This is a genomic window from Affinundibacterium amnicola (assembly GCF_014284275.1).
Lineage (GTDB): Bacteria > Pseudomonadota > Gammaproteobacteria > Burkholderiales > Burkholderiaceae_D > Undibacterium > Undibacterium amnicola.
Genome location: NZ_JACOFU010000007.1, coordinates 173,014 through 230,684, shown reverse-complemented (window position 1 = coordinate 230,684; position 57,671 = coordinate 173,014). Strand labels below are relative to the sequence as shown.

The following is a 57,671-nucleotide window of genomic DNA, read 5'->3' as shown; positions in this document are numbered from 1 at the left end:
GTCTATCCAATTCTTGTAATAAATCGGATTTTAAGTCAGCGCGGCCTGCCACTTCGAGCATCTCAAATATGGTGGCAATCGCGACGTGATGTTGCAGCGGATCGGACTGGTGCAAGAAAAACGAAAACTTTTCGTACAGGTCTTCTAACCGCAATAACGTGCGAATACGCTCGTTGAAAGGGTATTCGTAAACAATCAAAATAAATTCCCTGTAAATATGGTGCTTATGTGGTGCGCAATTAGTTTCACGTGATTCTGAACCAAGCTGAAGAAAATTACAAACATTGCGTGCGTTTGTTTAACTTAGTTCGCATAATTTTAGGTATTTTTGATGCAGAACTTCAACTTGCTGTTTGACCTGCATTAAATCTTGTTCTGAATTGACGACATCATCCGCATGTTGTAAGCGTTCTGCGCGCGAGATTTGGGCGTGCATGATATCTAAAACCTGTTGGCGATTGAAGTGATTACGTTGCATAACGCGGGTAATTTGCGTTTCTTCTTCACAGTCGATTACCAAAATTTTTTGTACCCGTTGCGACCAATTGCCGGATTCAATTAACAAAGGAACGACAAAGATTACGTAGCTTCCTTGTGCTACTTGAGCCGCGGCTTCACACGCCAAACGAATCTTTGGGTGAAGGATTTTTTCTAAACGCTGCTTGGCATCAGGATTTTTAAATACTAAGTCGCGCATTTTTTGCCTGTCCATTGCGCCATCATGCGTAATGAATTCAACACCAAATTCTTCTTGTATTCTCGTGATTGCCGCACCGCCCGGTGTAGTCAAGCTATGCGCAATGACATCCGTATCAATGATGCTGACACCTAGTTCGGCAAAAAAATTGGCGACCGTGGTTTTGCCGCAGCCTATTCCCCCAGTGAGTCCAACTCTGAATTTGCTTGAGGTAAGCTGCATTGCTTTAGAAGCGGCTGACATTTCAGGAAAGCAGGCCTAAATATTGGCTATTAATACTGTGACCCCACAATAAAGCAATCAGGCCAGCGATGGCCAGATAAGGGCCGAAAGGAATTGGTTTGCCTTTCCCTAGTTTTCCCAGCACCATCATAGAAATGCCGATGACTGCACCAACCGCCGAAGACAATAAAATAATCAGCGGTAGCATTGCCCAACCCATCCAAGCACCGAGAGCCGCTAGTAACTTAAAATCACCGTAGCCCATGCCTTCTTTGCCAGTCACGAGTTTGAAGATCCAATACACTGACCATAAAGATAGATAACCAGCAATTGCACCGATAACTGCGTTATCGAGTGAGACAAAAGTGCCATAAAGGTTAATCAATAGACCACCCCACATTAGTGGAAGTGTTAAATCGTCTGGCAAGAGTTGTGTATCGGCATCAATAAAAGTCATTGCGATCAAGAACCAGACAAATGCTACGGCTCCCATGCCAGCAATTCCGCTGCCGAAATGCCAGACCATGTAGCCACTGAGTAAGCCTGTAATTGCTTCTATGATGGGATAGCGCTTTGAAATAGGCGCTTTGCATCCGCGACATTTGCCACCTATCATCAGGTAGCTGATAACAGGGATATTTTCCAGCGCACTAATCTTATGCTGACAATGCGGGCAAGCGGAGCGTGGAACGATCAGGTTATAAGCTGCAGTATGCACAGGCTCTTTACCTGATTCAATAGCGACGTAATTTTCCGATTCTCTTTGCATCATGATCGGTAGTCGATGAATCACGACATTGAGAAAACTACCAATTAATAAACCCAGTACCGCAAAACCGACAGTGCTAACTAGATTTCCTGGCGCAGCAAAAAAAAATAACTCGACCATTAAACCACCGAACCTAACTTGAAAATTGGTAAATACATTGCAACCACCAAGCCGCCAATGATAACACCTAAGATTGCCATGATTAATGGTTCCATCAATGAGGAAAGGTTAGCGACAGCTTCATCGACCTCCTCCTCATAAAAGTCGGCAACTTTGCCTAACATACCATCTAATGCTCCTGACTCTTCACCGATTGCAACCATCTGCGTTACCATGGTAGGAAACACACCAGCATTTTGCATGGCGACTGTCAGACTGGTACCAGTCGTTACTTCGGTCTGAATTTTAATTGTGGCGTCAAGGTACACGGCATTTCCAGATGCGCCACCGACTGAATCGAGAGCTTCAACTAATGGAACACCCGCTGCGAACATAGTCGCCAGAGTACGAGTCCAGCGTGCAATTGTCGCTTTACGGATGACCGCACCAAAAATGGGGGCTTGTAACAAAATTCTATCCATGAAACGTTGCATTTCAAGCGAGCGTTGCCATGACTGAAAGAAGAAATAGAGTGCACCAAAAATGCCACCAAAAATCAGATACCAGTTTGCAACGACAAAATCTGACATTCCCATAACAATCAGTGTAGGTGCCGGTAAATCAGCACCGAAGCTTTTAAATACATCTTTAAAAGCAGGTACAACCCAAATCATAATCACAGCAGTGACGATGAATGCAATTGAGAGAATGGCAATTGGATAAGTTAGAGCAGATTTAATTTTTGCCTTAATTGCTAAAGTTTTTTCTTTGTAAATTGCCAAGCGTGTTAGTAAGTCTTCTAAAATACCGGCTTGTTCACCAGCACCCACCAAGTTACAAAATAAAGGGTCAAAATATAAGGGATACTTACGGAATGCCTGATTTAAGCTAGTTCCGGTTTCAATATCTGCTCGAATATCCATTAATAACTTAGAGACGGAAGGGTTTGAATGACCTTTACCAACAATATCAAACGATTGCAGCAGTGGTACGCCCGCTTTCATCATGGTGGCGAGTTGTCTCGTGAATAAAGTAATGTCTTTGTCGGTAATTTTCTTGCCTGAGCTATAACTTTTTTTCTTGACTTTGGTTACTAATATGCCTTGTCGGCGTAATGTTGCGCTAACAATGGCTTCCCCGCCAGCACGCAGTTCGCCCTTGACATTTTTGCCCTGCCTGTCTTTACCCTCCCAAGAATACAAGTTTTCTTTGATTTGTGAAGGTTTCGCACTTTTGGTTGCTGGTGTAGCCATCTTGGATCCCTAGTATTTTTATTCGTTAGTACAGCCAAGAACTTCTTCTAAGCTCGTTAGACCTTGGCGTACTTTTTGTAGCCCAGAGCGACGTAGTCCTTTGACTCCTTCCGCTTCCGATTGCTTGCGAATCTCAAGTCCGGTACCGTTAGCCAGAATAATTTTCTCAATAGCCTCGGTGATTGGCATAATTTGATAAATGCCGACTCGCCCTTTGTAGCCTGCACCATTACATCGTTCACATCCGACTGGTCCATAGGGCTTCCAAGTACCATCAAGTTCTTCCTCTAGAAAACCAGCCGCCAATAAAACTTCATCGAGAATTTCAACTGGTTTTTTACAGGTGCAAAGACGGCGCGTTAAGCGTTGTGCGGTAATCAGAATTACAGAGGAAGCAATGTTAAAAGGTGCCACTCCCATGTTCATTAAACGTGTCAATGTGGAAGGTGCATCATTGGTATGTAAAGTGGAAAATACCATGTGACCTGTTTGTGCTGCCTTAATGGCAATGTCTGCCGTTTCTAGATCACGAATCTCACCGACCATGATGATGTCAGGATCTTGACGCAAGAAAGATTTCAGTGCCACAGGGAAGGTTAATCCCGCTTTGTCATTGATGTTGACTTGATTAACGCCTGGTAAGTTAATTTCAGCTGGATCTTCAGCAGTTGAAATATTAATACCAGGCTTATTGATGACGTTTAGGCAGGTGTACAACGACACCGTTTTTCCTGAACCAGTTGGCCCTGTTACAAGTACCATGCCATAGGGGCGCTGGATTGCATCCATCAATATTTCTTTTTGATCTGGATCGTAGCCAAGCGCATCAATACCCATTTGCGCCTGTGAGCCGTCCAAAATACGCATAACAATTTTTTCGCCAAATAAAGTTGGCAATGTGCTTACGCGAAAGTCAATTGCTTTGCTTGCGGAAAGCACCAGCTTCATACGGCCATCTTGCGGTACGCGTTTTTCAGAGATATCTAATTTGGAGATGACTTTAATACGGGATACTAGCTTGTCTTTGATTGCCAGTGGCGGTTGTGCAATTTCACGCAACTCACCATCGACACGGAAACGAATTCTGTAGAATTTTTCAAATGGCTCAAAGTGAAGATCTGATGCGCCCATATTAATCGCATCGATGAGCATTTTTTGTAGAAATTTGACGACCGGAGCATCGTCAATCTCAGCTGCTTGGGCATCGGCAACGCCAGAATTAAGATCTTCTTCTTTAAACTCAATATCGTACTCATCACCAGACAAATCTGTAATGGATTGCTCAGAAGTTTTGCTGATCTTTTCGATGAGTTTTTGTAATAAATCGTGTTGAACAATCACGATATCAACGCTTAAACCTGTTTGAAACTTGATCTGATCAATGGCGATCGTATTGGTTGGATCGGAAATGCCGATTGAGACCTTATTTCCTTTCTTTGCCAAAGGAATCACTCTTTGAGCTTGCATCATTTTTGCATCGATGACTTTTTCAGGCAGCATCGATTCATCAATCACACTTAAATCTAATTGAGGATAGCCAAAAGTTTCCGAACAGAAGGTTGCCAGATCGCGAGCGTTCACTGCGCCGTTTTGTAGCAGGCCATCAAGAAAGTTACCTTTTTCTATCTGGACTTTTTTTTGTATCGCATCAAGTTGCGCTGACGTTAGTAAATTAGCCTGAGCCAACGCACGGGCTAGCCCTGATGCAGGTGGAGGTGATGCTGAATTCGGCGGGACAGCTGACATAGTTTTTATAGGGAAAGAAGAGGTATCAATACATGCTTTGTGATAATGCAACTAAGTAAGACATTTGTAAACAAGGATATTACTTCGGATGCATGAGTCTAGCGTCAGTTTATGTCGCCTTTTTTTTTGTAATTGATAGGCTTTTGCGCAGAAAAGCGACTAACTCTCAACTTTTCCGTTAAAAAATACTCGGAAGTCTCGGGCATTAGGCGACATGCACTTGCGTGTCGCCTGTCGTATAAACCCGATAGTTTGGGCGTAAGATGACATGCACATTTTCAGTCGCTAATACGGATAAATATATATCTTAACGATATTGAATAGTGATTGAATGATGAATTAGTGATTGCGATTAACTGCAAGAAACGCTAAGTCTAATAGGGCTTGTTTGAAGGCAGAATCGGGTAAGTCTTGAATAGCCAGAGTTGCCCGTGCGGCTGCCTTGTCGGCTTCTGTCTTGGTGTAGTCAAGCGCACCAGAATGGGTAATCGCGCTTAAGATCGCGCCGAATTTGGATTCATCACCTTGCTCAATACAAGCTTTAACTAATGCTTGTTCTTCAGCGTTACCATGCTTCATTAAATAAATTAAGGGTAAAGTTGGTTTGCCTTCTCGCAAATCATCTCCGACATTTTTGCCGATTTCTTCTGCTTTGCCTGAATAATCCAGTACATCATCAATCAGTTGAAATGCCGTACCTAAAGAGCGACCATATTCTCCTGCTGCAGCGATTTGTGCGGGATTTGCGCCACTAATTAAGGCGCCAATTTCGGCAGCGGCTTCAAATAGTTTTGCTGTTTTGCAACGTATCACCTCCAGATAACGTTCTTCCGTTACATCGGGATCATGCATATTCAATAGCTGCAAGACTTCACCCTCGGCAATCACATTGGTGGCATCGGCTAAGATTTGCATAATTTGCATGCTATTGATCGAAACCATCATCTGGAATGCGCGGGAGTACAAAAAGTCACCGACTAACACCGACGCTGCATTGCCAAATAAGGCATTCGCTGTCTGACGACCGCGGCGCATCGACGATTCATCCACCACGTCGTCATGTAACAAGGTTGCGGTGTGAATAAATTCGACAATTGCAGCTAAATCGTAGTGATGCTGCCCTTGATAGCCATATGCATTTGCCATCAGCAAAACCAGCACAGGGCGAATGCGTTTGCCGCCAGCATTGATAATGTATTCAGAAATCTGACTGACCAGCGCGACGTCGGAATGTAATTGTTGGCGGATGACCAAATTAACAGCATCCATTTCTGGTGCGATTAATTGATTAATAGTGTTTTGGTTAGGCGTGGCAGACAAGGGCGTATCCTGCAAAAGCAAAGTTGAAATGTGGCGTGATTATACGATGCCAACAGAATGCTGCACAAAAAGCGCAGGATTCATGATTGTTTTTATCAAATTTTTTCATGATTTTCTTTAAATTTGCGTGCGCTCAAGGAAGTTGCCATTGCATGTCGCCTTAAAAGTGAGGATGCGCTTAGTTTTTGAATTGACTAAGTGCTTGGTTTTTGCATTAGGTATGAAAGATGATTTCTAAGGCAAATCCCCAATTGTTTCGTTAAGGAATTAGCTGGCAATATGCGCTGTGTTTATTGATTGTTTGTCGCTTATTGGTTTTTAGTGTTAATTGAAAGAACGGTGAAAAGTATGCATTTGCATCAAATTGGCGTGTATTTGCTGGGAGTTTCTTTGGCGCTTGTATCTAACTCTGTGCTAGCTCAAAAACCTCAGGTGATAGGCTGGATTCCGGCCTATGGGGTCGATAAGTCTATGCAGGTATTACAATCCAACCCACATATTCCAGCAGGATTGACGCGAATAGGCTTGCAATTTTGGAACCCTTCTGTTGATGGTAAAAGTGTAGTGCTGGCACCCACTACAAAAAATGGTCATCCCTTATCGCCTGAAGAAGTGCGGCGGGTGGTGGCTTGGGCTAAACAGAATCATCTTCAAGTTTTACTGACGGTTTATAACAATTCGCAAACGACAAACAAATGGAATTGGGAGTTGGCAAAGCGCGCGTTTAAAGATAATCCTAAAGCATTCGGTGCGTCTCTAATCGCAACCATGCAGCGATTTGAATTGGATGGAATTGATCTGGATTTAGAGGGGGAAGGAAATTTCGAGGAAGATCGTGCTGCTTATGCAAAATTTGTCAAAGATTTAAGTATTAATTTGAGGAAATATAAAAAGTTATTGACTATAGATAGTTTTCACAGTCCCTGTGCCAATGCGCCTAATATGAGCTGGTGGAGAGATTGGCAAGGACAAGTTGATGCGATTCATAGCATGGGTTATCAAGACCTGTATGAGGGCAGTACCGCCAGTTTTACACCAGAAAATAAGCCAGTTTGCGAGGGTGGTGCAGCTATTTTTAAATACAGTTGGCAATTAGCTTACGGCAAAAATGCAGGCTATCGCGCCGATCAAATCCTGATGGGTATGCCGACTTGGCTGGCGAATTGGGGAGAAGGTGGACTTGGTTCTAGCATATCCGCACACCTACAAGAAGCTAAAACCTTGGGTGTAGGAATTGCTTTATGGGATTTACAACTGGGCGCATCACCATGGCGTAGTGCTGAAACCTGGGCTGAAATCCAGCAGTTACGTGACAATAAGGACGAAAAGGTGAAGGTTAAAACGAAAATTGCAGCTAAGCCTTAAGTCAAGAGTAAATTAAAAACAGCTTCAACTTAATATCTTGATTTTTAAGTATGAATTCGAGTTTAGTGGATTGTAACTGCTGAAAAATTACGCAAAAGTCTTTGACCGCCATCAGTAAGCTATGTATAATCCGCAGTTCCCTTGATTTTTTGTTGGCAATGTCAGTAAAGACGCTCGGGAATCCCTATTATTTATTTGATGAGGTTTCACATGTACGCGGTCATAAAAACCGGTGGCAAACAATATAAAGTTGTCGCTGGTGAAAAACTTAAAGTAGAACAGATACCTGCAGACATTGGCTCCGAATTCACTATCGATCAAGTACTCGCTATGGGTGCTGGAGAAACCATTAAATTTGGTACTCCATTGGTCGCAGGTGCAACGGTGCTGGTTAAGGTAATCGACCAAGGTCGTCACGACAAAGTTCGTATTTTCAAAATGCGTCGTCGTAAGCATTACCAAAAGCGCCAAGGTCATCGCCAAAACTACACTGAACTGCAAATCGTTTCTATCAACGGTTAATCCCGTTAAGAACGACGTAGAGCATATTCACTAGAATTCAAGGAGCTATTAAATGGCACATAAAAAAGGCGGCGGCACCACGCGCAACGGCCGTGACTCAGAGTCAAAACGCTTAGGCGTTAAAGTTTACGGCGGCCAAGCTATCAATGCTGGCGGTATCATCGTACGTCAACGCGGTACTAAAGTACACGCAGGCGAAGGCGTTGGTATGGGTAAAGATCACACTTTGTACGCTCTGGTAACAGGCAAAGTACAATTTGCAATCAAAGGCGCGTTGAAGCGTCAAACAGTGATGGTTGTTGCTTAATTCATTAAGCGTACAATTTGCTGAACAAAAAGGCTCTGCCATAGGTAGAGCCTTTTTGGTTTTCAGAGGATTTATAAGCAAGTGTCATAACTAAGTGTTGGAAATAAGTGCTGGAAATAAAATCTCATTGTCTTAGTTAATTCCTTGTGAAAAACGATGATCGTAGCGATCATCAAAGCTAATTGCCTTAGCCAATTAGACTACTTTGTCTTAGAACATTGTCTATTGCTGCTAGTGAAATAAAACAGCACAATAGCCCGTTCAGACTCTCAATTCGTAATCGCCCAGTGTTCAGTTTTTAAGCGCGTCTAAATCAAACCAGATGCCACCAAAAAGAAAGACTGGGAATCAAGGCTGAAAAGCCCTTTCGTTTAGGCGGCAAACATGAAATTTATTGACGAAGCAAGAATCGAAGTCATTGCAGGTGACGGCGGCAATGGTGTCGCGTCCTTCTGTCGTGAGAAATTCCGTCCGTTCGGTGGTCCTGATGGTGGAGATGGCGGTAAAGGCGGCAGTATCTACGCCGTCGGTGACCGTAACATTAACACATTGGTCGATTTCCGTTATTCCAAATTACACAAAGCCAAAGACGGTGAAAACGGTCGTGGCGCTGATTGCTATGGCAAAGGCGCGGACGATATCCGTTTGCGTATGCCAGTCGGTACTTTGATTATGGATAGAGATACCGATGAAGTTATCGCCGATATCACTGAGCATGGTCAAGAAGTTTTATTGGCGCGTGGCGGTGAAGGTGGTTGGGGTAATATTCATTTCAAATCGTCGACCAATCGCGCACCGCGCCAACGCAGTGACGGTAAAGACGGCGAGCGTCGCGAACTGAAACTTGAATTAAAAGTGTTGGCCGACGTCGGCCTCTTGGGTTTGCCAAATGCGGGTAAATCGACTTTCATCACGGCTGTTTCTAACGCACGTCCAAAGATCGCTGATTATCCTTTCACGACTTTGCATCCAAACTTAGGCATGGTTCGCGTCAGCCACGAAAAGAGTTTCGTGATCGCTGATATTCCTGGTTTGATCGAAGGCGCAGCCGATGGTATCGGTCTCGGCGTACAATTTCTCAAGCATTTACAGCGCACGGGTTTGCTCTTGCATATCGTTGACTTAGCACCGTTTGACGATGACGTTGATCCAGTCAAAGATGCGAAAGCATTGATTAAAGAATTAGCCAAATACGACGAATCTCTCGCAGAGAAACCACGCTGGTTAGTCTTGAATAAGCTCGACGTGTTAAGCGAAGAAGACCGCAAAAAACGCGTCAAAGATTTCGTCAAACGCTTCGGCTGGAAAGGTCCTGTATTTGAGATCTCTGCATTGAACCACGAAGGTTGCCAAGCTTTAGTTAACGATATCTATGCGCATTTAGCAGAGAAACGTCAAGCAGAACAACGTTCACAAGAGACCCAGATGAAAGAAGAAGCGCAGGGAATTTTGTCGATTGATCCTGATGATCCGCGTTTTAAAGTGATTGATTAATTCATATCGATCGAATTAATTTTGGATGCAAAAAGAGCCGACTTAGTTCGGCTCTTTTGCTTTTTTATCGTGAGTATTCTCGACTCAAATTGACTGGCCAGCCTTGCTTATGTGTTTATCGACTGGCGTGTCTAATTGTGGCCACATTTTGGTGAGAAGTAGGGCAAAAATAAGCTTAAAAGTGGATATAAAACCCATGATAGAGGCTAACAACAAAAGGGCAAATGCACATTGAGCCAATGTGTCCGTTTTTGGGATATAGGAGCGCACAATTAACCAGCAAAGAGTTGAGAGGCATGTACTGAAAGTGAGCACAGCGATTTGAAATGATTTGCGTTGTTCGATGAGCATGTTTTTCTAACTTTTAACTGTTTAAATATAGGCTTAATGGTAACTGAATGGTGGCTTTAATCCAATCAACTTTCTTGAGAAGTTGGTGTGGCTGTGTTCGAAATAAAATTTTAAAAATAGAATAAATTCAGAATAATGTATAATTTTATCGGAAAATATCCAAATTAATGTTCTATAAATGATGAATTATGCAATCCTTGATCCAAAACGCTAAACGCCTGATTATTAAAGTCGGTTCCTCCCTCGTCACCAATGAAGGTCGTGGTCTCGACCGTGTAGCTATCGCTAATTGGGCGCAACAAATCGCTTCGTTAAGAGCGATGGGCAAAGAAGTCGTGTTAGTTAGTTCGGGAGCTATTGCCGAAGGGCGACAGCGCTTGGGCTTTGACACGCGACCGACTGGCGTGCACGAATTGCAGGCCTGTGCGGCGGTTGGGCAGATGGGCTTGGCGCAGATTTATGAGACGAGTTTTCGGTCGCATGATTTGGGAACGGCGCAGATTTTATTGACGCATGCGGATCTGGCGGATCGTGAGCGTTATCTGAACGCACGTTCGACTTTGTTGACCTTGCTGGGTTTTGGCATCGTGCCAGTGATTAATGAGAACGATACCGTGGTGACCGACGAAATCAAGTTTGGTGACAATGACACACTCGGAGCTTTGGTCGCGAATCTCGTGGAGGCTGATGCCTTAATTATTTTGACCGACCAGCAAGGCTTGTACACTGCAGATCCTCGTAAGAATCCCGATGCGCAATTTGTACATGCGGCGCGGGCAGGTGATGTTGCATTAGAAGCGATGGCGGGTGGTGCCGGCTCTAGTCTTGGTAGCGGTGGCATGTTGACCAAAATTCTCGCCGCAAAACGTGCTGCCCGATCTGGTGCGCATACTGTGATTGCCTGGGGACGCGAAGAAAATGTGCTGGTGCGCTTAGCGAACGGTGCGGCGCTTGGCACGCAACTGCGTTCTGATATGGCACCGCTGGCAGCACGTAAGCAATGGATGATGGATCATTTGCAGACGTCGGGACAAGTGATGCTAGATGCCGGGGCAGTCATTAAGTTGCGTGAAGAAGGTAAATCTTTGCTGGCAATTGGTGTGTACGATGTCAAAGGTGAGTTTGGTCGGGGTGCGGTGGTGACGTGTATTGATGAAACTGGGCATTTGATAGCGAAAGGTTTAATTAATTACAGCAGCGGTGATACTCGCCGGATTATGCGTAGAGCATCTTCAGAAATCGAGAGTGTTTTAGGATTTGTGGAAGAACCTGAATTAATACATCGCGATAATTTGGTATTGATGTGATTTAAGTGATGCCTGTGAAGCGTCGTCAAGGGGTTCTACATGAATAGAAAAATATGTAGAACCCCTTGACTAAAATGCTAAAAAAACTTGGCGTGAATAGCTAAGTGTTAGTAATTTCAAGTAGCTAATAAATTCAATATTGGGATTATTTCTTTAAGCAATCCGACATGAATTTTTTGCGCTCGTCGCCTTTCATTCCCTTTGCATCGGCATTGCAAGTCTTCATTTTGTCTTGCTGTGTTGTGAGTTTCTTTTCTTCGACAACGGGTTTGGCAGACAAACATTCCTTCATGAAGGCTTTACGCTCATCGCCTTTTTTTCCGGTCGCATCTTTATTGCAGGTCACCATTTTTGACTGTTGCGCGGTTACGGTTTGCGCCATCGTCGGTGCCGCTATCATTGAACCCAAGATCGTGATTGCGAGAAGACATTTTTTCATGCGAAGCTCCAGGTAAAAAAAGAAGTGATGGTGAAGGAAAGCTGGGGATTGTCAGAATCGACTAAAAAAATCTGCGCTTGAGCACGAGAGCATGAGCAAGCGCTATTGACTATAAATGAGTGCAAGGCTGAACGCAATTGTACGTGATCGAATGTGCGATATTTGACGATTCCGATCGACAAAGACGTAGGTCATCGCAGGTTCTCAGCTTCTAATTGTTGTTGATAGCCAGCTGAATTACGCGTGCTTTTAATCGTAGTCCAAATCCTCTGAAAGCGTTGTGGATCGCGTTGATAACTATGTCGGCTAATCGCCAAATGTAAGGGCAATGAAACGAATGCTAAGGGATGGATGTGAATAACGGTATTTAGTTGCACATCTTGCTTCGCTAGATGTAGCGCTTCTATTCCTTGCAGAATCGCGACTTCTGCGTCGTTGTTGGCAAGCAGGCGCAGGCCTTCATTGAGCGTGCGTACTTCACGTATTTTAAATCCTTGTTTAACTAACATATTGCCGATCAGATAACCGCGTTGGACAACAATCGGTTTTTTTACCTGAAGCAGATTTTTGCCATCCCAAGTAACCGCGCTGTCGTTACGAAGAAATACACGGGTTCTATCAATATGTAAGGCGCTGCTTACGTCGACCTGACCATCCGGCAAACTTGGGTACACGCTAAATCGTTGACGTTCTTCTGATAATCCGGCACCAAAATAGCCATCGAGCACACCAGTGCGTACTTCTTCCTGACAGCGCTTCCATGGTTTGGCGATGAACTCGAAACGCTCGTTTAGTTTCTCTTCAACGCGTTTTAGTAGTTCGATGGTTAAGCCACTGCCATCCGGCCGCGTCCAGGGAATTTGTGCCTCGTCTTCATAGCAAAATTTGAGTGTGGTTTGTGATAAGGCTGGCGGACTGCACAGTAGAAATACGAGGGCAAAAAACAGAGATGTCCGTGGAGCGAACATCGCGACTGATGCGGAAAACAAATCAAGTTTGATCTTCATTGTTATACGCTGATTTTTTGAATAAGGAATGAAATATCTGTTAGCCAGCTTCTAGTTCATCTTCGCATAAGCGGTGAAACTGTGCAATTGGAAGATCTTACTTTGTGACCTTAGTTTTCAAAACTGTAAAAATAGTATGTTTGCATTGCCTTACTTCTTTACAACAGTTATCGAAGGCTTTGCAATTCGAAACAATGTGGTTTGCGGAAAATCAGCTAAGATTAAGGTGTGGGTTTGGTCAGCATTTCGGGCAATATGATGTTTCATCTAAGTTAAGTGGCATTTATGAAGAGTGCTATCACATTATTATTTACACTCAGTTTTCGCCAGTTGAGTTGCTGGTGCGGCTATCTATGTTTAACTTTTTGCATGCTTTTGTCCGAAGTGTGGGCAGTACAGTCTATGCAGCAGAAAAACACAGTTACCTATGCCTGGGCCGCTTCGATGGCTGCTGATGAACGTGGTCATTATCCGATTTCATTACTTAAACTTGCGTTATCAAAATCCGGTGCTGCTTATCAAGCACAAGCTAGTAAACATGATATGCCGCAATGGCGCACCTTGCGGCATGTTCAAATGGGAAAAGAATTAGACGTGGTGTGGACCTTCACGACACCTGAGCGAGAAAAAGATCTATTACCCATTCGAATCCCAATCGACCGTGGTTTGCTTGGGTGGCGGCTGTTATTGATTAAGGCGACGGATACGGATCAATTTGCACAATTCGACAATGTGGAACAACTTCGGGCCCTGCGTTCTGGACAAGGACATGATTGGCCAGATTTTCCGATTTTGCGTGCAAACGGATTTAATGTCAGCCCCAGTTCAAGTTATCAAGGGCTGTTTGCGATGTTAGCGCGTGGGCGAATAAGTTACTTCCCGCGTTCTTTAACGGAAATTGAATCCGAAGTTCAGTCACATCAACAACAAGGTTTAGTCATCGCGCCACGTTGGGTGTTGAATTATCCCGCACCCTTATATTTCTTTGTGCAGAAAGAGAAAACTAGCTTGGCCGCGGCGATAGAGCGTGGATTGTTGATGGCGATGAAAGACGGCAGCATGCGGCAATTATTTCTGCAGCACTTTGGTGCCGCGATTAAGCAGGCAAAGTTAGATCAACGTTCAGTGGTTCAACTAAATAATCCCTACTTGTCTGCGGAAACGCCATTGCAAAGAAGTGAGTTTTGGTTCTCTCCCGCTTTAGGATATTAAATGATGAATGCAGAGACGTTTCATCCAGCGCCAGACCGTCAACGTAAATACCTTGGACACAAGATCGTATTAGCAGTCTTGGTTTATACATTATTGGTGGCTAGCCTAGTAACTGGTGTGCAGATCTATCGTGCTTATCAAACCGCGCTCAGCAATTTAGAGCAGCGCTTTACTGAAATTGAAAATAGCTATCTGCCCAGCCTCGCTGCGGGTATGTGGTCAGTCGATGTGCCGAGAATTGAGGCCTTGCTAGATGGTATCGCAAAAATTCCGGATGTCGGCCGCTTGCATTTGCGAGGTGAGTTAAACGATGACTGGCAACGCAAGCATCCTGCACATCGTCAGGTTTTATTGGCGCGAGAATTTAAGATCATTTATCGTGAAGGTAGCGATACTTTTGACATGGGAAGCTTGCACGTCGAATTGATGGCGCAAGACATACAAGCACGCATGTGGGACACCGCGAAAAGTATCGCAATCACAACGACAGTCAGTCTGTTGATGTCAGCACTGTTTGTTTTATTCATCTTTCGTCGTTGGATAGAACGTCATTTGGTGAAAACCGCAAAATATGTACAACAACTTGATTTGACGAATTTGGATCAGTCATTGCAGTTGGATAGGCCAAACAGTGAGGCGCAAGATGAATTGGATTTGGTTGTGTATGCAATCAATTCGATGCGATCAAGTATTCAAAGTGATATGAAAAAGCGCGATATTCTAGACCAAGAGCTGGCACTTTATCGTGAACAATTAGAACAATTAGTTGCGGAGCGCACAGCTGACTTACAAAGCAAAACGATGCTGTTGGAAAGTAAATCAGAAGAACTAATTTTACAGAATCGCGAGCTTGATGCTTACGCCCATACAGTGGCGCACGATTTAAAACAACCAGTCAGTAATCTAATGGGCGCGTCCAATTTGCTCAACGCTGAAAATCTTGAGCTATCTGCAGAAAAAAATCGTATGCTGTTAATCAGTATTCAGCAGTCGTCCAAAAAGATGCATGCGATTATTGATTCGCTATTGTTATTAGCAAGAGTGCGAAAAGACGACAATCTGCCCTTAGAAAAAATTAGTTTGGAACATGCGGCACATGAGGCCTATCATCGTTTATCTGCTCTTGCCGCAGAACGTTACGCGCAAATTCATTTCTCTGGACATTGGCCAGCAGTGCAAGGAAATGAGCAATGGGTTGAAGAGGTTTGGGCGAATTATTTATCGAATGCGATTAAATACGGTGGTGATTCGCCACAAGTTGAAATCGGCGCAACCGATCTGGCAAATGGCTATGTGAAGTGTTGGGTGAAAGATTCTGGCGGCGGCTTGAGTAGTGAGCAACAGGATCAGTTATTTGAACAGTTTGTTCGATTCCATCCTGCAGCTGCAGAAGGACATGGATTAGGCTTATCGATCGTACAGCGCATAGTCTATAAGTTGGGTGGCGAAGTTGGATATGATAAAGGTATGCACGGTGGCAGTGTGTTCTGGTTTACTTTGCGTTCTGCTTGAAATATTCCTATATTGTTTATTACTAGGGGGACATATCGATTGCATTATTGTGTGTTGATTTACCACGACACTTTTCACTTCAGTTGTACTTAAAAAATAAAATATAGGCGCAAATTAGACCTATTTCACCAAGATCATACTCATCAATCATGCTTGTCTAACGAGGAGAATCTTATGCTGCAAAATTTAACTATTCGCGCGAAGTTGATTGCGAGTCTGGTGATACTGAGTCTGGTCGCTTTTTTGATTGGTGTTGGCGGGTTCCTGGCGCTTAGCAGCAGCAATAGCTCAATTAAAACGATCTACGATGATCGCTTGATTGCCTTAAGCCAGCTTGATGAAGTGATTCGATTAATTCAGCGCAATCAAATTGCGATTTCCCGTGCAGTGGTCGAATCGCCTGATCAAATTGCTAAATCTTTGTTGGAAATTGAAGAGAATCGAGGTCGGGCAAATAAAGTATGGTCGGAATACATGGCGACCTTTCTCACGCCTGAAGAAAAAACATTGGCGCAAGATTTTGAGCAAAAACGTAAAGTGTTTTTGACGCAAGCCTTAGATCCAGCCATCCTTGCTTTGAAAAGTGATGATATGGACGCCGCCAAGCAATTTGTTACCGATAAAATTGGTAGCTTTTTTTTGCCAGTGCGCGACGTAATGAATAATTTGATTCAATTGCAATCGCGTGTTGCAAAAGCAGAGTACGACAACTCTCAAAAAGCATTTGCGAATTTTAAAATAGTGACTGCAATTTGCCTTGCGGTGTCAGTGCTTATCGCTATAGGCATGGGTGTTTGGTTGATGAATAGTATCGTACGACCGATTCGTGAAGCGGTTTTGGTGGCTGAAACGGTGGCGGCCGGCGATCTCACCAGAAATATCGATGATAGTTCCAATGATGAGCTTGGCAGTTTATTGCAGGCTTTGAAAAAGATGAGTGAAAGCTTAAGTGTGATCGTCAGTCAGGTGCGCTCAGGAACCGATACCATCGCTACCGCATCAAGTGAAATCGCGGCTGGTAATCTTGAGTTATCGGCGCGCACCGAACAGCAAGCTAGCTCATTAGAAGAGACCGCTGCATCCATGGAAGAGATCACGTCAACCGTAAAACAAAATGCGGATAACTCTAAGCAAGCAAATGTCTTGACAGGATCGGCATCCGAAGTTGCCGCACGTGGTGGTAGAGTTGTCTCACAAGTCGTCTCAACGATGAGTTCGATTAATGATTCTTCGAAAAAAATTGTCGATATTATTAGCGTGATTGATGGAATTGCTTTTCAAACCAATATCTTGGCCTTGAACGCCGCGGTCGAAGCAGCGCGTGCAGGTGAGCAAGGTCGGGGTTTTGCGGTTGTGGCGTCAGAGGTCAGAAGTTTGGCACAGCGCAGCGCTGCGGCAGCGAAAGAAATTAAAGAGTTAATCAATAATTCGGTTGAAAAAGTCGAAGCAGGATCGGCTCTAGTACATCAAGCTGGCGATACGATGGGAGAAGTTGTCGATAGCGTCAAACGTGTGAGTGATATTGTGGCTGAAATTACCGCAGCAAGTTCGGAGCAATCAACTGGCATCGATCAAGTGAACCAGGCTGTGATGCAAATGGATACTGTCACTCAGCAAAATGCCTCTTTGGTAGAAGAAGCGGCGGCAGCTGCGGAATCCTTGCAGAACCAAGCGAGAAAATTGGCGGATCTGGTGAGTATTTTCAAAGTCTCTTCGATACATTCGTATGAAGAACATGATGCTGGTGGACGCCTGCGTTTGCGAGCCTAATTTAAATTAAATTTAGTTGAGTCGAGTCGATTCAAATTGATGTACTTTATTTGAATCCGATATTGGATAGCAGCGACTGCTGCTCAAGTTTTAATTCGTTTAAAAATTAAGAGGCGGTTGTGTGCAGGCATGGCCAAATCTTCTAACAGCATCAAGCCATTTTCCGCCGCAAGCTGCCGCATATCGCCGATATCTCGAATAGCGCGATGCGCGGCTTGCGCTTGCAATGCGGCGTTGAATTCTTGGTTGCTAAGGCTGGTAAATTGACCATCATAATTGAAGGGGCCATAAACAATAAAAACCCCTTCAGCTGACAGAATCTGGCGAAGGTTCGCAAACATCTGCCGAACCTCTTCCCAATGCATGATGTGGCAAGTATTCGCAGTGAATACACCATCAAAGATCTGAGCCGGCCAATGTTGACTTCCTACATCAAGCACTAATGGTGCGAGAACTCTCGGATTACCATCTTCCTCTATCCAAGCGTGAATGCTAGCGTGATTTTCTGCTCTATCACTGGTTTGCCATTGCAGATGAGGTAAGTGGCGGCTGAAGTACACGGCATGTTGACCAGTTCCACTACCGATTTCTAAAACATTCGTCGCCTTACTTAAATAGGTTTTTAAATGCGTAAGAATCGGATCTTGATTGCGTTCGCAAGCTGGAGAGAATTGTTTGAATTTTTGCATGAGCTGATATTGAATCAATACTAAAGTGAATTTTTACCTAGGATAAAACCAATCTTAATTTGCCCAGATACAGTGCATCGTTGCTGTGCACGGCGACAATTTCGCACTGATCTTGCGCGGTTTTCCTACTGTAGCAGAATCGGCCTGGTTTATTGTTGTATCCAGGTGGACTTAAATTGACTTCGGTTTTTCTTGATGTCATGATGAATTCACGTTGTTTGGTCTGCACCCCCCATTTCTCTATTTGCACTTCGTGTCATTTTTCCGTTTGGAGGTTTTCAATGCAGCACTTTATTCCCAAAAAGCAGGTACTCGCGCTCGCCATCACTTCTTTGTTTGGGTGCGGTTTTGGTGTCATGCAATCAGCGCACGCACAAGTAACAGCGGCACAAGCGGCACAAGCGCAAGACGAAAAGCCGACTTCGGTAATCGTGACCGGTACTCGTATGCAGAATCGTTCAGCGACTAACACGTCAGCCCCTGTCGATGTGATTTCCTCTGAAACTTTACAGAATCTAGGTGTCAGTGAAATCAATCAGGCGCTTTCCGTTGCCTTACCTTCTTTGAACTTTCCCCGCCCTGGTCTGACTGATGGCACAGATACCATACGTCCCGCAACCTTGCGAGGCTTGGGCCCAGATCAAACCTTAGTTCTCGTCAATTCGAAACGTCGGCATGCCTCCGCGTTGGTGAATGTGAATGGAACGGTGGGTCGTGGCGCTGCAGCGGTTGATTTAAATACCATCCCTAGCGCTATCGTCAAAAATATTGAAGTGTTGCGCGACGGCGCATCGGCGCAATACGGTTCAGATGCGCTGTCAGGCGTCATCAATTTACGTTTGCGTGAAAATCGCGATGGCGGTGAAGTAACCGCTAGCTATGGTCAACGCATCACAGAATATGATTTTATTCCTGGTGCCACACCCACTGGCGCGACGTGGACTGCGCCAGGAACCTCGCGTAGCCGTAACGATGGCAATACCGCGACTGTGAGTATCTGGAAAGGCTTATCATTCGGCGAAACAGGCTACGTTACAGTTGCTGCTGAATTGAAAGATCAAAAACATACCGAGCGTGGTGGCTGGGATTTTCGTCAACAATATCCACTTGTGAATGGCAGTTTTGATCCGCGTGAAAAAGATGTCAATCGCTTTAATGCATGGTATGGCGAACCAGATGTCAAGCAATCTACGGTGTTTGTGAATGCAGGGCAGATGTTAGAAGGTGGTGCGAAGTTATACGCATGGTCTAGCTATCAAAAGCGCGACGCACTATCGGCTGGTTTCTTCCGTCGTGCCTTGCAGGATCAAAATATTATTTCTGTTTACCCCAATGGTTTTTTGCCTAAGATTGCACCACAGGTAGATGATTACAGCGCGACGGCTGGTATTAGCTGGACAGCGGGTTTGTGGGATATGGACGCATCGCTTGGTTACGGCAAGAATAAGATGCAGTTCACGATCAAAGATACTTTGAATCGTTCAATTGGGCCGACTAGTAAAAAGCAATTTGAGGCCGGTGGATTTTCTTATGATCAGTTAGTCTTCAATTTGTCTGCAGTCAGAAGCTTTAGCTTGCCAGAATTTTCCTCACCGATTAGTTTTGCGACGGGTTTCGAAGCACGTAGAGAGGGCTACAACTTGTTCGCAGGGGAACCTGATTCCTATCGTTTCGGTGGCGAGAAATTAGCCAATGGCAGTCCAACAGCGCCGGGTGCGCAAGTCTTCCCGGGCTTTACACCGGCGAATGCCTCAGATAATAGTCGCAGTGCGATTGGTGCGTATGTCGATGTCGAAGCTAATTTGACTAAAGCTTGGCAAGCTTCCGCTGCGATTCGTGCTGAGCACTATTCTGATTTTGGAAATAATGTAACGGGCAAAATTTCGACTCGCTATGATTTCAATAAAGAATTTGGACTACGCGGTTCTGTGCAGAATGGTTTCCGAGCGCCATCGCCGCAACAACAGTTTTTTACCTCGACAGCAACCAACTTCATCAATGGTGTGCCATTTGAAATCACCACATTTAAACCCAGCGATCCGGCTGCGATTGCTTTGGGTGCTAAGCCACTCGATGCGGAAAAATCGTTCAATCAATCTTTAGGTGTGGTATTTAGCCTTGGTAAATTAGGCATCACAGTTGATGCCTACAGGATTGAGCTTAGTAATCGTATTGTGTTGTCCGAAAATTTGACTGCAGCCAATGTGCGTAATTATTTGACCGCTCAAGGCTTCGTTGGTATCGGTGGTGGGCGCTTCTTTATTAATGGTGTCGATACCACGACACAAGGTTTAGATATTGTTTCTAACTGGCCTATGCTGACGGAATCATCAGGACGATTTGATTTCACCTTGGCAGGTAATTTCACGAAAACTGAAGTAAGCAAAGTGCCACAGACTGCGCAGTTATCTGCACTGACGCCGTCACCAGTGTTGTTTGATCGCGTGAATGTCTTGATTTTTGAACGTGGTCAGCCGCGCAATAAGATTAATGCCAGCGTTGATTGGAAATTAGCAGACTATGCGGCCACTTTCCGCGCAACCCGTTATGGTGAAGTGCTCGATCCTGGAACAACAGCGGCCTTAGATCAAGTTTTATCACCTAAAACATTGGTTGATATTGAGTTGCGTTACAACTTCACAAAACGTTTGAAAATGGCAGTCGGCGCAGACAATGTATTTGACGCTTACAGTGATCCGCGCATGCCTGCATTGAATACAGCTGGCGCAACTTCCTTCTCCAACTTTTCACCGTTTGGACGTTCGGGACGTTTTGTTTATGCACGTCTGAGTTATAGTTTGTAGTTGCAGTTTGTAGCCGTAACTTGTATTCCTGCATGCAGTTGGTGTGAATAAAAAGACGCTTACCTGAATAAGGTCGGCGTTTTTTTATGTGCAATTTTTAGCGTTGAAATTGATAAGTCTCTGACCATACTAATTTACCCTCGCGCACTTTACGAATCTCTGCTCGCATGCTGTGTGCCGACAGTTTGGTGTAAGTCAGTGTCGTACCAGTTTCACTGCCTATGCCTTCGCAGCGTAATTGTTCAGCGTCTGCTTGCATCACTTTCAGACGTAAAGGCTCGTCCTTGCCGCGGGTAGCACGATCAATAGCCGGACCGAAAAAACGTAGACGCAGTATCCAGTCTTCGTCTTGTTTTTCGATGAAGAGCAACTCGACTGCTTTGCTCTTTTCGGCTTCCGTGGTACGGGAAATTCCCATCAAAGATTGTTTTTGTAATGCCCAGTGCTCATCGATGATTTGCTTCCCGGTGTTGGCGGTCCAGCTGCCTAGTAGCCAAGTCAAGTCTTGGATTTGTATTGATGCTTTACTTTCGCTCGCGTTGATTGTACTTGTCGTGTCTGTTGACGATGAGCTCTGTTGCGCAAAACTCAGTGTGGGGAGTAACACTAAATTGCATACGAAGATGCTAGTGCGCCAGTATTTTTTGAGATGATTTTTCATACGCATCCTTGATCGGTGTGAAATTTACTGACGCACGTTTTTCTATCAACTACGCAAAATTTGCATCGGCGCAGACAAAATCTGATCGCCACTCTTCGCGAAATACCACATGATCGCGACCAGCGCGCCGACTGTGATGAAATACCAAATCGTTGAAAAAATTTGCCCATAACGGTCTAAAGGCAAGAGATGGCTTTGATGGCGCAACTTCCACTCCATCGCGATTTCAACTGTGCCGATTAACATGAAGAAAGCTAGAAAGCTTAAACCTAATGTGTAGCTACCAAAAATACCAATTGCTGAGCCCAACACCAACGCAAGCAATCCAAACTTGCCATTGACGGAGAAGCCTATGCTTTTGAGAATATGTCCACCATCCAGAGGTAAGATAGGCAGCAGGTTGATCAGATTAATCAGTGCGTTAAAATTGGCGAGTCCTGCAAAGAAAATATTCCCAGTGATCCAATACACGACCATCAGTAAGAGCGACAGCAGCAGACCAAATACCGGGCCCATAATCGAAATGGTGACATCTTGCCAGCGCGTATTGATTTTATCGTCTGACAGCGCTAGCCCACCTAGAAATGGAATGATGTAAATACCCTTGGTTTTCATACCAAAGTATTTCATGGCACGGATGTGGCCATATTCATGCACCATTAGACAGGCAATTAATGCCACCGCAAATTGAAATGAAAACAGCCAAGAATAGGCGGCCAAACTGGCACCGGCTAACAAGACCTTAATGATCTTCGCACTTTTGAGTAATTTGAATCCAAGCGACGCGATTCCCAGCAAGCTCATTTTTTGTGGTGTGCTAACTTGTACCACTGGAACCTGACGTTCAATATCCTTGCTTGTTCTCTTACCTTCGTTGACCAATTCGTTGTTGACTAACAGGCGATAGTCGATAGAAAAAGGTTGCCAGAGAAGATCGCTCTCTAGCCGAACAATGAATGTTTGTTGAAGCGTTTGATCGGCTTGCGTGGCCTCGATGGCGCTTGAATCTGGTGTCGCTGAAGTTGGCGTCACGCGAATTTCAAATTCATGTGCTGATGGCCCTTCATTATCTGCACTTGCGTTTTTTTGGGAGACCAAATTATTATCCCAAAATAATTGCTGCCAACCAGCTAATGATCCTTCTAGTCTGAGTGACTTGCCCAGACAATCAATATTGAGTAGTTCCAATTTATTTCCATCTTAAGTTCAATCAATAAACGCGAATTCTATTAGAAAACGTCGATATTTTCTGAATTATCTTGGCTATTGAAGAGAAGAGATTGATAAGCGTCGTGAATGGTCTGTTTGCTGCGTTGAATGCGGTAAAGAGCACTTTCATCTCTACCGCATTATTTAAACAGTAAACTTTAAGATTGATGAGCACTCATCGCTGCCATAATTTCCTGATGCCCTTGCGCCATACCGTTTTCCGGTACGCTTTGCGCCGTCATGTTTTTTACTTCCTGTAAGCGAGCCAATAATTGCTCATCGACGTTTTCACCGCGGCCTAAAAAAATACCTTTGGTCAGGCTAATATGAGCTGCTTCGAAATGACCAGCGCCAGCGCATAGGATGGTGCGATTGGGCGCATCTTGTGCTGCCAGTACCAACATGGCGGGTACTACATCGCTTGCTTGTATGGCATTGAGCATCGCTTCTGGGTACAGGCTGTCAGTCATACGCGTTGCGGCAGTCGGCGCTAATGCATTGACACGAATATCGTGTTTTGCACCTTCAATTGACAGGGTTTGCATTAACCCGACTAAGCCTAATTTGGCTGCACTGTAGTTTGATTGCCCGAAGTTACCATAGAGGCCGGAAGAGGATGTGGTCATCATGATGCGACCATAGTTTTGCGCGCTCATGACAGGCCACACCGCTTTACAGCAATTCACGCTACCCATCAAATGCACTTCGATCACCAAGCGAAAATCATCAAGTTCCATTTTGCCAAAAGATTTGTCGCGCAAGATGCCAGCATTATTGATCAGTATGTCGACGCGCCCCCATTTAGCCATGGTTTCTTGCACCATAGCTTGAACCGCCGCAAAGTCGGTCACCGAAGCACTATTTGCCATCGCTTCGCCACCAGCAGCGATGATTTCATCCGCCACGGCTTGCGCAGCGCTTGCTGAACCGCCAGAACCATCGCGCGCACCACCGAGGTCATTCACCACCACTTTTGCACCACGTTTGGCCAATGCCAAAGCGTGTTCACGACCAAGACCACCACCAGCACCTGTGACGATAGCAACGCGACCTGAAAAATCTAAACTCATGACTTCCCCTTGATTAATAAATGTCTACTTGAAAATATGATGATGAGGCTAGGTTAACACGCTTAAGCTTATGTTTGACGTGCTTGGCACGTTTCTTTCTTCATTTAGATTATTTTATAGGACTTGTGCTTGAATGCTGCAGTCTTGTTTTAGTTTGCTGCCTCTATCGTAAAAAAATACGTGTAAGCAGCAGGTATATTCGTGTGCGCTTACATGTAAAAGGCTGGAGTTTGGGTTGATACATGATGGTGATGTTGTATTTATTAAATAGAATGCACCTGATGCTAACTTTATCGGCTATGGTCATGAACAGACTACAAACTTACATCAAGAATCTATCGCGATTGCATTAGCTTTGATAGGACATCTCATGTTTTTCAGTTCGAAATCTAAGTACACGATTCGTCCAGAAGGTAGTAGGCAAAAGGGGGCGTTGAATCTTCCTTGGGATGATTTGCATGCGCTTGCCGCAGCGGTTTCTATTTTGGTTGCCTGCATCGCACTTATTGGCTGGATTTTTTCTATTCATTGGTTAAAGAGTTTGCTGCCTGGTGCCATTGAGATGAAAGCCAATACAGCGTTAGGCTTAATTGCCGCAGCCAGTTCTTTATTTGTACTGCATAGACTAGTTCAATCGCAGCCCACACAGCTTCCTCTTTTAGTCACTGTAATCAAGTCACGGCGTCTGGCACAGCTACTCGCTGCCTTTACTTTGTTGCTCGGTGCCGCCACGCTTTCACAGTATTTATTTGGCTGGCAATTAGGAATTGATGAACTCTTGTTCCGAGATACTGTAGAGACCTTGTCAGGAACGCCTGGACGTATGGCGCCTCTAACTGCGCTCGGTTTTGTGTGCTTGGGAGTGTCCTTATTATTGATGTCCGTACACATTGGGCGATTGCTAACGATATTGCTCTCTCTTTTGTTGGTGTTCATTGGTGCGATTTCCCTATTAGGATATTTGTGGAATGCCAATGAATTGGTGAGCGACCAGATTTTGCCACCTTTGGCACTGAATACGGCATTGGCTTTTGTGATGTTGGGTGCCAGTATTTTGTACAGCGGCTTGCGTATAGAGCAGGGTGCTCAACAGAATCGTTTTGTCGAGAAAAAAATATTGTTTGCCTTTATCAGTGCCTTTGTTTTGTTGGTATTGGTAGGTGGTTTCGCTTACCGTACTTCAGTGAAATTAGCGGACTCCATTCAGCAATTAAATCACATACAACGTATGCGTATAGAGCTGGGACAATTATATGGAACGATGGCGGATATTGAATCCTTGCAGCGACATTATTTAATTACCGGTAATACCCATTACAAAAACGAATTCAATCATTTGTACGCGGCCTTTTCTGCCCAATTGCAATTGAAGTCCTTGAGTACAAACAAAGATCCAGAATACCATCAATCATTTATTGCGCTGAAAGGCTTAATTTTTCAGCGCATGGCAATTTTGCAGGCGCAATTAGAAAAAAAGGCAGCGCGACGAGCAGATGGTGTGCCGACCGAGATGGTTGATGATGGTATGCAAGCGATGTCACGCATACGCAGTACTATAGATAGTGTGTCAGAGCTGGCAACAAAACGTTTATCACAAGGTGAAGTCGCTTTATCGGAAAATCGTTTATTGACACTGATTTTATTGTTAGCGACTTTAGTGCTATTGACGTTTATTTTTGCGATTTTATTTTTCGGAATAAGGCGCGAAATTCGAGGCCGCACTGAAGTAGAGGCGCAATTGCGCGACAGTTCTGTACGCATGCAAACCTTGTTGAATTCAGTCGTAGACGGTGTTATTACCATGGATCAAGCTGGCGTCGTGCTCAGCTTTAATCCTGCTGCAGAACGGCTGTTTGCTTATGCTGCGACAGAGGTGATAGGACGCAATCTTAGTATGCTGATGCCCGAACCTCACCACAGTCAACATGACGATTACCTATTGCGCTATCGAACCACCGGTGAAGCACATATTGTGGGAAAACATCTTGAGGTGGTGGGGCTACGTAAAGATGGACGTGAGATTGCCCTTGATTTGGGTGTCAGTGAAATGATCGTCAATGGCCAGCGTCAATTTACCGGCATCGTACGTGATATCAGCGAGAGCAAAAAAGCAGAGCTTGAACTGCGCGCCAGCGAGGAGCGGTATCGAATGTTGTTTGATACGATGGATGAAGGTTTTTGTGTGCTTGAAATGATTTACGATGAACAGCAAAAAGTTGTTGATTATCGCTTTATCGAAATTAATAAGGAATTCGAAAAACAAACTGGTTTACAAAAGGCGCTGGGTAAAACGATATTGGAACTGGTACCGGATCACGATGTGATTTGGTTCGGTATTTTTGAAAAAGTCGTTAAGACAGGGGAGTCGGTTAGACTGCAAAATCCGGTGAATGCAATTCAACGTCATTTTGATATTTTCGCTTCACGTATCGATGGAGAAGGCAGTCATCGAGTGGGAGTGCTCTTCAAAGATATTACTGAAAGGCGCCGACATGAAGATGATTTACTGACAGCCAAAGAGCAGGCCGAACTGGCAAGTCGTACTAAAGATTCCTTCCTTGCTACGATGAGTCATGAAATTCGCACACCTCTGACAGGCATGTTGGGGATGTTGGAATTATTGTCAATGACACAGTTGGAAGCTGAACAGGTCACCACACTCAATTCTGCTTGGAGTTCCGCCCGTGCCTTATTGCGCATCGTTAATGACATTTTGGATTGGTCAAAAATTCAAGAAGGTAAATTGCAATTGACCGCGCATGCCAGTTCGATTCCACAATTACTGCAAGATGTCGTCAATACTTATTCACGGGTTGCTAGCCTGAAAACGCTCGTGTTGCGACAGCATACCGATGCCCAGATAGCCGTCGCACATTTGGTGGATCCATTACGTTTATCGCAAATTCTCAATAACTTCGTAAGTAATGCAATTAAATTTACGCCGCGCGGTGAGGTGGTCGTGCGCGCTGAATTGCTTGCACAATCACCACAGAAACAGCGAATTCGTTTTTCGGTTAGTGATACAGGGATTGGTATTCCCAAAGACGTTCAGGAGCAATTATTTCAGCGTTATCAGCAAGGCGGCTCTGGCACCGCGCGGCTGTATGGTGGTACGGGTCTTGGCCTGGCTATTTGCCGCACCCTGGCCAATCTGATGGAGGGTGAAATTACATTGGAAAGTGAGCCGGGAAAAGGCGCGACTTTTAGTTTAATTTTAGATTTAGCGATGGCAGAAATGCCTGAAGTTGCGCTGCAGAGTATGCATCATGAATTGGAACAAAGAATCGTGACGCCCTTGTATAAAAATAGTATGCAAGCGCCGGCGGTTTTGGCGGTTGATGATCATCCAGTCAATCGTAATTTGTTAGCCCGCCAATTGGGCTTGTTGGGGATGCAGGTGGTGACAGCAGAAGATGGACGCAAGGCGCTGTCTTTGTGGCAAAGTGGGCGCTTCGCTTTTGTGATTACCGATTGTCACATGCCAGAATTGGATGGCTATGGCCTAAGCAAAGTAATACGCGACACAGAAAGAGCAGAAGGGCGACCACACACAACCATTATCGCCTGGACAGCAAATGCGCTCGGCGATGAATACAAGATTTGTATGGATGCTGGTATGGATGAATTATTGGTGAAGCCGAATAATTTGATACAGTTAAAAAATGTCTTAGCGAAATATGCGTATCCTGAGGCATCGGGCCAGCCCTCAAAGAGTCAACCCTCAATCAGTCGGCCTCAAGATACGCTTATTGATACGGCAGATGCAGATGTAGGTGCTGCGCATATTATTAATTTTGCGAAATTTAGTCAGGTTGTTCCAGATCCAGCAGAACATCTTCAGGTCTTGCAAGATTTTCGTGAATATATGGATTTAGATTGTGCAGAATTATGTCGGTTACAAGAACAATCAGATTTTGACGCGATTCAGGCTGGTGCTCATAGAATGAAAGGCTCGTGTCGTATGGTTGGCGCAGAGCCGTTAGCAAGCGCTTGTCTGGCCTTGGAGCTAGCCGCAAAGAATGCTAATTCGGATGGCGTACAGAGTGCATATCAGCATTTGGCGCAGACGTACGCGCAATTTGTACTTTATCTCGACATCTTGAATAATCGCGCATTGAATGAAAGTAAGGTGTGAGAGATGGATATCCGTGATTTGCATATCTTAGTAGTCGAGGACGACAATTTTCAACGTCGGACTTTGCTAAGTATGTTGCGTTCCTTGGGCGCAAATACCATTTCTGAAGCTGCCAATGGCAGAGCTGCGCTAGATATTATTCGACACTCTGGCGAGAAGCCCGTCAATGTCACTATCTGTGATTTACAAATGCCAGAGATGGATGGCATGGAATTTTTACGTCATCTTGGACAAGAAGCTTACGATGTGGCGATCATTATCGTCAGCGCCCTGGATAGTAAATTACTGACCTCCGTGGGCAGAATGACCAGAATGCACGGAATTAAATTGCTGGGCACCATAGAAAAACCAATTAGCTTAGAACGCCTAAAAGAACTTTTAAATCGTCATGATTTGTTAGTGAGTAAATGGCAGCAGCCGCATGATGCAAAAACGTTTTCTATCGCTGAAATTCGGCAAGGTATTCAAGCGGCGCAATTCGAGCCATTTTTTCAACCAAAAATAGATATGCGGACTGGTCGCTTAGTGGGGGCGGAAGCATTGGCGCGTTGGATACATCCTGATTTTGGTGTTATTAGCCCCTATGCCTTCATCCCCTTGCTAGAGCAAAGTGGTGACATCGATGCATTAACTTTTTTGATGTTAGAAAAATCGGCCTTGGCCTGTAAATCTTTGATAGAGCATGGCTATCCCTTAAAGATCGCGGTCAATCTTTCTTTAAGTTCATTGGACAAAGCAGGGCTTGCAGAAAGAATCGTTGAGATTGTCAGTGGCGCAGGCTTAGATACAGATTGCATCGTATTAGAAATTACCGAATCTGCAGTCATGACCGAGGTCGCAATTGCATTAGAAAATCTCGCACGATTATCGATGAATGGATTTTCTTTATCGATTGATGACTACGGAACGGGTTATTCCAGTTTGCAGCAACTCACCAGAATTCCTTTTAGTGAACTCAAGATTGATCAATGTTTTGTGAAGGACTGTACCGATAATCCGGAGATGAGTATTGTCGTCAAATCTAGCATTGATTTGGCACGTAAATTAGGCATCAAAAGTGTGGCAGAAGGTGCGGAAACTCAGCAAGATTGGGATACTTTAAAAATGATGGGAGCCGATACGGTGCAAGGCTATTTCATTGCGAAACCTATGGCGCAAGAAATTTTTCTGGAATTTATTAAAAACTTTGACTGTCAGCCAGAAAGCACCCATCACAGTGAGCATGAAGAAGGTCAAAATCGTATTCTGGTGGTGGATGACGACGCCTATATGCGAGAACTGATCGTGTCAGTGCTGCAAGATCTCGGCTTTAGCGATATTGTTGAAGCAGATAGTGCGATGAAAGCCTTGCAATTGTTTGAATTGCATAGCTTTGATTTGATTATTACTGATGTGAATATGCCAGAGATGAATGGCTTAAGATTCATTAAGATGTTAAGAGCCGGACGCACACTCGCTAAACGTGAATCGCGTGTGATAGTGATCACCGCTTTTTCACAAACAGAAATTTTAGGTGCAGCACTCGCCTTAGATATCAATGGTTTCTTGACTAAGCCTTTTACTTCTGGGCAGGTTCAGAAGAAAATTGAAAAAGCGTTGTCAGAGAAACTGCACTTGCATCATCCATTCGCCTATGAAGCTGTAGGAACAGAATTTAAAGTTTTATCCGGTCAGACGAATGCTGTTTTGAGTCTGGCTGAAGATGTGAGTCCAAATCCTGTTTCAAATCTCACAGCCAATATTGCAAGCAATGCAGTATTGAATTTGGCAGCACATCAATACGACGCTAGAAATTTAGATCGAAATTCAAGTGCCTATGACATTCCTTTACTGGAGCTGCGGCCAGGGATGATTTTGCAAGATGATATTTTCTTGATGGATGGCACTCAGCTGTTATTGGCGGGACATGCGCTTACCGAGTTATCGATCAATCGTCTGCAGGATTTACAAGATTTTTTGACGGGTGCAAGTGTGATGATCCAAGGTGCACCAAGAATCAATGTGAAAGAGCGCTAATCCGATTTTCAGCGCTTGATTAGACTCGCAGAAACTCTTCTCTATGCCCCATCCAACGCTGCAAATGGGCTTCCACTGTAGACAAATCATGGGCTAGTAATTGCACTGCCAGATTACGCGCCTTGTCCACCAGATATTGATCTTTCTCCAGATTCGCAAAACGTAACAAAGCTTCGCCCGATTGTCTCGCGCCTAAAAATTCACCGGGTCCGCGTAATTCCAAATCTTTACGGGCAATTTCGAATCCATCGGTGCTTTCTCGCATGGTGAGTAATCTTTGTTTTGCGGTGTGACCAAGCGGCCCTTGATACAACAACAGACAAACACTAGCGGCGGCACCGCGACCTACGCGTCCGCGTAATTGGTGTAACTGTGATAGACCAAAACGTTCTGCATGTTCGATCACCATCAAACTCGCATTCGGCACATCGACCCCGACTTCAATCACGGTCGTCGCTACTAAGACTTGCACTTCATTGCGGGTGAATGCATCCATCACAATTTGCTTTTCCGCAGGTTTGAGTTTGCCGTGGACTAAGCCGATGCGGCAGTCGGGTAAGGCTGCGCTCAACATCGCATGGGTGTCTGTTGCGGTTTGCAGTTGTAGTGCTTCTGATTCTTCGATTAGCGGGCAGACCCAATACACTTGCTTGCCTTCTTGCGCTGCGGCGTGTACGCGTTCTATCACTTCGTCGCGGCGATTTTGATCCACCACGCGGGTGACAATAGGCGTGCGTCCCGGCGGCAATTCATCAATCACTGAAACTTCGAGATCGGCATAGTAGGTCATCGCTAACGTGCGTGGTATCGGCGTGGCGGACATCATCAGTTGATGCGGAATTTTGCCAGCTTCGGCTTTGTTGCGGAGGGTGAGTCGTTGCGCGACACCGAAACGATGTTGTTCATCGACAATGACTAAACCCAGTTTGGCAAATTGCACGGTGTCTTGAATTAGCGCATGCGTGCCGATCACCAGTTGTGCCTCACCGGAAGCGATGAGAGCGTTTGCTTGCTCTTTTTCTTTCTTCTTCAGACTACCAGTTAACCACGCGGTTTTCACACCTAAAGGTTCTAGCCAGCCAGCGACTTTACGAAAATGCTGTTCCGCCAAAATCTCAGTTGGTGCCATTAAAGCGGCCTGATAACCGCTATCAATCGCTTGCGTCGCGGCGAGGGCTGCGACGATGGTTTTGCCACTGCCGACGTCGCCTTGCAATAATCGTTGCATGGGAAAAGCTTGTTTGAGATCGGCGCGGATTTCTTCCAACACGCGCTCTTGCGCACCTGTTAGTTTGAAAGGCAAAGTCGCTAAGAAGGCTTGGGTCAAAGCGCCTACCACTGGTAGCGCTGTTGCGCCCTGAGAGCGACGCGAAGCCTGCGCCCGTTTCAGTGAGAGTTGTTGCGCCAACAGCTCATCGAACTTCATACGTTCCCATGCTGGATGCTCGTGTTCCAGTAAGGCATATTGATCAACATCCGGTGGCGGATTGTGTAGTAGCTTTACTGCGGATTCAAAATCTTGTAAGCCAAGTTCTTGCAGCAGAGTAGGGGAGAGAGTGTCATACCATTGCACTTTATTGAGCGCGTTAGTAATTGCTTTGCGCAGCATGGTTTGCGAGACACCATCGCCAGCATGATAAACCGGTGTTAGTGCAGTAGGCAAAGCAGCGCCTTCGTTGACCATTTTATACGTTGGATGCACCATTTCAGCGCCGAAGAAACCGTGGCGTAATTCTCCACGCGCTCTGACCCGCATGCCAACCGCCATTTGTTTGATCTGGCTACCGTAAAAGTTCAAAAAGCGTAAAACCACTTGTCCGGTGTCGTCACTAATCGTGACGACTAACTGGCGACGGGGACGATATTGAATATCGCATTCAGTCACTTCGCCTTCAACTTGTACCGAACTGCCACCGCGAAACCCTGCATCACGCATGGAGACTATTTCTGTCTCATCTTCGTAACGCATCGGTAAATGCAAGACAAAATCCATGTCAGAGCGCAGACCTAGCTTTGCAAACTTCTCCTCTAAGCGCACAGGTTTGGCAGAGGGAGTTTTTTTCTTGCTGGCAGGCTGAGTAGGTGCGCTTGCTGACATAGGGTAAAATGGCGGGTTAGTCTTAAAGGTAATTCGCAAGATTCTACTGGTTTTTTATACAGTGATGTTAATTTTAATTGTGAGGCGAGTTCTTCGTGACTTGACTCTTTTCCTTCAAGGTACAGTCATCTACATAAGGTGGCACGCGATGAATACTCCTTCCCCCGAAGTTTTACGAAATGGGGAAGGTTGGGATGGGGATGGGTTTTGGTCTTGTGATAGAAACTGCTGGTTGCGTCACCATAACCCATCCCCACCCTAGCCCTCCCCTTGAAAGGGAGGGGACTTTTCGTGGTGTTCCGATTTGTATGACATTGTCTGCATGTTTTCTGTGGCAAAGAAGTTTTATTTTTGGTGTAAATATGTACTCACTCAGTGATTTTGATTTTGAACTCCCCCCCGAGCTGATCGCGCAAACTGCTTTGCCTGATCGTACCGCGTCGCGTCTCTTGCACGTGAGCGATACTGGCATCGTTGACCGTCAATTTTCTGACATTGTGGAGCAACTGAATGCAGGTGATTTGTTGGTGTTCAACGATACTCGGGTCTTGAAGGCACGCTTTTTTGGTGCCAAAGAAACTGGTGGTAAAGTTGAAATGCTAGTTGAACGTGTGATCAAAAACACCGCAGACGAACATATCGTGCATGTACAGTTACGAGCTTCCAAATCACCTTTGGCTGGCAGCAAAATCCGTTTAGCTGACGCCTTTGATGTGATGGTTGGCGAACGTGCTGGTGAATTTTTTACCCTGCATTTTCCGGGCGATGTGTTTGAACTGATTGAGAAGTATGGTCGCCTGCCGTTGCCACCTTATATTAATCATGAAGCCGATGATTTCGATGAACACCGCTATCAAACTGTGTATTCGCGTGTGCCGGGGGCGGTTGCCGCACCCACTGCAGGTCTGCATTTTGATGAAGCACTTTTAGAAAAATGCAAAGCCAAAGACATACAACTGGCTTTCGTGACCTTGCACGTTGGTGCGGGTACGTTTCAACCAGTGCGTACCGAAGATTTAAGCAAGCACGACATGCACAGTGAGTGGTATACGGTGTCAGAAGAAACCGTCGCGGCAGTGCGTGCGACTAAAGCTGCAGGCAAGAATGTGATCTGCGTCGGCACGACCAGTATGCGCGCCATAGAATCTGCCTCGCAAACTGGCGAACTATTGGCAGGCAGCGACGACACCCGTTTATTCATCACGCCTGGCTATCGTTTTAAAACCGTAGATCGCTTAGTAACGAATTTTCATTTGCCAAAATCCACATTAATGATGCTGGTATCAGCGTTTGCAGGTTACGATGCGATACGTGAAGCGTATGCACACGCGATTGCGCAAAAGTATCGTTTCTTTAGTTATGGGGATGCGATGTTGCTCACCAACCGTTCATAGAAAAGCTTTGAACCGCAGATGCGCAGAGTACGCAGAGAAGTTCAAATCAAAAAAATCCGCGATCTCTACAGCACAGTTTGGTTAAGTTCTTGGCTTATGATTCGTCATTCCCGCGAAGGCGGGAATCCAGTAGCGTAACTGCTGAAAGACACTGGATCCCTGCCTGCGCAGGGATGGCAACATGGAGTCTTGAGCTTAAAGAATGATGGTTGTCAATTTCGCGGCTGTATAGTTAAGCTTTTAATTTTCTTAGTTCTCATTTTTATTTAGGTCGGTAAATCCTATGCTGCAATTTCAATTACTTAAAAAAGACAAAACTACAGCCGCGCGTCGTGGTCGTATCACGGTGGATCATGGCGTGATCGAAACGCCGATTTTTATGCCAGTCGGTACTTACGGTTCGGTGAAGGCGATGTCGCCACTCGAACTGAAAGAAATCGACGCCCACATTATTTTGGGCAATACATTTCACCTGTGGCTGCGTCCGGGTTTGGATGTCATTAATAAATTTGGTGGCCTGCATGATTTTATGGGATGGGATAAACCTATCTTGACTGATTCTGGCGGTTTCCAAGTATTTTCTCTCGGCGCGATGCGCAAGATTACCGAGGAAGGCGTGAAATTTGCGTCACCGATTAGTGGCGAGCGCTTGTTCTTGTCCCCTGAAATTTCTATGCAAATTCAACGTGCCTTGAATTCTGACATCGTCATGCAATTCGACGAATGTACACCCTACGAAATCGATGGACGTCCAGCCACTAGCGAAGAAGCAGGTAAATCCATGCGCATGTCTTTACGCTGGGCACAACGCTCGATGAACGAATTCAAAGGCGGCGAAAATCCCAATGCCTTGTTCGGCATCGTCCAAGGCGGCATGTTCGAAAACCTGCGTGATGAATCCTTGGCAGCTTTGAATGAAATGGGATTTGATGGTATCGCTATCGGTGGCCTGTCAGTTGGCGAACCAAAAGAAGACATGCTACGCATCCTATCGCACGTCGGTCCTAAACTGCCGGAAAACAAACCGCACTACCTCATGGGTGTCGGTACACCAGAAGACTTAGTTGCTGGCGTCGCCAACGGCATTGATATGTTCGACTGCGTGATGCCAACTCGCAATGCGCGTAACGGCTGGATTTTCACCCGCTTTGGCGATGTCAAAATCAAGAACGCACGTTACAAAGAAGATAAAGCGCCGTTGGATGAAACCTGCAGCTGCTACGCCTGCAAAAATTTCTCCCGCGCTTACTTGCATCATTTACACCGCACCGGCGAAATTCTTGGCGCGCGTTTGAATACTATCCACAATTTACATTATTACCTCGACCTGTTCCGCCAGATTCGTTTGTCTTTGGATGAAGATCGTTTCCCTGAATTCGTCGCGCAATTTAAAGCGGATCGGGCACGTGGGGTGTAATTTGAACCAAGAGGTTTTTCAGACGTCATTCTGAGGAAGAGCAATTTGCCTCCAAGAATCGTTTGCACAACAAGTTTTTTATCTGCTCAATAGATTTGACAGAAACTTGAGATCCAAGTGCTAGAATGTTGCGCTTTGTTGTTAGGCTTGAAATGCTGGTTTTTTTGTTAAGTGTGCTATCGGCCTTTTTATGGGGCTTTAAATTCTTAACTTCATCCCAAAATGCGTCCAAGTCGCTGATTTGATTTAAAAAACTATTAAATGGAGTTTTATCGTGTTTATTTCTTCTGCTTATGCTCAAGCTGCTGGTGCAGCGAGTCCTGAATCTTCTTTGATGAGCTTTTTGCCCATCATTTTGATGTTTGTGGTTTTGTATTTCGTCATGATTCGCCCACAAATGAAGCGTCAAAAAGAACAAAAATCCATGCTCGACGCCTTGGCTAAGGGCGATGAAGTGATCACTGCTGGCGGTATCGCAGGCAAAGTCACTAAGGTAACTGATTCCTTTGTTTCATTAGAAGTTAGCAATGGCGTTGATATTCAGATTCAAAAAAGCGCTGTGACAACCTTGTTACCAAAAGGCACACTGAAATAATCCAGCGATCTTCGCAACAGGGGCAAAACGAACCGCTTTGCCCCTGAATTATTTTGGTTTCTTAGTTTTATGTCGTTCGTGTAGTACTTTTTTCTGAATCCGCTATGAATCGTTATCCCCTCTGGAAGTACATCATCATCTTGATATCGCTGGTCTTTGGCGCTTTGTATGCTGCGCCGAATTTCTTCGGTGATTCAGCCGCTGTGCAAATTAATAGTACCAAGGCCACTATCAAAGTGGATGAAAGCATGATCGCGCGGGTTGAGCAGGTGTTGAAAGACGCAGGCATCAATTCAACTGGTTTTTCTTATGATTACAATGGCATCCAAGGTTCGATTCGTGCGCGGTTTGCGACGACAGACGCTCAGTTCAAAGCGAAAGCTGCATTAGAAAAAGGCTTAAATGTTGATCCAAATGATCCGATTTACACAGTCGCCTTAAATCTTTTGCCAAATACCCCAGCATGGATGCAAAAGCTGCATGCTTTTCCGATGTACTTGGGTTTGGATTTGCGTGGTGGTGTGCATTTCTTGATGAAGGTCGACACTTCTGCAGTGTTAAATAATCGCTTGAACGCATTGCAGTCTAGTTTGCGTAGCACATTAAAAGAAAAAGAAATACGTCACGCAGGCATTTCGCGTGATGCCTCTTCCGTGACAGTTAAGTTCCGTGATGCAGAAACGCGCGCCAAAGCACGTGAAATCGTCAATCGTCAAATGAATGATGTGGATTTGCTCGATAGCGTTGCAACTGCAGACAATAGCGACATTGCCTTTAAAGTGACTATTAAGCCGCAAGCATTAACCACTTTGATGAATGAAGGTGTGAAGCAAAATATCTCTGCCTTGTCGAAACGCGTGAATGAAATTGGTGTAGCAGAACCGATTATTCAGCAGCAAGGTGCAGATCGTATTGTGGTGCAATTGCCAGGTGTGCAAGATGTGGCACGTGCGAAATCGATTATTGGTCGTACCGCGACTTTGGAAGTGCGTTTGGTAGACGAAAGCGTAATTGGCTTGGTTGATGAAAACACCGCCGTACCGTTTGGCTCCGAGATGTTTAAAGTTGGCCGTGGTGGTCCTGCTATTTTGTATAAAGAACCGATAGTCACAGGTGATGCCATTACTGGCGCACAAGCGAGTTTTGATGAAAATCAGAATCCAGCAGTGAGTATTGATTTGAATAGTGAAGGTGGTCGCCGAATGACAGAGGCGACTCGTCCAAATGTTGGTAAGCGTATGGCTTTCGTCTTGTTTGAAAAAGGCAAAGGCGAATTGTTGCAAGTGGCGACGATACAGGATGTGTTAGGTAAGTCTTTCCGAACCACGGGAATGCGCTCGACCAATGACGCCAACGAGTTGGCATTGCTGTTGCGCGCAGGTTCTTTAGCTGCACCAATGGAAGTGATCGAAGAGCGTACGATTGGTGCGCAATTGGGTGCGGAAAATATTACTAAAGGTATTCATTCCACCATGTACGGTTTTGCCGCAATTGCTGTTTTCATGATTGCTTATTACATGATGTTTGGTTTCTTTAGCGTGTTTGCCTTGGCGGTGAATTTGTTATTACTGGTTGGTATTTTGTCCGTGATGCAGGCGACTTTGACCCTGCCTGGTATGGCAGCGATTGCTTTAGCATTAGGTATGGCGATTGATGCTAACGTCTTGATTAATGAACGTATCCGAGAAGAGCTTCGTGCAGGTAACTCGCCGCAACATGCGATCTTGCAAGGCTTCGATCGTGCTTGGGCGACGATTCTCGATTCCAACGTGACGACATTTATCGTTGGTCTGGCCTTGTTAGTATTTGGCTCTGGTCCAATTAAGGCGTTCGCGATTGTTCACTGCCTAGGTATTTTGACGTCGATTTTCTCTGCTGTATTTGTGATGCGTGGCGTGGTTAATCTTTGGTATGGCCGTAAGAAGAAGTTGACTTCGATTTCAATTGGTCAAATTTGGAAACCTACTGAGTAATAAGCCCTTTAATAAAATTTTTTGAAGAGAAAATTTTAAAGAAGTGTTAATGCAAAGTACTTAGTCAATTAAGAAAAAGATTTAGGAATTCATCATGGAATTATTCCGTATTAAACGCGACATACCTTTCATGCGCAATGCGCTGATTTTTAATGTCATCTCGGCTGTTACCTTTGTTGCTGCTGTTTTCTTCTTATTTACAAGAGGACTGCACTTATCGGTTGAGTTCACTGGCGGTACGTCGATGGAGGTTAGCTACAGTCAAGCTGCTGATACCACCAAGATTAGTGAAAAAATCAAAGCAATCGGTATTAGTGAAGTTGTCGTTCAAGCTTTTGGTAAGGCGCAAGATGTGGTGATTCGTATGCCTTTGCCGAAAGTGGCAGAAGGTGCAGCGAAACCTAGTGAAAAAGAACTCAACGCCATGATTACCGCGCAAAATGAGCGTGTCATGACGGCGTTGAAAGCTGATCATCCTGACGTGAAATTACAAAGAACAGCTTTGGTCGGTGCACAAGTTGGTGACGAATTGATGCACGATGGTGTGATGGCATTGATATTCGTGATTGTCGGTGTGATGGCGTATTTGGCAATTCGTTTTGAATGGAAATATTCTGTTTCTGCGATTATTGCGAACTTGCATGACGTGGTAATTATTCTTGGCTTCTTTGCTTTCTTTCAGTGGGAAGTCGATCTTGCGGTGCTGGCTGCGGTATTGGCGGTATTAGGTTACTCAGTCAATGAATCTGTGGTTATTTTTGATCGTATCCGCGAAAACTTCTTGAAGATGCGTAAAGCAACTGTGACAGAGGTGATTGATAACGCGATCACCAGCACGATTTCTCGTACCATTATTACGCACGGTTCGACGCAAATGATGGTCTTGTCGATGCTCTTGTTCGGTGGTCCGACTTTAGCGGGTTTTGCAAAGGCCCTGACGATTGGTATTTGTTTCGGTATTTATTCTTCTGTTTTCGTCGCTGCGGCGATCGCGATGTGGTTGGGTGTGAGACGTGAAGATTTGATTAAACCAGTTGCAGAAAAAGATGAAACAGATGGTGCAGTTGTTTAAATGAACATTTAAATGTCTGAAGCCCGAATGAATGTCGTCGCTTTCGTAACAAAACGTATAAAAGAACAAAGCCAGCCTGAGTGCTGGCTTTTTCTTTGTTAAGATTCAATCCATCAATAAAATCTGCGTATTGCGTTCTTATGGCAAGTTGTTGTGGCTCACTACACTGTTTGAACCGGAATAATTCGCATGCTATTTACAATGCGTTACAGAACTTTCTCTGTACCAATTGTCTAAGCTGCTTCGATCTGAAAAACAAATCAAAATGAAAAATGCAAAAATCTCGGTAATCGCATTATCCCTTGCTGTCGCTGCTGGCGGCTATTGGATGTGGAATAAAGCTGGTTCTGAAAGTACAGAGCTGGTTGCTGGCCAGACCATAGGCGGCAAAGGCGATAAAAATCGTCCCGTAATTGTGAACACCGTGTTGGCGCAAAAGCGTGACTATGAGGTGAAGCTCAAAGCCAACGGGGTGGTTTCTTCTTTGAATATTGTCGATGTGCGACCGCAAGTTTCTAGCGTGATCGAAAGAGTCCATATCAAAGAAGGGCAGTTCGTTCGTGCTGGTGACATTTTGTTCACTTTGGATAATCGTACTGATACGGTGAATTTGACACGAGCACAGGCACAACTAGATAAAGAAATTGCGAGTTTGTCTGAGAATCAACGGCAGCTGGCTCGCAGCAAAGAATTGTTCGCGCAAAAATTCCAATCACAAAGTGTCGTTGATGCAGCACAAACGACCGTCAATGCACAACAAGCAGTGGTCGATGCAGCAAAAGCTGCGGTCGCAGCCGCTAAAGTTAGTTTAGGCTATAGCCGCATCCTTGCACCTGTGAGTGGACGTACTGGCTTGATCAATGTATTCCCGGGTTCCTTAGTTCAACCAAGTACTTCCGGTGCAGCTTTGGTGACGATCACGCAAATGGATCCGGTAGCGATTACCTTCCCACTGCCGCAACGCAATTTGTCGGATGCCTTGGATAGTTTAAAACGTGGTGACAGCGTGGCGATGGCGAGTCTGCCAGATAGCACTTTGAGCTTTAAAGGCAAGTTGCAATTTATTGATAATGTGGTTGATCCAATTTCTGGTACGGTCAAAGTCAAAGCCGTGTTCGACAACAAAGAAATGAAACTGTGGCCGGGCGCTTATGCGAATATCGATTTAAGCGTGTTAACCTTGAAAGATGTCGTGGTTGTGCCGCGTGACGCTTTAGTGATAGGTGTGAATGCTGTGACAGTCTTTATCGCAGATAAAGAGGGTAAGGCCGCGCAGAAACCAGTGAAAGTGCAGTATAGCTACGGTAATGACGCGATCGTGACAGGTTTAGAGCCAGGCATGAAGGTCGTGTTGGAAGGTAAGCAAAATTTACGTCCTGGCGTACCGATTAAAGATCGAGCAGATGCTGTCGGTAGCGATTCTGATAAATCAGACGCGAAAAAGTCTTCTTCTGCACCAGCCGCTTCAGCAGCCTCAAGTTCTGCCTCTTCTGTGCCAACAACGACTGCAGCTTCTGCAGCGAGTGCATCATGAACTTATCGGAGTTATTTATTCGTCGTCCAGTGATGACGATTTTGCTGAATATTTCGGTCGTCGTTGCAGGTATATTGGCTTATCGCATGATCCCGATTGCCGCGCTGCCTAGTTACAACACACCAGTCATTAGTGTTGGCGCAGGTTTGCCAGGTGCTAGTCCTGAGACCATGGCAACCTCGGTTGCGCTACCATTGGAAAAACAATTCTCGACGATTCCTGGTTTGGCCACGATCAGTTCCAGTAGCACGCTTGGTTCAACTTCATTAACCTTGGAATTTGATCCTAGTCGCAATGTCGATGACGCAGCGGTTGATGTGCAGGCAGCTTTGTTGCGTGCGCAGCGTTCTTTGCCTATCGAGATGACTTCTTTGCCATCGTATCGCAAAGTTAATCCAGCCGATTCAGCGGTTTTGGTATTGGCGTTGACCTCACCTTCATTGAGCTTGTCGGAATTAACTAATTACGCTGAGCACTTAATTTCGCCCAACTTGTCGACCTTGGCAGGGGTGGCGCAAGTGAATATTTTTGGTATTCGTCGTTATGCCGTACGTATCAGGGTTGATCCGGGTGCATTGGCAACACGTAATATCGGCTTTGACGAAATTACGACCAGCATACGTGCCGCTAATTCGATTGCACCAGTTGGTACACTCGATGGTGATAAGCAAACATTGACTATCGTCGCGAATAAGCAATTACAAAACGCTGCCGAGTTTGCCAGCATCATCGTGAGTAACAAGGGTGGACAGGTGGTGCGTCTGCGTGATGTTGCCACGGTTGAAGATAGTTATGAAACTGTGAAATCAGTTGGTAATTTCAATGGTGAGCCAGCGATTATGTTGGCGATTCAACGTCAGACAGATGCGAATACGGTGAAAGTGGTTGATGCCATCAAAGCCGCAATTCCCGGCTTTAAAGCGCAGTTGCCAGCATCCGTGAATATCACCTTGGCGAATGACCGCTCGGTATCGGTGCGCGACGCTTTACACGATGTGAATTTAACTTTGCTGCTGACGATTTTCCTCGTGATCGCAGTGATCTTTCTATTTTTGCGCCACATGGTGGCGACCATTATTCCTGCGCTATCATTGCCTGTGTCCTTGATCGGTGCGGTGTTTTTATTATGGGCATTTGATTACACGCTAGATAATATTTCGCTGCTGGGAATTACCCTGGCCGTGGGTTTGGTGGTCGATGATGCGATTGTGATGTTGGAAAATATTATCCGGCATGTAGAAATGGGCGAATCACCATTCGAAGCCGCGTTAAAAGGTTCGCGCGAAGTTGGTTTTACGATTATTTCGATCTCCACTTCCTTGATTGCGGTATTTATCCCTATCTTCTTTATGCCGGGCGTGATTGGTCAGCTCTTCCATGAATTTGCCGTGGTAGTTAGCTTGGCGATTATCGTGTCAGCATTTGTATCATTGACCTTGGTTCCTATGCTCGCAAGCCGCTTCTTGAAAGCAGAACGTGATCATGCAGCGCCGTCAAAATGGATGGGCTCAATCACACATAGCTTTGAACGTGGCTTTACTTCTTCTTTACGCGCTTACACACGTGGCTTGGATATGGCACTTGCCCATCGCAAGTTTGTATTGTTCGTCGCCTTGCTCACGTTTATCGCGACAGCATATTTATTTCATACGATCCCAAAAGGCTTCTTCCCTGAGGAAGATATCGGCCAAATTAACGTCTCAACCGAAGCAGCAGAAGATACTTCTTTCCCAGCAATGGTGATCTTGCAAGAGAAAGTCGCGAAAATCTTGCGCGAAGATCCGAACGTACTCACGGTGTCTTCATTTCACGGTGGTGGTGGCTCACAAAATACCGGACGTGGATTTATCAATCTAAAGCCACGTGGTGAACGTAAGCCGATGAAAGAAGTGGTCGAAGGTTTGCGCAATAAATTGAAAGCGGTGCCAGGGATCACGGTCTTCTTGCGACCAACGCAAAACTTGCAACTGGGTGGTCGCCCAAGTAAGAGCCAATACCAATTCATTATGCAAAGTGTCGATGCGAGCGAATTGAGTAGTTGGGCCTTCAAAATGCAAGACAAGATGCGTGCTGATCCCGGTTTTAAAGACGTAACGACAGATTCGCAACTGAAGGGTTTGCAAGCATCAATCTCGATTGATCGAGATCGTGCGAATTCTTTAGGCGTGGGGATCGATGCGATTCGCGCTGCTTTGTACAGTGCGTTTGGCGAACGACAAATTGCGACTTTGTTCACCAGTGTGGATAGTTACGCGGTGGTGTTAGAAGTAGCACCAGAAAATCGTAAAGACGAATCGGCAATCGGCAGCATCTATGTGCGTAGTAATACCGGTAATTTGGTGCCGATGTCGAGCTTTGCGACGGTAACGCGTACAGTTGGTCCTACAGCGATTAATCACGTTGGTCAATTGCAAGCGGTGACAGTGTCTTTCAATCTTGCGCCTGACATGCCTCTAGGTGATGCGACCAATAAGATTGATAAATTCAAAGACGAAATCAAGTTACCTTCTTCTATGATCACGTCTTATGGTGGTGATGCTGCGGTGTTCAAAGATTCTCAAGCCGGACAATTAATCTTGATCATTTCAGCGCTGTTGGTGATTTATGTCTTACTCGGTGTTTTGTACGAGAGCTTCATCCATCCAATCACAATTTTGGCAGGCTTGCCATCAGCTGCAGTTGGCGCTTTATTGATGTTAGAAATGTTTGGTAAAGATCTGACCTTGATTGCGACAATTGGTATTTTGCTGTTGATCGGTATCGTGAAGAAAAACGCGATTATGATGATTGATTTTGCGCTCGATGCCCAACGTAACCGCGGTATGAATCCTACCGATGCCATCCGCGAAGCATGTATTGAACGTTTCCGTCCCATCATGATGACCACATTGGCAGCACTGGTCGGTGCCTTGCCTATCGCTTTGGGTTTAGGTGCTGGCGCTGAGTTGCGTCAACCACTTGGTTTGGCTGTTGTCGGTGGTTTGATTTTCTCACAAGCGATCACGTTATTCATCACACCTGTACTCTATCTTGCCTTAGATAAGTACAGCGGCAAAGGACCGATCGTTGGGAATGCAATTTAGCATGTAGCTTGGACTGTAAAGCCCAACTTCGAATTTTTCTGAACGATGTTGGGCTTCCCAGCCGCAGCGCCAACCTACGGTCAAATGATGAATCCATCAAGGATTTTTTATGATAACGGTGCGTAGCTTGGGCTGCAAAGCCCAAATTTCACTCCTGTATTGAGTCAATGTTGGGCTTCGCATGTTCAGCATCAGCCTAAGAATTCTCTGTCGCGGTCTGCTAGCGATTGTCTTGAAAGATGTTTCATATTTGAACGCACTGAAGTGTTCTTCAATCGATCAGTGCGTCTTCACGGTCTGCGTCACATCCGCTGAAAAGCGTGCCAATACATGACTCGTCATCCCTTTTGCTAACTCTTCTTCACCCAAGAACACCAAATCTGAGGATTCCGGTGTTTCTTGTATTTCTCGTTTAAGCAACTGCATTTCATCCTCGGTGTCAGCACGCATGATGATCTCGATCTTGGGATTGAGCGTGCGAGCGGTGTGGATCATTTGCCGTGCATGCAAAGTGTCGGGGATGGCAATAACTAGCATTGCCGCATCATGGATGTGGGCTTGCACTAGCACGACAGCCTCTGCAGCATTGCCGGATACCGCGACGATGCCTTCGCCACGAATTTTTTCCACCAATTCGCGATTTTGTTCAGCGACGACAAAGGGGATCTGTTGAGCACTTAATGCTGCACCGATTCTGCTACCGATACGGCCATAGCCGACCAAGACGATTTGACCTTGCAGATACTTGTTGTCAGTTGTTTGTGGCAATTCTGCGTAAGGATCTTGTCTTTGTTCCAGATTGCGCGCTACCTGCGAATTCGCCAAAGCCCAGCGACGGATGGGCTCAACTGCTGCAAATAAAACGGGATTCAGTGCGATGGAGATCAATGCACTTGCCAGAATTAAACTCATCCCTTCGGCAGGCATTAAGCCAAGGCTGACACCAAGACCTGCGAGAATGAAGGAGAATTCACCAATTTGCGCCAGACTCGCTGCGACCGTGAGTGCAGTGTTTAATGGATAGCGAAATGCGATCACCAAGGCTACTGCCGCCAGCGATTTACCCAAAATAATAATCGCCACCACACCTAATACACGTAAAGGTTGCTCGACTACGATCACAGGATCAAATAGCATGCCGACCGAGACGAAAAACAATACTGAAAACGCATCACGTAAGGGCAGTGATTCCTCAGCCGCACGATGACTAAATTCCGATTCGCGCATTACTGTGCCTGCGAAAAAAGCACCAAGTGCAAATGACACGCTGAACAGTGCGGAAGCACCATATGCAATGCCGATCGCACAAGCGATGACGGCCAAAGTGAATAATTCACGTGAACCAGTGCGTGACACCTGCCACAATAACCAAGGCAAAGCACGACGACCCACCACTAGCATCAAGACGATGAAAGCAGCAACTTGGAGCAAAGTTTTTCCAAGTGCCATCCACAGCGGTGTTTCTGGCGTGGACGTGGTGACGGTGCCACCTAAGACGCCGGCTAGTGCGGGTAATAAAACCAAGAACAGCACTGTTGCCAGATCTTCTACGACTAACCAACCGACCGCAATGCGCCCATTCATCGAATCTAAAATGCCACGTGCTTCTAATGCTTTTAATAACACCACTGTGCTGGCACAAGACAAAGATAAACCAAAGACTAAGCCGCTTCCTAAGCTCCAACCCAGCCACCATGCCATGAACATGCCTAAGCCAGTCGCTAAACCCATTTGCAAAACCGCCCCGGGTAATGCGATGCGTTTGACTGCTAATAAATCTTTTAAGGAGAAATGCAGGCCGACACCAAACATCAATAACATCACCCCGATCTCAGATAACTGTGATGCGATATTGGCATCAGCGACAAAGCCAGGTGTGGCCGGGCCGATCAAGATGCCAGCGCAGAGATAGCCGACTAAAGCGGGTAGCTTGATCTTTTCTGCGATAAACCCAAAGATCAACGCGAAGCCAAAGCCTGCAGCTAAGGTGGTAATTAAGGAAATATTGTGGGTCAAAATGAACTCTCCTGAAATTGATGCTTAGCATTGAGAATGCATTTTAACATCATGATTTATATTGACTTCGTTCATGCAGAATTCTTGCCTAGCATTTTTTTCTGACTCTAAGGAAACATCGCCACTAAAACATCCTGCAAATAACTTAAAATAACGACTTCATTTTCATCATCACCATCATCACTTTAGGACTGACAACATGGCCGTTAATTCTCCGATTCCACTCGCCGCCGATTTAAAACCAGTGAAAGGTATTGAACTGGGTTTTGCTCAAGCGGGTATTCGCAAGGCAAATCGTAAAGATTTGTTGGTGATGAAGTTGGCACCGAGCGCGACAGTGGCAGGTGTGTTTACGACCAATCGTTTTTGTGCAGCGCCTGTGCAAGTGTGTAAAGCGCATTTGGAAAGCCCACACATGGCAGTTGGGCCAATTCGTGCGTTGGTCGTGAATACAGGTAATGCGAATGCTGGAACAGGTGACGCTGGCTTGGCTGCCGCGAATGCGACTTGCAATGCATTGGCGGAATACTTGGGTTGCGAGCCGTCTCAGATCTTACCATTCTCAACAGGCGTTATTTTGGAGCAGTTGCCGGTAGATCGCTTGATCGCGGGAATGCCAGCGGCAATCGCCAGTTTGAATGAAAATAATTGGTTCGCTGCAGCAGAAGCCATCATGACGACAGACACTCAACCAAAGGCGGCGTCGAGCACGGTAGTGATTAATGGTATTCCCGTGACGATGACTGGCATTAGTAAAGGTGCTGGCATGATCAAGCCCAATATGGCAACCATGTTGGGTTATCTGGCATTAGACGCGAAGGTGTCGCAAGCGGTGTTGGATCATCTCGTGAAGCGAGCTGCGGATCATTCGTTTAATTGCATCACGATTGATGGCGACACCTCGACTAATGATTCCTTTATGTTGATCGCAACCGGGACATCCGCATTAGAAATCAATGAGCTTGATACACCAGAATACAATGCGCTGGCAGATGCAGTGATCGCCTTGTCGCAAAAATTGGCGCATATGATTATTCGTGACGGTGAAGGTGCGACGAAATTTATCAGCATCGTGGTGGAAGAGGGATTAGACGTGGACGAGTGTCGTAAGATCGCCTATTCAATTGCCCATTCCCCATTGGTGAAGACCGCATTCTTTGCATCTGATCCAAACCTGGGTCGCATTCTGGCTGCCATCGGTTATGCAGGCGTGAACGATTTAGATGTCAGCAAAATTAATCTGTATTTAGATGATGTGTGGGTCGCAAAAAATGGTGGTCGTAATCCAGAGTATCGCGAAGAAGATGGTCAACGTGTGATGAAGCAAAGTGAGATCACGATCCGCGTTAAATTAGCGCGCGGTACAGCAAAAACCAAGGTCTGGACTTGCGACTTGTCGCATGAATATGTGTCTATCAACGCTGATTACCGTTCTTGATTTAGCTTGCCTTCCTCGCTCGATATTTGAGCGAGGAAGCTTAGTCTCACTTATTGCATTAACCAAGCATAAATTCCTTCCTTAATGACCTCATCCATCCTTCCGCTATGTCTCAACTTGATCAGTTTTTGAATCGTGCAGAGCAGCTATTAAATCGCATCGAAGCGTATTTGCCGCCAACTGTGCCAGCACCAGATTGGCATGCAGCGACAGCGTTTCGCTGGCGTAAACGTGCAGGGCAGGGGTATTTGCAAGCAGTCAAGCACATTAGTCAATTGACATTTGAGGATTTGCAGCACATCCATCAACAAAAAGAATTAATCGTACAAAACACACGCCAGTTCGTGCAGGGAAAACCTGCCAACAATGTTTTGTTAACTGGTGCACGCGGCACTGGAAAATCTTCTTTGATTAAAGCTTGTTTGCAAGAGTTTGCCGCACAAGGTTTGCGTTTGATTGAAGTAGACAAAGCAGATATGGGCGATTTGCCAGACATTATCGACATCGTTGCAGAGCGTTCTGAAAAGTTTATTCTGTTTTGCGATGATCTGTCATTTGAAGATGGCGAGCCTGGCTACAAAGCCTTGAAAGTCGCTTTAGATGGAAGTATTTCTGCGCAAACAGATAATGTCTTGATCTACGCGACATCCAATCGACGTCATTTGATGCCGGAAAGAATGTCGGATAACGCCAGTTACACACATGATGACGATGGTGATTTACATCCGGGCGAAACCGTCGAAGAAAAAATCTCTTTGTCTGAACGATTTGGTTTATGGGTATCGTTTTATCCATTTAAACAAGATGACTATCTGGACATCGTCGCCCATTGGCTAAGCAGTTTCTCTTGCACACCAGCGCAAATCGAAGCGGCGCGCGCAGATGCTTTGCGATGGGCATTGCAACGTGGTTCTCGATCAGGTCGCGTGGCATTGCAATTTGCCCGCGATTTCGCAGGTCGCCAAAACTGATTTTTCTTTACATCTTTCTCTGAAATAGAATCTATGAGCGCAAGCCCGGTGAATGTCGCGGTCGGCATTTTGATGAAGTCGAATGGCGATGTCTTGTTAGGACAACGACCCGAAGGAAAACCTTATGCTGGTTACTGGGAATTCCCTGGCGGTAAAGTTGAACAAGACGAGTCGATATTGGATGCGCTCAAGCGCGAATTCATGGAAGAGCTTGGCGTACAAATCATCAGCGCAGAACCGTGGTGCGGTGTCGAATACATTTATCCGCATGCCCATGTGCGCTTGCATTTTTACATCTCGCGTGAGTGGAAAGGTGAGCCACAAAGTCTGGAAGGGCAAGCGTTTGCCTGGCAGGGTACAGTTGCGGTCGAACCTTTATTGCCAGCGACGATCCCTTTGATTGAGTTCATTGATCAATTACGTTAATCAGTTGCGTCAATTAATTACTTCAGTTAATTACTTCAATCAATTACGTTAAAGCTCCACTAAGCAGATTTCTTCTGAGTTTTTTACCATCCGAGCAAGTTTGGCTGGTACACAGTCATGACTTTTTGCAACGTGATCTGCCAAACTTCGATCCTATGCAGGATTTTTGTTTTCCTTTTTGCATTATTTGTTGCAAGGAATAACGACAATAAAATGTCAGAAAAGTTTCATTTAAATCGTACAAAAAAGCCTTCATTAAAAATAATTCAATGTCGTTCAAATTTACTTGTTGTATTAAAGCGATACATCCTGTTTTATCTTTAAAAATAGCCTATAGGTAAAGACTTTTACTTGTTCATCCTTTTCTAGCTGTTTAATATATTCCTTCCCTACGTGTAAATATTTTTTCATATAGGGAATTTATAAAAACACAAGAAAGGATAATAATGACAAACAACAACAAACAAGCAGCCTTCGCCAGACGGTCTGCAATTGCCTTGGCTATTAGTATGTGTTTTGCGACAGCAGCAATGGCGCAAAGCTCGGAAGGTTCGATTTTTGGTCGTGCCTCTGCACCTAAAGCAAAGGTCACTTTGGAGAATGTGGAAAATGGCAGCGTTCGCCATATTGATGCACATGCAGATGGTAGTTTTTCCATTAGTAAAGTAGCGCCAGGACGTTACAAAATCACTTCGGGTGGTGTAACTCGCGAAATTGAAGTAGCGATAGGTACGGGTACTGAAGTGAAGTTAGATGGCACTTCAGTCGTTGTTACTGGCTCACGTACACGTAACCCAATTGATGTATCAAGTTCAGAATCGAATACGGTATTCACACAGGCAGAAATTCAATCGATGCCTATCGCTCGTAGTGCGACAGCGGTAGCGATGTTAGCACCGGGAACTGTTCAAGGTGATGCTGGCTTGGCTAACTTGCCATCCGTGGCGGGTGCATCCATTGCGGAAAATGGCTACTACATCAATGGTATGGATGTGACGAATATCCGTAACTTATTAACCTTTGCAAGCTTGCCTTTTGACGCGATTGAACAGCAACAAGTCAAAACTGGTGGCTATAGCGCTGAATATGGGCGTTCCCTCGGTGGTGTTATTAGTTTGACGACTAAGCGCGGTACAAATAAGTGGAAAGGTGGCGCTTCCATGATCTATTCGCCTGCGAATTTTCGAGCAAAAGGCAAAAACGTAGTGGATAAAGAGGTGCTTGATAATCCAAATGGCTATTTTGTTTTTGGGCGTGATAACACTAGTCACTCAACTGAGATCAATGCCAACTTGGGTGGCCCTATCATTAAAGACAAATTATTCGTTTGGGGTATGGTGACGCAACAACGCAGTAGCACTGATAGCTATGGTAAAACATCGAGTCGATTAGATGAATCAGGTCGTCCAAATGGTATGTTGAAATTGGATTATGTAATTAGTGGTGATCATCGTTTGGAAGGGACAGCGATTTCAAATCACGGTACTTTACGTCGAACAGATTGGCTGCATCCAACAGGACAAAACTATGTGATTGATCATTTGGGTGCACCTCGCATTAGTAGCCAAGACGACCTATCGACGGTTTTCATTGGTAAATACACCGGCTCAATTACGGATGATTTGGCAGTTTCTCTGTTGACAGGCGGCACAAATGCTTATTACGGATTATGGAAAGGTGTCAACGCCTCTCGTCCATTTGATCCAACATGTCCTGCAGTTACGGGTCCATCAACTGGACAGCGCCAAGGTTGCTATGCTTTCCCAGCTGTTAGCACACGTGATCCAAACTTTGGTGAGAACTTTGATAAACGCAGAAATACGCGTCTCGATCTTGAATATAACTGGGGTTCGCATACTTTCCGTGCTGGTATAGATAACCAGAAGTTTACATCTGCGCAATCTGGATCGGTGAACAGTTCTGGTGGTAAGAGCTATGCGTATGCTTATTCATCAAATGGTGCAGTTAACGGCGTGCCAAATGTTGTGGCAAGAGGTGCAGAGTATGCCATCGTCTCGTATGGTTATAGTTCTTCAGGTATTTACGAGGTACTCAACGACGCAAAATATTTGGAAGATACTTGGCAAGTTACGCCAAATATTCGTATGACGGGCGGTTTGCGCTGGGAGTCGTTTGTAAATAAGAACGCAGCTGGCGTTGCATTCGCAGAGAAGAAAAATCTATTCGCACCACGCTTAGGCGCATCATGGAATGTTAAGGGTGATTCGACATTGAAAATTTATGGTAATGCTGGTCGGTATTACATTCCTGTCGCATCAAATACAAACATCCGTGGAACGCAAATCTCTTACAGCGAGCAAAAATTCTATACCTTTACAGGTAAAGATCCTAAGAGTGCAGTGCCAACAGGTCTGACCGAAATTGGGCAAGCAATTATTAATGGTTCTGAGCGCTTGCCTCATCCAGCAACTGTCGCAGATCCTAACCTTAAACCAATGAATAAGGATGAAATTATTGTTGGCTTCCAGCAATCGGTTAGTAAATCGCTCGCCTACGGTGTTAAGTATACGAAGAATCGTATCAATGCAGGTATGGATGATTATTGTGGTACCGCTCAAATCGCCAAATGGGCAAAGGATCAGGGCTATACTAAGTTCAATCACAAATCTCTGGCAGGTTGTGTTCTGATGAATCCAGGTGAAGATTTGACTTTGTTAATGGATTTGAACGGTGATGGCAAATTGGTGAGCGGTACGATACCAGCTAAGTATTTGGGTCTGGCGAAGTACGAGCGTGATTATGATGCGTTAGAGTTCACTTTAGAGCGTCCATTTGACGGTACTTGGGGTGGAGGAGCTTCTTATGTGTGGTCCAAAAATCGTGGTACAGCTGAAGGTTATGTACAGTCAAACTTAAACCAAACTGATGCTGGGATTACGCAAGATTTTGACTTTGGCTCATTCACCGATGGTGCGTATGGATACCTGCCAAATGATCGTCGTCATCAGTTTAAATTATATGGTTCGTATAAGTTCAACGAGACTTGGACCGGCGGTATAAATTCACGAATTACTTCAGGCCGTGCAACAAGTTGTTTGGGTTTTGTCCCAACAACTGTTCCTGATTACTTGGGGGCAGATGGCACAACTAATGGTGGTTCTGGCGCTTATACTAGCGCGTCAAGCTACTACTGCATGAATAAAGATGGCATCAGTGAATTACATCCGCGCGGTTCTGGTCCACGTACACCTTGGACTGCTCAGTTAGATTTATCTGTGAACTATAACAAGAAGTTTGGCGATCATTTGTTGACATTGCAATTTTCTCTAGTCAATGTATTTGATACACGTACAGTGCAAGAATGGGCTGAGCGTAGTGACTATAGTCGTAGTACAAGTAAAACGCCGCCAGGTCGTTTTAATCAAAACTATCAATCACCAACAGGGTTCCAAACTCCACGTAATCTGCGCGTGACCGCACGATATAGCTTCTGATCTTAATGAATATCAACGTGACTCATTACGTTGATATTGATAAAGTAGTTGTTAAAAAAGGAGTATCCGCTTTGGCAGATACTCCTTTTCTTTTTTGATGTTTATATCTCTAGCACATAAAAACTTTACTGCCCAAACAAACCCTTCAACTTTCCTTTCAACTGCTCATTCACTTTCTCTTTCAATTCCTTTTTCTTCTCTTCAATGACCGGTGCTGTCTTTGCCTTAAAGGCATTTTTCAAGGCTTCACTACCAATTTGTGCGAATTGTAATTGATAGCCCAGCTTGTCGAATGGTCCGCTGATGCGCACTGGGATTGTCAGGTCTTTTAGTTGCGATAAATCTGTGCCGTCTTGCCCGGTTGATGTATTGACGATGGTGGCGCGCGCTGTGTAATCTAGGTTGCTAGTGCGCAAATTGACTTGACCTTTGCCACCAACGCGCAAGAATGGGGATTTCATTTCCAGATCATCACTGTTGCCAATGCCATCAACAAAATTAATGGAAGCTGACAGTGCGGAGAAATCGGTCTTCTCATTTTTATTGGCAGCTTGTTGTTGGTCTGTTTTGTTGAGAATCTTTGCCTTAAAATCGCGCAGGGATTTTGCTAAGTTAATTCCTTTCACTGCACCATCCGACAGTTGTGTACGTAGTGTACCGTTCAAATTGTCTTTGAACTGCGACACGCGTTTGCCGTGTGTGTGGATGTTTAAGTTGAGATTGCCGCGACCCTCAACGATGTCTTTCTGCATGAAGTCAACTAAGATGGGATTGATCTGCACGTTGCTTAAATTCTGTTGCATTTGAAATTGATTACCATCAACGTCAAATCCAATATTGCCCGCGAGACTGCCTTGATATAACTGCGCCGCGATCCCATTCATCGTGATCTTTCCCTGATCCGCTTTCAGTGGTAATTGCACCTGATTGATCTTTAGATTCTTGACCTGCAAAGCACCGATGCGGATTAGGCCATCGAGCTTTAGTGATTTAAGTGCGGCCAGATTGAGATCTTCTTCTTTGCTGTTATCTGCTTTTGCTGGCACAGACGAATTTTTGATGTAGCGATCGAGATTGAGTTTGTCGATATCGACTTTAAAACTAATTGCCGGGTTAGAGAAATCTTGAACTTGCACTGTCGTATGCAGTTTGGTTTCGTCAAATTTTGCATCGAGTGTGCTGTTGAGCGATTTGTCTTTGAGATTAGCACTGAGCTGGCCATGGATAGGTAGCACAATCTCGGCTTGTGCTAGTTTTGGATCATTCAATTTAATGTGGATTGCTAACTGCGGCAGTTGCACGATTTGCGTGTCGAGTGCCATCTTCACATTGGATTTCAATTCCAATTGTTTGGATGCGCCAGCCTGTTTGCTGTGCGCCTGTAAGTTCAGTTCTGCAATGCTGAGATTCTTATCTTGTATCAGGAATTTATTCAGCACGACCTGTGCATTCAATTCTTGGGCTCCACCAAGTTTTGCAGAGAGTTTAATTTGCTCGCTCTTACTTTCTACTGCGCTTAGAAACAATGCCGCGGTATCAATTTGTAGATCGAAAGGATCTGTGGCGAGTTTTCCGGCGATCTGTGTTTTCAGGTCTTGTAAGTCCAGACTTTTTTGTTCGATATCAAAGCGTAACTGAGTATTGATTTCAATTTTGGCTTCGGCTTTGGGCTTATCGAATTGAAACTGCGCGCTAAATTTGACTGGCGTTTTATTTTTATCACCGATCTTTCCCGTGTTCAGGTTCAGATTTTGAATGCGGCCTTTTAGTGCGCTTTTTTGATCATCAATTTCGAAACTCGATTGTGCAATATCGATACCTTCGATATCAAACCGCATTTGTTTATCCGAGGTATTGCTAGCCTCTGCTTCTTTGGTAGCGGAATCTTGTTTGATCAAATCGTCGATATTCGATTTGCCGTCGGCATCACGTTGATAACGTAGTTGCATTCCATGTAGCGATACTTTGTCGATGACGATTTGCTTTTGCAATAGTGGCAGTAAGGCGAGCGAAACTTGGGCTCGATCAAGCGCTGCGAATTGTGCAGTCGATTCAAATTCAGAGAGCTTAATTTTTTCTAGGCTAACACCGAGTTTAGGGAAGAAGTTGAGTTGAATATTGCCATCGATGCTGAGATCACGATGCTTCTTGTTTTTTACGAACTCTATGAGTTGCGATTTGAATTGATTGGGATCGAATACAAAACTCAAATAGGCGATACCAAGACCAATGATGAGTGCGATCGTCGCAATAAAGATGGCTAGTATCTTGAAGGGCTTATTCATAGCAATTTCCTGATGAAGGTTATGATCACAGCTTTGTGATCATAACATTTTCAGAAAAGCGAATTTGTTAAATGTTTTTACTTGCAGAATTTGAAACGCTTGCGTGGTAAGTCAGAGACTAGCGAACCGATAAAAAGATTGAAGCTGGTGTTCATTTTTTAGCGGCTCGCTCTTTGTCGTAAGAATCTACTATGTGGAATTATTTGTTGACATTCACCAATGGTGTCGCATTACCCAGTAATACGGTGTTGCCAGCTTTCGATGCGATTGCAATTGCAGCGTCACGTTGAATTTCCGCCAGACGTAACTCTTTCAACGCTGGTGTTAATGATTCGCTGATGATCTTGTTCGCTTTCGCTTCGCCTTCTGCTTGCACAATTAAGCGTTCTGCTTCAGCCCGTGCCAGATCAACTTCTTTCAGCTTTTTCTGAATCGCCTGATCGGTTTCTGCGCGTTGGCGGATTGCTGCTTCTATGGCAGGGTCGGTCAATAAGTTACGTACATTCACGGCCGTGATTAAGAACGCGCCTTTGTCATTGTTATCTAATTCGGCCTGCAAACTTGCTCTGACCATTTCCGCTAATTCAGTGCGCTTGGTATGCATCGTCGTTGCATCCAATTGTGCGATAGATTTGTAAACTGACTCACGCGCTTCACGAGAAACCCGGCTATACGCCATCACCAAATCACTGGTACCGTCTTTGACCACTTGTTTGTGCTGCACCACATCGCCTTGATACTTGGTGTACAAAGCAGGAATCGCAGCGGGCATGGTTTTGAAATAGATGTCGATGTCGACATCTTTCATCGTTAAGTTATCACGACTTTTTGGTGTCATATCTTGTAACTGAAAATTGACTTCTTTCGCTGTGAACTCATCGACGGTTTTGAACACGGTGAAGTAGACGCCAGGTGGCAAAGCATCTTTGCCAACTTTACCTAAAGTGCGTTCGACACCAACATTGCCAGTGTCAATCTGAGTACAGCCAGTGAGAACTGCGGCGATGGAGATCAAGCCAAGTGGCGCAAATTTGGAGAGGATTTTTTTCATTTTTTATTCCTTATTAAAGTAAGTGTAGTGCGGGTGTGTAATACGCGACAATCAACAAAGTTAGCAGCAACATGCCAAAAGCTATCAGTCGCAGTGCATGACGTGCGAATGTCTTGCTGGCATTTTTTCTGACGAGCGGTGACGTCAATTGCCATCCACCATAAAGTACCAGCGCTCCGATGAGTATCATTACAAAATGTTTCATCACCACTCCTTTCTCATTTTTTGAATTCAGTCAGATGCGATTTCTTGAATTTCAATCGCAGAAACCAGAGTGTAGTTTTTTTATGGCGACCGTACTAGAAAAAAAGTGAGGTAATCGTTACACAAAAAAACCGGATTTCTAGCAATGAAGGCTAGTTGTGGGTTTAAGAGATGTATAAAACCATCCTTATATATGCTCTAAAATATGCCCTAAAACAAAACATAGTATGCGTCGATCATATGCTTGATTTGTTACACTGTGCTTACTTGCAAATGCTTGTACTACATGGTGCTTAGGCATTGATCATTCATTTTCCTTTAGGCTTTTTGTGTCTCATACCGCTTTTCTCTTAGTCATTCTCGCCGGTCTTATTCATGCCCTTTGGAATATCGCAGCCAAAAAAGCGGGAGGCGACGTACGATTTGCTGGCTTCACTGCGCTCATCATGGCTGTTGTTTGGGCGCCAGTCGGGCTGTACTTTGGCTGGGATGTGGTGCCGACTTGGGGTTGGGTCGAATGGGGATTTATTAGTGCCAGCGGCGTATTGCATGTGTTGTATTTTGTGACCTTGTTGCGTGGATATCGCAAGGCAGATTTGACGGTAGTTTATCCGCTGGCACGTGGCTCAGGTCCACTTATTTCTTCTGCGGTTGCGATACTTTTTTTGGGAGAGCACCTGAGTTTGGCTGGTGGCTTTGGGATTGTGGCTGTGGTCGGTGGTGTGTTTCTCATTGCTGGCGGCCCAGCGCTGTGGCGTTCTTTACGTCAAGAACAAGAAGCCAGCATGCAGCAAGTGCGCGTGCGCAAAGGAATCTTTTACGGCTTGTGTACGGGTCTGTTCATCGCGGCATACACTGTGCTAGATGGTTATGCCGTCAAGATATTGTTGCTGTCGCCTCTGTTGGTGGATTATTTCGGCAACTTCATTCGTATCGCACTTTTATTGCCTGTTCTTTTGCGCGACCGTTCTGCAACGCGCGCTTCTTGGCATAAAGAATGGAAATATGCAGTAATCGTCGCCGTGATTAGTCCAATCTCCTATGTGCTCGTTCTCTATGCAATGCAAGATGCGCCACTGAGCCATGTTGCACCCGCGCGCGAAGTTTCTATGCTGTTCGCCGCACTCATCGGCGGACATTTATTGGATGAAGGTGATCGCGTACAACGTGTGTTTGGCGCCTTGTGTATCGCAGCCGGTGTGATCGCCTTGGGTAATTTCTAATGCAGGCAATTTGATTCGACTCGTTGTTTTTCATCAATGATTTTTTCTCGCCGCACTAATTTCGCTATTCACTCAAACTCGCAATATCCAGTTCGTGTTGTATCGATTGATGGCAGCATGCAATTTTCTATGCCTGTGCAGCTCGCGCCAGGTGAGCGTGAGCTCGTACTTGAGGCGATGTTATCGCGATCCGCTTTTGGCACCAAACAGAAAAATGTACGTTTAAAGATAGCGCCATGCACCCGGTATTTTTTACTGGCACAACGTGATTCACCGATGCAGGCTGACTGGCAATTGACCGTCGCTTCGACCGAAGTCGTATCAGCTTGCGATCCCGCCGAGGAATTGCAGAAGGCGGGAGCGAGTGAGCGTAGTGCAGAGACTGCGCGGCTGTTTTAGATATCGTGCGCTAAGGCCATAGATTCCTGCCTACGCTGGAACACAGTTCATCTTGTAGAACTTAAAGCGAACCATAACTTACCGTCTACGGTTTTAATTCTCGTACTTTTAATTGTTCGTAAGTCTTGTCTAATTTGGGTTGGAAAAGATTTTCCGAGTTGTTGTTGATGGTGCTCGCTGGAGTTGCGGGCGTAGTTATGGCGGTTTTTTTGCTGACAGGTGTCGTTGCAGATTGTTGCGGCTTCGTTGCTTTTTGCTTGCTCTCCAACTGCGCTTGTTGATGCCACCACCAGTACATTGCTATTGCAATTATCGCTGTTAAAATTAAAGCAATGGTGCTGGTGCTAAAGCGTGATTTTGAGCGATTAACCGTTTCCAAATACATCTCGAAATCATCTTTGTTATCGACGCAAACTAATGCTGTTTCTTTGGATGCCAGCTGTTGATCATACATTTGCGCAGATTCAGATTCTGCGTTTACACGATCTTGAACCACACCATCCTGTTGAGCAATTGCTTCAATCGGCAATTGCATTTGTGGATCTTCCAAGTCTTGCAACTGTTTTGTTTGTTGTGCAGATGTCTGTTCAAGTTGTTGACGCTGTGCGAGTAATTCTTGCACTGAACGCTCTGCATCATGTCGTCGCTGTTCTGCGGCAATCATCTGTTCTTGTTGCGCTAACTTTTCTTGTTCAGCAGCGATGACCTGTGCCTCTATCGCTGCGCTCTCTTGGGCTAAGGTGGTCACTTCTTGTTCGCGTAATTGCCTTTGCTGAGCGATAACGATTGCCGCTTTTTCTGCTTGTAGCTTATGCTTCGCTCTGGCAATACGCTCTTTCTCCAGCGCGATTTTCTGATGTGCTTGTGTCAGTAAAAGACGCTCTTGTTCGACGCTTTTTTCAATGTCAGATAACTGTGTTTCTGATGCGGCGATTTGTGCTTCGAGTTGTTGGCGTTGTTCGCTTGTGGCATTGAGCAATTGACTTTGTTGTTGAGCTTGTGCGCTTAATTCTGCCAAGGTCTGTTCTGCTTCAGCAATGCGGTTTTGTAAGTTTGCTTGT

General features: G+C 45.1%; 42 protein-coding genes (2 of these 42 only partly in view). 24 read left to right on the top strand and 18 right to left on the bottom strand.

Annotated elements, in window-relative coordinates:
- From zapD to ispB, 6 genes are all read right to left on the bottom strand, one after another.
- Positions 1–199: the 5' portion of a cell division protein ZapD gene (zapD, locus tag H8K33_RS16270; RefSeq protein ID WP_186892102.1), read on the bottom strand. Its footprint begins 557 nt before the window's first position; only the first 199 of its 756 coding nucleotides appear in the window; its start codon is at positions 197–199; its stop codon lies off the left edge, out of view.
- 99 nt (positions 200–298) lie between these two features.
- Complete coding sequence (gene coaE / locus H8K33_RS16265) at positions 299–940, bottom strand: dephospho-CoA kinase (protein WP_186892101.1); 642 nt, start codon at positions 938–940, stop codon at positions 299–301.
- Position 941: 1 nt separating this feature from the next.
- Positions 942–1,808, bottom strand: a complete 867-nt coding sequence (locus H8K33_RS16260; protein WP_186892100.1) for a prepilin peptidase — start codon at positions 1,806–1,808, stop codon at positions 942–944.
- A complete protein-coding gene (locus H8K33_RS16255; protein ID WP_186892099.1) occupies positions 1,808–3,040 on the bottom strand; it encodes a type II secretion system F family protein in 1,233 nt (410 codons plus the stop codon). The genes H8K33_RS16260 and H8K33_RS16255 overlap by 1 nt, the downstream gene beginning before the upstream one ends.
- Positions 3,041–3,058: 18 nt before the next feature.
- Entirely contained in the window at positions 3,059–4,786 is a 1,728-nt protein-coding gene (pilB, locus tag H8K33_RS16250; protein ID WP_186892098.1) for a type IV-A pilus assembly ATPase PilB, read from the bottom strand.
- A gap of 339 nt (positions 4,787–5,125) precedes the next feature.
- Positions 5,126–6,106 (bottom strand): octaprenyl diphosphate synthase, encoded by a 981-nt coding sequence (gene ispB / locus H8K33_RS16245; RefSeq protein WP_186892097.1) that lies wholly within the window; start codon positions 6,104–6,106, stop codon positions 5,126–5,128.
- A gap of 348 nt (positions 6,107–6,454) precedes the next feature.
- Between ispB and H8K33_RS16240 the strand changes: the two genes are divergently transcribed.
- The 5 genes from H8K33_RS16240 (at position 6,455) to proB (ending at position 11,452) form a co-directional block, all read left to right on the top strand.
- Positions 6,455–7,471 carry a glycosyl hydrolase family 18 protein gene (locus H8K33_RS16240; RefSeq protein WP_186892096.1) on the top strand — a complete coding sequence of 339 codons (1,017 nt, stop codon included), beginning with the start codon at positions 6,455–6,457 and terminating at the stop codon, positions 7,469–7,471.
- Between the two features lie 210 nt (positions 7,472–7,681).
- Entirely contained in the window at positions 7,682–7,993 is a 312-nt protein-coding gene (gene rplU / locus H8K33_RS16235; RefSeq protein WP_186892095.1) for a 50S ribosomal protein L21, read from the top strand.
- A 52-nt stretch (positions 7,994–8,045) separates the two neighbouring features.
- Positions 8,046–8,300 (top strand): 50S ribosomal protein L27, encoded by a 255-nt coding sequence (gene rpmA, locus H8K33_RS16230; RefSeq protein WP_186892094.1) that lies wholly within the window; start codon positions 8,046–8,048, stop codon positions 8,298–8,300.
- Positions 8,301–8,684: 384 nt separating this feature from the next.
- On the top strand, positions 8,685–9,794 hold the full coding sequence (gene cgtA / locus H8K33_RS16225) for an Obg family GTPase CgtA (protein ID WP_186892093.1): 1,110 nt from the start codon (positions 8,685–8,687) through the stop codon (positions 9,792–9,794).
- A 539-nt stretch (positions 9,795–10,333) separates the two neighbouring features.
- The gene (proB, locus tag H8K33_RS16220) at positions 10,334–11,452 is read left to right on the top strand and encodes a glutamate 5-kinase (RefSeq protein ID WP_186892092.1); all 1,119 of its coding nucleotides are present in this window, start codon (positions 10,334–10,336) and stop codon (positions 11,450–11,452) included.
- Between the two features lie 145 nt (positions 11,453–11,597).
- On the opposite strand, the gene H8K33_RS16215 is transcribed toward proB, so the two are convergent.
- Positions 11,598–11,891 carry a PsiF family protein gene (locus tag H8K33_RS16215; RefSeq protein WP_186892091.1) on the bottom strand — a complete coding sequence of 98 codons (294 nt, stop codon included), beginning with the start codon at positions 11,889–11,891 and terminating at the stop codon, positions 11,598–11,600.
- 191 nt (positions 11,892–12,082) lie between these two features.
- Entirely contained in the window at positions 12,083–12,898 is an 816-nt protein-coding gene (locus tag H8K33_RS16210) for a substrate-binding periplasmic protein (protein ID WP_186892090.1), read from the bottom strand.
- Positions 12,899–13,300: 402 nt separating this feature from the next.
- On the opposite strand from H8K33_RS16210, the gene H8K33_RS16205 reads away from it, so the two are divergent.
- From H8K33_RS16205 to H8K33_RS20120, 3 genes are all read left to right on the top strand, one after another.
- Positions 13,301–14,110, top strand: a complete 810-nt coding sequence (locus tag H8K33_RS16205; protein ID WP_186892089.1) for a type 2 periplasmic-binding domain-containing protein — start codon at positions 13,301–13,303, stop codon at positions 14,108–14,110.
- Positions 14,111–15,622, top strand: a complete 1,512-nt coding sequence (locus tag H8K33_RS16200) for a sensor histidine kinase (RefSeq protein WP_186892088.1) — start codon at positions 14,111–14,113, stop codon at positions 15,620–15,622. It begins immediately after the preceding gene.
- 174 nt (positions 15,623–15,796) lie between these two features.
- Entirely contained in the window at positions 15,797–17,392 is a 1,596-nt protein-coding gene (locus H8K33_RS20120) for a methyl-accepting chemotaxis protein (RefSeq protein WP_186892087.1), read from the top strand.
- Between the two features lie 83 nt (positions 17,393–17,475).
- Here the strand turns inward: H8K33_RS20120 and H8K33_RS16190 are convergent, their stop codons facing one another.
- Positions 17,476–18,081, bottom strand: a complete 606-nt coding sequence (locus H8K33_RS16190; protein WP_186892086.1) for a DUF938 domain-containing protein — start codon at positions 18,079–18,081, stop codon at positions 17,476–17,478.
- Positions 18,082–18,362: 281 nt separating this feature from the next.
- Between H8K33_RS16190 and H8K33_RS16185 the strand changes: the two genes are divergently transcribed.
- Positions 18,363–20,885, top strand: coding sequence for a TonB-dependent receptor plug domain-containing protein (locus H8K33_RS16185; RefSeq protein WP_186892085.1), 2,523 nt, complete (start codon positions 18,363–18,365; stop codon positions 20,883–20,885).
- A 97-nt stretch (positions 20,886–20,982) separates the two neighbouring features.
- Here H8K33_RS16185 and H8K33_RS16180 read toward each other — a convergent pair whose 3' ends face one another.
- The 3 genes from H8K33_RS16180 to H8K33_RS16170 all read right to left on the bottom strand — a co-directional run bounded on the left by H8K33_RS16180 (position 20,983) and on the right by H8K33_RS16170 (position 23,825).
- Positions 20,983–21,546, bottom strand: coding sequence for a DUF6265 family protein (locus H8K33_RS16180; protein WP_186892084.1), 564 nt, complete (start codon positions 21,544–21,546; stop codon positions 20,983–20,985).
- A 45-nt stretch (positions 21,547–21,591) separates the two neighbouring features.
- Entirely contained in the window at positions 21,592–22,734 is a 1,143-nt protein-coding gene (locus H8K33_RS16175) for a site-2 protease family protein (protein ID WP_186892083.1), read from the bottom strand.
- Positions 22,735–22,913: 179 nt separating this feature from the next.
- Complete coding sequence (locus H8K33_RS16170) at positions 22,914–23,825, bottom strand: SDR family NAD(P)-dependent oxidoreductase (protein ID WP_186892082.1); 912 nt, start codon at positions 23,823–23,825, stop codon at positions 22,914–22,916.
- Between the two features lie 370 nt (positions 23,826–24,195).
- On the opposite strand from H8K33_RS16170, the gene H8K33_RS16165 reads away from it, so the two are divergent.
- Positions 24,196–27,960: a PAS domain S-box protein gene (locus H8K33_RS16165; RefSeq protein ID WP_186892081.1), complete on the top strand. Its 3,765-nt coding sequence runs from the start codon at positions 24,196–24,198 to the stop codon at positions 27,958–27,960.
- Between the two features lie 3 nt (positions 27,961–27,963).
- Complete coding sequence (locus H8K33_RS16160; protein ID WP_186892080.1) at positions 27,964–29,976, top strand: EAL domain-containing protein; 2,013 nt, start codon at positions 27,964–27,966, stop codon at positions 29,974–29,976.
- 19 nt (positions 29,977–29,995) lie between these two features.
- Here the strand turns inward: H8K33_RS16160 and recG are convergent, their stop codons facing one another.
- Positions 29,996–32,074, bottom strand: coding sequence for an ATP-dependent DNA helicase RecG (gene recG / locus H8K33_RS16155; RefSeq protein WP_186892079.1), 2,079 nt, complete (start codon positions 32,072–32,074; stop codon positions 29,996–29,998).
- Between the two features lie 362 nt (positions 32,075–32,436).
- On the opposite strand from recG, the gene queA reads away from it, so the two are divergent.
- From queA to H8K33_RS16120, 7 genes are all read left to right on the top strand, one after another.
- Entirely contained in the window at positions 32,437–33,468 is a 1,032-nt protein-coding gene (queA, locus tag H8K33_RS16150; RefSeq protein ID WP_186892078.1) for a tRNA preQ1(34) S-adenosylmethionine ribosyltransferase-isomerase QueA, read from the top strand.
- A 283-nt stretch (positions 33,469–33,751) separates the two neighbouring features.
- A complete protein-coding gene (gene tgt, locus H8K33_RS16145) occupies positions 33,752–34,885 on the top strand; it encodes a tRNA guanosine(34) transglycosylase Tgt (RefSeq protein ID WP_186892077.1) in 1,134 nt (377 codons plus the stop codon).
- 271 nt (positions 34,886–35,156) lie between these two features.
- Positions 35,157–35,480, top strand: coding sequence for a preprotein translocase subunit YajC (gene yajC / locus H8K33_RS16140; protein ID WP_186892131.1), 324 nt, complete (start codon positions 35,157–35,159; stop codon positions 35,478–35,480).
- 104 nt (positions 35,481–35,584) lie between these two features.
- Positions 35,585–37,453: a protein translocase subunit SecD gene (gene secD, locus H8K33_RS16135; RefSeq protein WP_186892076.1), complete on the top strand. Its 1,869-nt coding sequence runs from the start codon at positions 35,585–35,587 to the stop codon at positions 37,451–37,453.
- A 94-nt stretch (positions 37,454–37,547) separates the two neighbouring features.
- The gene (secF, locus tag H8K33_RS16130; protein ID WP_186892075.1) at positions 37,548–38,525 is read left to right on the top strand and encodes a protein translocase subunit SecF; all 978 of its coding nucleotides are present in this window, start codon (positions 37,548–37,550) and stop codon (positions 38,523–38,525) included.
- A gap of 265 nt (positions 38,526–38,790) precedes the next feature.
- The gene (locus tag H8K33_RS16125; protein WP_186892074.1) at positions 38,791–40,059 is read left to right on the top strand and encodes an efflux RND transporter periplasmic adaptor subunit; all 1,269 of its coding nucleotides are present in this window, start codon (positions 38,791–38,793) and stop codon (positions 40,057–40,059) included.
- Positions 40,056–43,142, top strand: coding sequence for an efflux RND transporter permease subunit (locus H8K33_RS16120; RefSeq protein ID WP_186892073.1), 3,087 nt, complete (start codon positions 40,056–40,058; stop codon positions 43,140–43,142). Before H8K33_RS16125 ends, H8K33_RS16120 begins: the two co-directional genes overlap by 4 nt.
- Positions 43,143–43,421: 279 nt before the next feature.
- Here the strand turns inward: H8K33_RS16120 and H8K33_RS16115 are convergent, their stop codons facing one another.
- Positions 43,422–45,158 (bottom strand): cation:proton antiporter domain-containing protein, encoded by a 1,737-nt coding sequence (locus H8K33_RS16115; protein WP_186892072.1) that lies wholly within the window; start codon positions 45,156–45,158, stop codon positions 43,422–43,424.
- 199 nt (positions 45,159–45,357) lie between these two features.
- Between H8K33_RS16115 and argJ the strand changes: the two genes are divergently transcribed.
- The 4 genes from argJ (at position 45,358) to H8K33_RS16095 (ending at position 51,448) form a co-directional block, all read left to right on the top strand.
- Positions 45,358–46,596: a bifunctional glutamate N-acetyltransferase/amino-acid acetyltransferase ArgJ gene (gene argJ / locus H8K33_RS16110; RefSeq protein ID WP_186892071.1), complete on the top strand. Its 1,239-nt coding sequence runs from the start codon at positions 45,358–45,360 to the stop codon at positions 46,594–46,596.
- 107 nt (positions 46,597–46,703) lie between these two features.
- Complete coding sequence (locus H8K33_RS16105) at positions 46,704–47,567, top strand: ATP-binding protein (RefSeq protein ID WP_186892070.1); 864 nt, start codon at positions 46,704–46,706, stop codon at positions 47,565–47,567.
- 33 nt (positions 47,568–47,600) lie between these two features.
- Positions 47,601–47,993, top strand: a complete 393-nt coding sequence (locus H8K33_RS16100) for an NUDIX domain-containing protein (protein WP_186892069.1) — start codon at positions 47,601–47,603, stop codon at positions 47,991–47,993.
- A gap of 446 nt (positions 47,994–48,439) precedes the next feature.
- Positions 48,440–51,448: a TonB-dependent receptor gene (locus tag H8K33_RS16095; protein WP_186892068.1), complete on the top strand. Its 3,009-nt coding sequence runs from the start codon at positions 48,440–48,442 to the stop codon at positions 51,446–51,448.
- Between the two features lie 125 nt (positions 51,449–51,573).
- On the opposite strand, the gene H8K33_RS16090 is transcribed toward H8K33_RS16095, so the two are convergent.
- The 3 genes from H8K33_RS16090 to H8K33_RS16080 all read right to left on the bottom strand — a co-directional run bounded on the left by H8K33_RS16090 (position 51,574) and on the right by H8K33_RS16080 (position 54,989).
- Positions 51,574–53,733, bottom strand: a complete 2,160-nt coding sequence (locus H8K33_RS16090; RefSeq protein WP_186892067.1) for an AsmA family protein — start codon at positions 53,731–53,733, stop codon at positions 51,574–51,576.
- A gap of 199 nt (positions 53,734–53,932) precedes the next feature.
- Complete coding sequence (locus H8K33_RS16085) at positions 53,933–54,784, bottom strand: SPFH domain-containing protein (protein ID WP_186892066.1); 852 nt, start codon at positions 54,782–54,784, stop codon at positions 53,933–53,935.
- Positions 54,785–54,797: 13 nt separating this feature from the next.
- Positions 54,798–54,989, bottom strand: coding sequence for a hypothetical protein (locus H8K33_RS16080; RefSeq protein WP_186892065.1), 192 nt, complete (start codon positions 54,987–54,989; stop codon positions 54,798–54,800).
- Positions 54,990–55,317: 328 nt separating this feature from the next.
- On the opposite strand from H8K33_RS16080, the gene H8K33_RS16075 reads away from it, so the two are divergent.
- Positions 55,318–56,211 (top strand): EamA family transporter, encoded by an 894-nt coding sequence (locus tag H8K33_RS16075; protein WP_186892064.1) that lies wholly within the window; start codon positions 55,318–55,320, stop codon positions 56,209–56,211.
- A 117-nt stretch (positions 56,212–56,328) separates the two neighbouring features.
- On the top strand, positions 56,329–56,610 hold the full coding sequence (locus H8K33_RS16070; RefSeq protein ID WP_222613454.1) for a hypothetical protein: 282 nt from the start codon (positions 56,329–56,331) through the stop codon (positions 56,608–56,610).
- Positions 56,611–56,695: 85 nt separating this feature from the next.
- On the opposite strand, the gene H8K33_RS16065 is transcribed toward H8K33_RS16070, so the two are convergent.
- A protein-coding gene (locus H8K33_RS16065; RefSeq protein ID WP_186892062.1) for a coiled-coil domain-containing protein crosses the window boundary here: on the bottom strand, positions 56,696–57,671 show its 3' portion. 1,766 nt of this gene lie beyond the right edge of the window; only the last 976 of its 2,742 coding nucleotides appear in the window; its start codon lies beyond the right edge, outside the window; the stop codon is at positions 56,696–56,698.

Excerpts from the sequence above, each read along its gene's own strand:
- proB (WP_186892092.1), top strand. The coding sequence starts at position 10,334 with ATGCAATCCTTGATCCAAAACGCTAAACGCCTGATTATTAAAGTCGGT.
- pilB (WP_186892098.1), bottom strand. The coding sequence starts at position 4,786 with ATGTCAGCTGTCCCGCCGAATTCAGCATCACCTCCACCTGCATCAGGG.
- H8K33_RS16120 (WP_186892073.1), top strand. The coding sequence starts at position 40,056 with ATGAACTTATCGGAGTTATTTATTCGTCGTCCAGTGATGACGATTTTG.
- cgtA (WP_186892093.1), top strand. The coding sequence starts at position 8,685 with ATGAAATTTATTGACGAAGCAAGAATCGAAGTCATTGCAGGTGACGGC.
- H8K33_RS16215 (WP_186892091.1), bottom strand. The coding sequence starts at position 11,891 with ATGAAAAAATGTCTTCTCGCAATCACGATCTTGGGTTCAATGATAGCG.
- H8K33_RS16170 (WP_186892082.1), bottom strand. The coding sequence starts at position 23,825 with ATGAGTTTAGATTTTTCAGGTCGCGTTGCTATCGTCACAGGTGCTGGT.
- H8K33_RS16165 (WP_186892081.1), top strand. The coding sequence starts at position 24,196 with ATGTTTTTCAGTTCGAAATCTAAGTACACGATTCGTCCAGAAGGTAGT.
- H8K33_RS16210 (WP_186892090.1), bottom strand. The coding sequence starts at position 12,898 with ATGAAGATCAAACTTGATTTGTTTTCCGCATCAGTCGCGATGTTCGCT.
- recG (WP_186892079.1), bottom strand. The coding sequence starts at position 32,074 with ATGTCAGCAAGCGCACCTACTCAGCCTGCCAGCAAGAAAAAAACTCCC.
- H8K33_RS16255 (WP_186892099.1), bottom strand. The coding sequence starts at position 3,040 with ATGGCTACACCAGCAACCAAAAGTGCGAAACCTTCACAAATCAAAGAA.
- H8K33_RS16185 (WP_186892085.1), top strand. The coding sequence starts at position 18,363 with ATGCAGCACTTTATTCCCAAAAAGCAGGTACTCGCGCTCGCCATCACT.
- H8K33_RS16180 (WP_186892084.1), bottom strand. The coding sequence starts at position 21,546 with ATGAAAAATCATCTCAAAAAATACTGGCGCACTAGCATCTTCGTATGC.
- coaE (WP_186892101.1), bottom strand. The coding sequence starts at position 940 with ATGTCAGCCGCTTCTAAAGCAATGCAGCTTACCTCAAGCAAATTCAGA.
- tgt (WP_186892077.1), top strand. The coding sequence starts at position 33,752 with ATGCTGCAATTTCAATTACTTAAAAAAGACAAAACTACAGCCGCGCGT.
- secF (WP_186892075.1), top strand. The coding sequence starts at position 37,548 with ATGGAATTATTCCGTATTAAACGCGACATACCTTTCATGCGCAATGCG.
- rplU (WP_186892095.1), top strand. The coding sequence starts at position 7,682 with ATGTACGCGGTCATAAAAACCGGTGGCAAACAATATAAAGTTGTCGCT.
- argJ (WP_186892071.1), top strand. The coding sequence starts at position 45,358 with ATGGCCGTTAATTCTCCGATTCCACTCGCCGCCGATTTAAAACCAGTG.
- H8K33_RS16085 (WP_186892066.1), bottom strand. The coding sequence starts at position 54,784 with ATGAAAAAAATCCTCTCCAAATTTGCGCCACTTGGCTTGATCTCCATC.
- queA (WP_186892078.1), top strand. The coding sequence starts at position 32,437 with ATGTACTCACTCAGTGATTTTGATTTTGAACTCCCCCCCGAGCTGATC.
- rpmA (WP_186892094.1), top strand. The coding sequence starts at position 8,046 with ATGGCACATAAAAAAGGCGGCGGCACCACGCGCAACGGCCGTGACTCA.
- H8K33_RS16160 (WP_186892080.1), top strand. The coding sequence starts at position 27,964 with ATGGATATCCGTGATTTGCATATCTTAGTAGTCGAGGACGACAATTTT.
- H8K33_RS16190 (WP_186892086.1), bottom strand. The coding sequence starts at position 18,081 with ATGCAAAAATTCAAACAATTCTCTCCAGCTTGCGAACGCAATCAAGAT.
- H8K33_RS16125 (WP_186892074.1), top strand. The coding sequence starts at position 38,791 with ATGAAAAATGCAAAAATCTCGGTAATCGCATTATCCCTTGCTGTCGCT.
- secD (WP_186892076.1), top strand. The coding sequence starts at position 35,585 with ATGAATCGTTATCCCCTCTGGAAGTACATCATCATCTTGATATCGCTG.
- H8K33_RS16090 (WP_186892067.1), bottom strand. The coding sequence starts at position 53,733 with ATGAATAAGCCCTTCAAGATACTAGCCATCTTTATTGCGACGATCGCA.
- H8K33_RS16100 (WP_186892069.1), top strand. The coding sequence starts at position 47,601 with ATGAGCGCAAGCCCGGTGAATGTCGCGGTCGGCATTTTGATGAAGTCG.
- H8K33_RS16080 (WP_186892065.1), bottom strand. The coding sequence starts at position 54,989 with ATGAAACATTTTGTAATGATACTCATCGGAGCGCTGGTACTTTATGGT.
- H8K33_RS20120 (WP_186892087.1), top strand. The coding sequence starts at position 15,797 with ATGCTGCAAAATTTAACTATTCGCGCGAAGTTGATTGCGAGTCTGGTG.
- H8K33_RS16260 (WP_186892100.1), bottom strand. The coding sequence starts at position 1,808 with ATGGTCGAGTTATTTTTTTTTGCTGCGCCAGGAAATCTAGTTAGCACT.
- H8K33_RS16070 (WP_222613454.1), top strand. The coding sequence starts at position 56,329 with ATGCAATTTTCTATGCCTGTGCAGCTCGCGCCAGGTGAGCGTGAGCTC.
- H8K33_RS16205 (WP_186892089.1), top strand. The coding sequence starts at position 13,301 with ATGCAGCAGAAAAACACAGTTACCTATGCCTGGGCCGCTTCGATGGCT.
- H8K33_RS16105 (WP_186892070.1), top strand. The coding sequence starts at position 46,704 with ATGTCTCAACTTGATCAGTTTTTGAATCGTGCAGAGCAGCTATTAAAT.
- H8K33_RS16200 (WP_186892088.1), top strand. The coding sequence starts at position 14,111 with ATGATGAATGCAGAGACGTTTCATCCAGCGCCAGACCGTCAACGTAAA.
- H8K33_RS16240 (WP_186892096.1), top strand. The coding sequence starts at position 6,455 with ATGCATTTGCATCAAATTGGCGTGTATTTGCTGGGAGTTTCTTTGGCG.
- H8K33_RS16095 (WP_186892068.1), top strand. The coding sequence starts at position 48,440 with ATGACAAACAACAACAAACAAGCAGCCTTCGCCAGACGGTCTGCAATT.